The 55,983-nt window shown below is 73.2% G+C and carries 47 protein-coding genes, 1 tRNA gene, 1 other RNA gene and 20 pseudogenes (2 of these 69 cut by a window edge); 45 read left to right on the top strand and 24 right to left on the bottom strand.

Annotated features, from left to right (window positions below; all coding sequences use genetic code 11):
• From MF408_RS26390 to MF408_RS24550, 7 genes and pseudogenes are all read left to right on the top strand, one after another.
• Nucleotides 1-104: pseudogene (locus MF408_RS26390) on the top strand (AMP-binding protein) (its annotated part extends 745 nt beyond the left edge of the window); the annotation flags it as partial.
• A gap of 115 nt (nucleotides 105-219) precedes the next feature.
• Nucleotides 220-405: pseudogene (locus tag MF408_RS27570) on the top strand (acyl-CoA synthetase); the annotation flags it as partial.
• A gap of 96 nt (nucleotides 406-501) precedes the next feature.
• A complete protein-coding gene (locus tag MF408_RS27565; protein WP_345893815.1) occupies nucleotides 502-876 on the top strand; it encodes a hypothetical protein in 375 nt (124 codons plus the stop codon).
• Entirely contained in the window at nucleotides 873-1,373 is a 501-nt protein-coding gene (locus tag MF408_RS24565) for a peroxiredoxin (protein ID WP_240249749.1), read from the top strand. Before MF408_RS27565 ends, MF408_RS24565 begins: the two co-directional genes overlap by 4 nt.
• 556 nt (nucleotides 1,374-1,929) lie before the next feature.
• Nucleotides 1,930-2,001 (top strand) — tRNA-Val (locus MF408_RS24560).
• 102 nt (nucleotides 2,002-2,103) lie between these two features.
• Nucleotides 2,104-2,502, top strand: a complete 399-nt coding sequence (locus MF408_RS24555; RefSeq protein ID WP_240249748.1) for a hypothetical protein — start codon at nucleotides 2,104-2,106, stop codon at nucleotides 2,500-2,502.
• 363 nt (nucleotides 2,503-2,865) lie between these two features.
• Nucleotides 2,866-3,420, top strand: a complete 555-nt coding sequence (locus tag MF408_RS24550; protein WP_240249747.1) for a protein kinase — start codon at nucleotides 2,866-2,868, stop codon at nucleotides 3,418-3,420.
• A gap of 8 nt (nucleotides 3,421-3,428) precedes the next feature.
• Here MF408_RS24550 and MF408_RS24545 read toward each other — a convergent pair whose 3' ends face one another.
• From MF408_RS24545 to MF408_RS24530, 4 genes and pseudogenes are all read right to left on the bottom strand, one after another.
• Nucleotides 3,429-3,692, bottom strand: coding sequence for a winged helix-turn-helix domain-containing protein (locus tag MF408_RS24545; RefSeq protein WP_240249746.1), 264 nt, complete (start codon nucleotides 3,690-3,692; stop codon nucleotides 3,429-3,431).
• A gap of 124 nt (nucleotides 3,693-3,816) precedes the next feature.
• Nucleotides 3,817-4,098: pseudogene (locus tag MF408_RS24540) on the bottom strand (response regulator); the annotation flags it as partial.
• Nucleotides 4,083-5,621: an ATP-binding protein gene (locus MF408_RS24535; protein ID WP_240249745.1), complete on the bottom strand. Its 1,539-nt coding sequence runs from the start codon at nucleotides 5,619-5,621 to the stop codon at nucleotides 4,083-4,085. The gene MF408_RS24535 and the pseudogene MF408_RS24540, both read right to left, overlap by 16 nt.
• Entirely contained in the window at nucleotides 5,536-5,925 is a 390-nt protein-coding gene (locus MF408_RS24530; RefSeq protein ID WP_240249744.1) for a hypothetical protein, read from the bottom strand. Before MF408_RS24530 ends, MF408_RS24535 begins: the two co-directional genes overlap by 86 nt.
• A 141-nt stretch (nucleotides 5,926-6,066) precedes the next feature.
• Here MF408_RS24530 and MF408_RS24525 point away from each other — a divergent pair, with 141 nt between their 5' ends.
• Nucleotides 6,067-7,620, top strand: a complete 1,554-nt coding sequence (locus tag MF408_RS24525; protein WP_240249743.1) for an AMP-binding protein — start codon at nucleotides 6,067-6,069, stop codon at nucleotides 7,618-7,620.
• Nucleotides 7,621-7,724: 104 nt separating this feature from the next.
• Nucleotides 7,725-8,342, top strand: a complete 618-nt coding sequence (locus MF408_RS24520; RefSeq protein WP_240249742.1) for a hypothetical protein — start codon at nucleotides 7,725-7,727, stop codon at nucleotides 8,340-8,342.
• A 72-nt stretch (nucleotides 8,343-8,414) separates the two neighbouring features.
• Here MF408_RS24520 and MF408_RS24515 read toward each other — a convergent pair.
• Nucleotides 8,415-9,545, bottom strand: a pseudogene (locus MF408_RS24515) (APC family permease); the annotation flags it as partial.
• 417 nt (nucleotides 9,546-9,962) lie between these two features.
• On the opposite strand from MF408_RS24515, the pseudogene MF408_RS24510 reads away from it, so the two are divergent.
• The 3 genes and pseudogenes from MF408_RS24510 to MF408_RS24505 all read left to right on the top strand — a co-directional run.
• Nucleotides 9,963-10,892: pseudogene (locus MF408_RS24510) on the top strand (Nif3-like dinuclear metal center hexameric protein); the annotation flags it as partial.
• Between the two features lie 755 nt (nucleotides 10,893-11,647).
• Nucleotides 11,648-11,740: a hypothetical protein gene (locus MF408_RS27560; protein WP_345893984.1), complete on the top strand. Its 93-nt coding sequence runs from the start codon at nucleotides 11,648-11,650 to the stop codon at nucleotides 11,738-11,740.
• A gap of 3 nt (nucleotides 11,741-11,743) precedes the next feature.
• Nucleotides 11,744-12,931 carry a bifunctional RNase H/acid phosphatase gene (locus tag MF408_RS24505; protein WP_240249741.1) on the top strand — a complete coding sequence of 396 codons (1,188 nt, stop codon included), beginning with the start codon at nucleotides 11,744-11,746 and terminating at the stop codon, nucleotides 12,929-12,931.
• A 26-nt stretch (nucleotides 12,932-12,957) separates the two neighbouring features.
• On the opposite strand, the pseudogene MF408_RS24500 reads toward MF408_RS24505, so the two are convergent.
• Nucleotides 12,958-13,209, bottom strand: a pseudogene (locus MF408_RS24500) (Txe/YoeB family addiction module toxin); the annotation flags it as partial.
• 2 nt (nucleotides 13,210-13,211) lie between these two features.
• A complete protein-coding gene (yaaA, locus tag MF408_RS24495) occupies nucleotides 13,212-14,681 on the bottom strand; it encodes a peroxide stress protein YaaA (RefSeq protein ID WP_240252171.1) in 1,470 nt (489 codons plus the stop codon).
• Between yaaA and MF408_RS24490 the strand changes: the two are divergent.
• The 7 genes and pseudogenes from MF408_RS24490 to MF408_RS27550 all read left to right on the top strand — a co-directional run.
• Nucleotides 14,625-15,026: pseudogene (locus tag MF408_RS24490) on the top strand (RNB domain-containing ribonuclease); the annotation flags it as partial. The gene yaaA and the pseudogene MF408_RS24490 sit on opposite strands and share 57 nt — an antisense overlap.
• Before the next feature lie 515 nt (nucleotides 15,027-15,541).
• On the top strand, nucleotides 15,542-15,862 hold the full coding sequence (locus MF408_RS24485; RefSeq protein ID WP_240249740.1) for a hypothetical protein: 321 nt from the start codon (nucleotides 15,542-15,544) through the stop codon (nucleotides 15,860-15,862).
• 19 nt (nucleotides 15,863-15,881) lie between these two features.
• Nucleotides 15,882-16,442, top strand: a complete 561-nt coding sequence (cobU, locus tag MF408_RS24480) for a bifunctional adenosylcobinamide kinase/adenosylcobinamide-phosphate guanylyltransferase (RefSeq protein ID WP_240249739.1) — start codon at nucleotides 15,882-15,884, stop codon at nucleotides 16,440-16,442.
• Between the two features lie 36 nt (nucleotides 16,443-16,478).
• A complete protein-coding gene (locus tag MF408_RS24475; RefSeq protein WP_275693297.1) occupies nucleotides 16,479-17,450 on the top strand; it encodes an alpha/beta hydrolase in 972 nt (323 codons plus the stop codon).
• 55 nt (nucleotides 17,451-17,505) lie between these two features.
• Nucleotides 17,506-19,353 carry an AMP-binding protein gene (locus MF408_RS26380; RefSeq protein WP_345893814.1) on the top strand — a complete coding sequence of 616 codons (1,848 nt, stop codon included), beginning with the start codon at nucleotides 17,506-17,508 and terminating at the stop codon, nucleotides 19,351-19,353.
• A pseudogene (locus tag MF408_RS27555) lies at nucleotides 19,301-19,867 on the top strand (AMP-binding protein); the annotation flags it as partial. The gene MF408_RS26380 and the pseudogene MF408_RS27555, both read left to right, overlap by 53 nt.
• On the top strand, nucleotides 19,847-20,509 hold the full coding sequence (locus tag MF408_RS27550) for a hypothetical protein (RefSeq protein ID WP_345893983.1): 663 nt from the start codon (nucleotides 19,847-19,849) through the stop codon (nucleotides 20,507-20,509). The pseudogene MF408_RS27555 and the gene MF408_RS27550, both read left to right, overlap by 21 nt.
• Here the strand turns inward: MF408_RS27550 and MF408_RS24460 are convergent.
• From MF408_RS24460 to MF408_RS26360, 4 genes and pseudogenes are all read right to left on the bottom strand, one after another.
• Nucleotides 20,506-21,063: an adenosylcobinamide-GDP ribazoletransferase gene (locus MF408_RS24460; RefSeq protein WP_240249737.1), complete on the bottom strand. Its 558-nt coding sequence runs from the start codon at nucleotides 21,061-21,063 to the stop codon at nucleotides 20,506-20,508. The genes MF408_RS27550 and MF408_RS24460 overlap by 4 nt on opposite strands.
• A 349-nt stretch (nucleotides 21,064-21,412) precedes the next feature.
• Nucleotides 21,413-21,517, bottom strand: a pseudogene (locus MF408_RS26370) (nicotinate-nucleotide--dimethylbenzimidazole phosphoribosyltransferase); the annotation flags it as partial.
• Nucleotides 21,518-21,608: 91 nt separating this feature from the next.
• Nucleotides 21,609-22,061: pseudogene (locus tag MF408_RS26365) on the bottom strand (nicotinate-nucleotide--dimethylbenzimidazole phosphoribosyltransferase); the annotation flags it as partial.
• Nucleotides 22,062-22,149: 88 nt separating this feature from the next.
• Nucleotides 22,150-22,302: pseudogene (locus MF408_RS26360) on the bottom strand (nicotinate-nucleotide--dimethylbenzimidazole phosphoribosyltransferase); the annotation flags it as partial.
• A 164-nt stretch (nucleotides 22,303-22,466) separates the two neighbouring features.
• Here MF408_RS26360 and MF408_RS24450 point away from each other — a divergent pair.
• A pseudogene (locus MF408_RS24450) lies at nucleotides 22,467-22,898 on the top strand (2'-5' RNA ligase family protein); the annotation flags it as partial.
• Nucleotides 22,899-23,113: 215 nt separating this feature from the next.
• Here the strand turns inward: MF408_RS24450 and rnpB are convergent.
• Nucleotides 23,114-23,476, bottom strand: an RNA gene (gene rnpB / locus MF408_RS24445) — RNase P RNA component class A.
• A 143-nt stretch (nucleotides 23,477-23,619) separates the two neighbouring features.
• Here rnpB and MF408_RS24440 point away from each other — a divergent pair.
• The 7 genes from MF408_RS24440 (at nucleotide 23,620) to MF408_RS24410 (ending at nucleotide 28,236) form a co-directional block, all read left to right on the top strand.
• The gene (locus tag MF408_RS24440; protein WP_345893982.1) at nucleotides 23,620-23,982 is read left to right on the top strand and encodes a tetratricopeptide repeat protein; all 363 of its coding nucleotides are present in this window, start codon (nucleotides 23,620-23,622) and stop codon (nucleotides 23,980-23,982) included.
• A 20-nt stretch (nucleotides 23,983-24,002) separates the two neighbouring features.
• A complete protein-coding gene (locus MF408_RS24435) occupies nucleotides 24,003-24,182 on the top strand; it encodes a hypothetical protein (protein ID WP_240249736.1) in 180 nt (59 codons plus the stop codon).
• Between the two features lie 2 nt (nucleotides 24,183-24,184).
• On the top strand, nucleotides 24,185-24,607 hold the full coding sequence (locus tag MF408_RS24430) for a hypothetical protein (RefSeq protein ID WP_240249735.1): 423 nt from the start codon (nucleotides 24,185-24,187) through the stop codon (nucleotides 24,605-24,607).
• A gap of 160 nt (nucleotides 24,608-24,767) precedes the next feature.
• Nucleotides 24,768-25,388 (top strand): TetR/AcrR family transcriptional regulator, encoded by a 621-nt coding sequence (locus tag MF408_RS24425; RefSeq protein ID WP_240249734.1) that lies wholly within the window; start codon nucleotides 24,768-24,770, stop codon nucleotides 25,386-25,388.
• 23 nt (nucleotides 25,389-25,411) lie between these two features.
• Nucleotides 25,412-25,975: an HhH-GPD-type base excision DNA repair protein gene (locus MF408_RS24420; protein ID WP_240249733.1), complete on the top strand. Its 564-nt coding sequence runs from the start codon at nucleotides 25,412-25,414 to the stop codon at nucleotides 25,973-25,975.
• A 120-nt stretch (nucleotides 25,976-26,095) separates the two neighbouring features.
• On the top strand, nucleotides 26,096-27,586 hold the full coding sequence (locus MF408_RS24415; RefSeq protein ID WP_240249732.1) for an RNA polymerase sigma factor: 1,491 nt from the start codon (nucleotides 26,096-26,098) through the stop codon (nucleotides 27,584-27,586).
• Between the two features lie 101 nt (nucleotides 27,587-27,687).
• Nucleotides 27,688-28,236, top strand: a complete 549-nt coding sequence (locus MF408_RS24410; RefSeq protein WP_240249731.1) for a hypothetical protein — start codon at nucleotides 27,688-27,690, stop codon at nucleotides 28,234-28,236.
• Here the strand turns inward: MF408_RS24410 and MF408_RS24405 are convergent.
• Entirely contained in the window at nucleotides 28,233-29,066 is an 834-nt protein-coding gene (locus MF408_RS24405) for an EamA family transporter (RefSeq protein WP_240249730.1), read from the bottom strand. The genes MF408_RS24410 and MF408_RS24405 overlap by 4 nt on opposite strands.
• A gap of 79 nt (nucleotides 29,067-29,145) precedes the next feature.
• Nucleotides 29,146-29,346: a hypothetical protein gene (locus MF408_RS24400; RefSeq protein ID WP_345893813.1), complete on the bottom strand. Its 201-nt coding sequence runs from the start codon at nucleotides 29,344-29,346 to the stop codon at nucleotides 29,146-29,148.
• A gap of 453 nt (nucleotides 29,347-29,799) precedes the next feature.
• On the opposite strand from MF408_RS24400, the pseudogene MF408_RS24395 reads away from it, so the two are divergent.
• Nucleotides 29,800-31,789, top strand: a pseudogene (locus tag MF408_RS24395) (DNA topoisomerase IV subunit B).
• A 66-nt stretch (nucleotides 31,790-31,855) separates the two neighbouring features.
• Here the strand turns inward: MF408_RS24395 and MF408_RS24390 are convergent.
• Nucleotides 31,856-32,170, bottom strand: a complete 315-nt coding sequence (locus tag MF408_RS24390; RefSeq protein ID WP_240249729.1) for a hypothetical protein — start codon at nucleotides 32,168-32,170, stop codon at nucleotides 31,856-31,858.
• 385 nt (nucleotides 32,171-32,555) lie between these two features.
• Here MF408_RS24390 and MF408_RS24385 point away from each other — a divergent pair, with 385 nt between their 5' ends.
• Together MF408_RS24385 and fdhD are read left to right on the top strand one after the other, a co-directional pair.
• Complete coding sequence (locus tag MF408_RS24385) at nucleotides 32,556-32,957, top strand: hypothetical protein (protein WP_240249728.1); 402 nt, start codon at nucleotides 32,556-32,558, stop codon at nucleotides 32,955-32,957.
• 9 nt (nucleotides 32,958-32,966) lie between these two features.
• On the top strand, nucleotides 32,967-33,746 hold the full coding sequence (fdhD, locus tag MF408_RS24380) for a formate dehydrogenase accessory sulfurtransferase FdhD (RefSeq protein ID WP_240249727.1): 780 nt from the start codon (nucleotides 32,967-32,969) through the stop codon (nucleotides 33,744-33,746).
• On the opposite strand, the gene MF408_RS24375 is transcribed toward fdhD, so the two are convergent.
• The 6 genes and pseudogenes from MF408_RS24375 to MF408_RS24350 form a co-directional block, all read right to left on the bottom strand.
• A complete protein-coding gene (locus tag MF408_RS24375) occupies nucleotides 33,719-34,615 on the bottom strand; it encodes a hypothetical protein (protein ID WP_240249726.1) in 897 nt (298 codons plus the stop codon). The genes fdhD and MF408_RS24375 overlap by 28 nt on opposite strands.
• Before the next feature lie 229 nt (nucleotides 34,616-34,844).
• A complete protein-coding gene (locus MF408_RS24370; RefSeq protein WP_240252168.1) occupies nucleotides 34,845-35,339 on the bottom strand; it encodes a carbonic anhydrase in 495 nt (164 codons plus the stop codon).
• A gap of 11 nt (nucleotides 35,340-35,350) precedes the next feature.
• Complete coding sequence (locus MF408_RS24365; RefSeq protein ID WP_240252167.1) at nucleotides 35,351-35,974, bottom strand: hypothetical protein; 624 nt, start codon at nucleotides 35,972-35,974, stop codon at nucleotides 35,351-35,353.
• A gap of 478 nt (nucleotides 35,975-36,452) precedes the next feature.
• Nucleotides 36,453-36,980, bottom strand: a pseudogene (locus tag MF408_RS24360) (MFS transporter); the annotation flags it as partial.
• A gap of 142 nt (nucleotides 36,981-37,122) precedes the next feature.
• Complete coding sequence (locus MF408_RS24355) at nucleotides 37,123-37,884, bottom strand: LppX_LprAFG lipoprotein (protein ID WP_240249725.1); 762 nt, start codon at nucleotides 37,882-37,884, stop codon at nucleotides 37,123-37,125.
• Nucleotides 37,881-40,359 (bottom strand): annotated as a pseudogene (locus MF408_RS24350) (DNA topoisomerase IV subunit A). Before MF408_RS24350 ends, MF408_RS24355 begins: the two are co-directional and overlap by 4 nt.
• Before the next feature lie 77 nt (nucleotides 40,360-40,436).
• Here MF408_RS24350 and MF408_RS24345 point away from each other — a divergent pair.
• From MF408_RS24345 to MF408_RS24295, 12 genes and pseudogenes are all read left to right on the top strand, one after another.
• Nucleotides 40,437-41,273, top strand: coding sequence for a GNAT family N-acetyltransferase (locus MF408_RS24345; protein ID WP_240249724.1), 837 nt, complete (start codon nucleotides 40,437-40,439; stop codon nucleotides 41,271-41,273).
• Entirely contained in the window at nucleotides 41,195-41,668 is a 474-nt protein-coding gene (locus tag MF408_RS24340; RefSeq protein ID WP_240249723.1) for a CoA-binding protein, read from the top strand. The genes MF408_RS24345 and MF408_RS24340 overlap by 79 nt, the downstream gene beginning before the upstream one ends.
• Nucleotides 41,569-41,844 (top strand): annotated as a pseudogene (locus MF408_RS24335) (GNAT family N-acetyltransferase); the annotation flags it as partial. The gene MF408_RS24340 and the pseudogene MF408_RS24335, both read left to right, overlap by 100 nt.
• Nucleotides 41,845-42,277: 433 nt before the next feature.
• The gene (locus MF408_RS26355; protein ID WP_345893812.1) at nucleotides 42,278-42,856 is read left to right on the top strand and encodes an acetate--CoA ligase family protein; all 579 of its coding nucleotides are present in this window, start codon (nucleotides 42,278-42,280) and stop codon (nucleotides 42,854-42,856) included.
• Nucleotides 42,739-43,149, top strand: coding sequence for an acetate--CoA ligase family protein (locus MF408_RS26350; RefSeq protein ID WP_275693295.1), 411 nt, complete (start codon nucleotides 42,739-42,741; stop codon nucleotides 43,147-43,149). The genes MF408_RS26355 and MF408_RS26350 overlap by 118 nt, the downstream gene beginning before the upstream one ends.
• A gap of 12 nt (nucleotides 43,150-43,161) precedes the next feature.
• Nucleotides 43,162-43,740, top strand: a complete 579-nt coding sequence (locus tag MF408_RS24325; protein WP_240249722.1) for a DUF5998 family protein — start codon at nucleotides 43,162-43,164, stop codon at nucleotides 43,738-43,740.
• A 2-nt stretch (nucleotides 43,741-43,742) separates the two neighbouring features.
• A complete protein-coding gene (locus MF408_RS24320; RefSeq protein ID WP_240249721.1) occupies nucleotides 43,743-44,462 on the top strand; it encodes an alkaline phosphatase family protein in 720 nt (239 codons plus the stop codon).
• Between the two features lie 155 nt (nucleotides 44,463-44,617).
• Nucleotides 44,618-44,875, top strand: coding sequence for a hypothetical protein (locus MF408_RS24315; protein ID WP_240249720.1), 258 nt, complete (start codon nucleotides 44,618-44,620; stop codon nucleotides 44,873-44,875).
• Between the two features lie 273 nt (nucleotides 44,876-45,148).
• On the top strand, nucleotides 45,149-45,688 hold the full coding sequence (locus tag MF408_RS24310) for a SigE family RNA polymerase sigma factor (RefSeq protein WP_240249719.1): 540 nt from the start codon (nucleotides 45,149-45,151) through the stop codon (nucleotides 45,686-45,688).
• Nucleotides 45,685-46,815 (top strand): hypothetical protein, encoded by a 1,131-nt coding sequence (locus MF408_RS24305; protein WP_240249718.1) that lies wholly within the window; start codon nucleotides 45,685-45,687, stop codon nucleotides 46,813-46,815. Before MF408_RS24310 ends, MF408_RS24305 begins: the two co-directional genes overlap by 4 nt.
• Nucleotides 46,794-47,467: pseudogene (locus tag MF408_RS24300) on the top strand (thymidine kinase). The gene MF408_RS24305 and the pseudogene MF408_RS24300 overlap by 22 nt, the downstream one beginning before the upstream one ends.
• Nucleotides 47,468-47,598: 131 nt before the next feature.
• A pseudogene (locus MF408_RS24295) lies at nucleotides 47,599-49,458 on the top strand (M3 family metallopeptidase); the annotation flags it as partial.
• On the opposite strand, the gene MF408_RS26345 reads toward MF408_RS24295, so the two are convergent.
• The 3 genes and pseudogenes from MF408_RS26345 to MF408_RS24285 all read right to left on the bottom strand — a co-directional run bounded on the left by MF408_RS26345 (nucleotide 49,388) and on the right by MF408_RS24285 (nucleotide 52,225).
• Nucleotides 49,388-50,728 (bottom strand): PQQ-dependent sugar dehydrogenase, encoded by a 1,341-nt coding sequence (locus tag MF408_RS26345; protein WP_275693294.1) that lies wholly within the window; start codon nucleotides 50,726-50,728, stop codon nucleotides 49,388-49,390. The pseudogene MF408_RS24295 and the gene MF408_RS26345 sit on opposite strands and share 71 nt — an antisense overlap.
• A 17-nt stretch (nucleotides 50,729-50,745) precedes the next feature.
• Nucleotides 50,746-51,598 (bottom strand): annotated as a pseudogene (gene panB / locus MF408_RS24290) (3-methyl-2-oxobutanoate hydroxymethyltransferase).
• 120 nt (nucleotides 51,599-51,718) lie between these two features.
• A complete protein-coding gene (locus tag MF408_RS24285) occupies nucleotides 51,719-52,225 on the bottom strand; it encodes a VOC family protein (RefSeq protein WP_240249717.1) in 507 nt (168 codons plus the stop codon).
• Between the two features lie 118 nt (nucleotides 52,226-52,343).
• Between MF408_RS24285 and MF408_RS24280 the strand changes: the two genes are divergently transcribed.
• The 3 genes and pseudogenes from MF408_RS24280 to MF408_RS24270 form a co-directional block, all read left to right on the top strand.
• Nucleotides 52,344-52,832, top strand: coding sequence for a SigE family RNA polymerase sigma factor (locus MF408_RS24280; RefSeq protein ID WP_240249716.1), 489 nt, complete (start codon nucleotides 52,344-52,346; stop codon nucleotides 52,830-52,832).
• The gene (locus MF408_RS24275; RefSeq protein ID WP_240249715.1) at nucleotides 52,829-54,040 is read left to right on the top strand and encodes a hypothetical protein; all 1,212 of its coding nucleotides are present in this window, start codon (nucleotides 52,829-52,831) and stop codon (nucleotides 54,038-54,040) included. The genes MF408_RS24280 and MF408_RS24275 overlap by 4 nt, the downstream gene beginning before the upstream one ends.
• A gap of 58 nt (nucleotides 54,041-54,098) precedes the next feature.
• Nucleotides 54,099-55,983 (top strand): annotated as a pseudogene (locus tag MF408_RS24270) (NAD(+) synthase) (it continues 174 nt past the right edge of the window).

Here is a 55,983-nt window from a genome sequence, read left to right as displayed (position 1 = left end):
GCTTCGCCCACTACCAGCTCTCGATGCTGCTCGGCACCACGATGGTGCTCCACCGCCGGTTCGACCCCGAGACGGCGCTGCGGCTGCTCGAGGAGCACGACTACGACTCGTTCGTCGTCATCCCCGTGATGCTGCAGCGGATCCTCGAGCTGCCCGAGGAGACGCTCGACCGCCACCCGTTGCGCTCCCCTCAAGGCGGTCGCCTCGTCCGGCTCCGCCCTGCCCGGCGACCTGCCGACGAGGTGGATGGACCGCTACGGCGACCACCTCTACTCCGTCTACGGCTCCACCGAGGTGGCGTGGGCCAGCATCGCCGGCCCCGCCGACCTCCGGGAGGCGCCCGGCACCGCCGGCCACGTGCCCCACGCGACCGTCGTGCGCATCTACGACGCCGACGGCCGCGAGCTGCCCACGGGGGAGACCGGCCGGATCTTCGTCGGCAACCACCTGCAGATCGAGGGTTACACCGGTGGCGGTGGCAAGGAGGTCGTCGACGGGCTGATGGCCACCGGCGACGTCGGCCGGTTCAAGGACGACGGCCGGCTCTACGTCGAGGGACGTGACGACGAGATGATCGTCTCCGGCGGCGAGAACGTCTTCCCCAAGGAGGTGGAGGACTGCATCGCCCGGCTCGACGGAGTCGCCGAGGTCGCCGCCGTCGGCGTCCCCGACGACCAGTTCGGGCAGCGGCTCCGCGCCTTCGTGGCCCGCGCCGACGGCTCCGACATCACCGAGGAGGACGTCAAGGCGCACGTGAAGGCCAACCTCGCCCGCTACAAGGTGCCGCGCGAGGTCGACTTCCTCGACGAGCTGCCCCGCAACGCCACCGGCAAGGTGCTCAAGCGCGACCTGGCCTCCCGGACGGACGACGCATGACGCCCGCCGGCACCTCGACCGGCGCCGCGACCGGAGGCGGCCTCGCCCTCGGCGGCCCGGCGCCCGACTTCACGCTGCGCGACCAGTTCGGGCAGCACACGACGCTGTCGTCGTACCGCGGCAGCAAGGCGGTGCTGCTCCTCTTCTACCCCTTCGCCTTCAGCGGCGTCTGCACCGGGGAGATGAGCCAGGTCCGGGCGCGGCTCGACGAGTTCCTCACCTTCGACACCGAGGTGCTCGCCATCTCCTGCGACCCCATGTTCGCGCTCCGCGCGTTCGCCGACACCGACGGCCTCAACTTCCCGCTCCTCAGCGACTTCTGGCCGCACGGCGAGGTGGCCTCGGCCTACGGCGTGTTCGACCCCGTCCGCGGAGCCGCCCGGCGCTCGTCGTACGTCGTCGACAAGGCCGGCAACCTGACCTGGGCCGTCCACAACCCCGAACCCGTCGGGCGCGACCTCGACGAGCACCTCACCCGGCTCCTCGCCGCAGCCTGACCCGCTCCAACCGCCCGGTCTAGACGGGTCATGCGGAAATCCGGCCGATTTCCCGCAAATCTCTTTTGCGCCGCCCGCCCCGAGCGCTAGAGTTCTACTCGTCGAACCGCTGGTGACCCGAGACGCCAGCGGTTCGGCCTCGACCTCGGGCCGAGCGTGTCTCCGGCGCTGCCGCCCGGTCTTGGCCGACCGCCGTCGGCCGGCGGGCCCGCAACGGGCGGCACCGCCTCCCGCCACGCTGCCGGCCGGGTTTCTGGCCGAGCGTGTCTCCGGCGCTGCCGCCCGGTCTTGGCCAGCCGCCGTCGGCCGGCGGGCCGCAACGGGCGGCACCGCCTCCCGCCACGCTGCCGGCCGGGAGCGCGAGCGGTCACGACGTGAGGTTTCCCCGGCCGACCGGGGAAACCTCAACATGTCGGGCAAAGCAATGCCGGACAAGTGGAGGTTTTGCCCGTCATGTCGGCCCCGGCGCCACCCGGCGACCGGCCCCCGGCGCCGCCGGGGTTCGGTCGCGCACGTCCGTCCGGGCGGGCGCAGGGTAGGCTCGCCGCCGCACATCGGGCGTATAGCTCAGCGGTAGAGCCCTGGTCTTACAAACCAGTGGTCGCAGGTTCGATCCCTGCTGCGCCCACCGCCAGGTCCGTGAGAGTCCTCTCATCCGCGCCTCACCGGTCCCTCACCGCCGCTCGGTCTACTTCTCGTGTCCGTGAGACAGACACGAGGAAGGACCGAGATGAAGAAGATCAACCCGCTCCGGGTGCTGACGCTGACGATGGCGGGCCTGGTGGCCGCCGGCCTGCTGGCGCTCCAGCAGGGCGCTACCGCCAGCGACGAGCGTGCGGCCCTCAAGCGCGACGAGGACACCCCCGACATCGTGCTCGTCGACGACGACGATGACGACGACGACAGCGCCCGCAAGATGGTGCGCGACAACACCAACACCCGGTCGAAGAACACCCGCAGCCGCAGCCGCAACACCCGGGGCGACAACTCCCGCTCCGGCAACAAGAGCGGCCGCGACGACAGCCGCAGCGGACGCAAGGTCAAGGACTGGACGCGGGACGGCGGCGACCGCACCCGCGACTGGTCGCGCAACAAGACCAACGACCGCAGCCGCAACAACACCCGCTGAGCCCGATGACAGCGATCCCCACCCCGGTGACCGACGAGAGCTGGCACCTGCAGGAGGGCGACGCGATCACCCCCGAGCTGACCGCGATGCGGCTGCTCGGGGGCGGGTCGGCCTACGAGGCGTTCCTCGCCTTCGACGAGATCACCTTCGGTCCCGTCGTCGTCAAGGTCGTGCGGCCCACCGAGGTCGACGACCCCGAGACCCTGCACGGCCTGGAGCGCGAGGCGACCGCCCTCGACGTGGCCACCCACCCGGTCGTCGTACGCCGGCTCCGGCACGACGTCGACGGCCCGCGGCCACACCTGGTGATGGAGCACATCGAGGGGCCCGCGGCTCTCGACGCTGATCCGGCGTCACGGCCGGTTGTCGGAGCAGCAGTACCTGCCGCTCGCCGTCGACCTCGCCTCGGCGCTCCACTTCTTCCGGCACGCCGACGTCTGCCACCTCGACATCAAGCCGAGCAACGTCATCATGGGTTCCCCGGCCCGGTTGATCGACTTCTCCGTGGCCCGGTCGTCGGCGAGCGCGGCGGAGATCACCAGCCTCATCGGCACCGATGCCTACATGGCGCCCGAGCAGGCGGTGCCCGGCATCGCCGGTGACGTGCCTGGCTATGCCAGCGACGTCTGGGGCCTCGGCGCGACGCTGTTCCACGCGATCGCGGGGGGAGCGGCCGTTCCGCGACGGCGACCGGCACGCGACGGAGCCGGCCGAGCGCCACCCGCAGCTGCTCGACCCGCCGCGGGCGCTGCCGGGACGGGTCCCCCGCGCCCGTCGCCGAGGTCGTGCACGCCGCTCTCGAGCCGCGTCCCGAGGACCGTCCGCTCCCGCGGGAGGGTCGTGCACGCGCTCGAGCCGGTGCTCGCGGCCCTCCCCGCCCCCAAGCTGACGTTCAAGGTCAACGCGCGTGCCGTCTGACGGCCGGTTCAGCCGTTGAAGCGGTAGCCCATGCCACGCACCGTGCTGATGGTGGCGGCGCCGAACTTGCGGCGCAGGTAGCCGACGTAGACGTCGACGACGTTGGAGCCGGGGTCGAAGTCGAAGCCCCAGACGTGGTCGAGGAGCTGCTCGCGGGAGAGCACCTGGCCGGGGTTGGTGAGGAACACCTCGGCCAGGGCGTACTCCCGCGCGGACAGGTCGACCTCGCGGCCGTCGACCCGCGCCCGGCGGGTCCGGACGTCCAGCACCACGCCCCCGGCGGTCAGGGTGTCGGCCCGGTCGCCGTCGGCGGTGCCTCCCCTGCCGCAGCCGGAGCTTGACCCGCGCGAGCAGCTCGGCGAACCGGAACGGTTTGGCCATGTAGTCGTCGGCACCGCCCTCCAGCGCCGAGACCGTGTCGGTGACCGAGTCCCGGGCGGTCAGGACGATGACCGGCACCCGTGAGCCCTGCGCGCGCAGCTGCTCGAGCAGCTCGAAGCCGTCCATCCCCGGGAGGCCGATGTCGAGGACGACGAGGTCGAAGTCGCCGCCGAGGGCGTGGTCGAGCCCGGTCGGGCCGTCGGCGGCGACCACCGCTGTGTGGCCCTCCGCCCGCAGGCCCTTGGCGACGAACGACGCGATCCGGTCCTCGTCCTCGATGATCAGGATGCGGGCCACGTGACCTCCTGGATGGGTGCGTCGCCGGGGGCGTGGTCGCGCCGGACGGCGGGGACGGCGACCACGAACCGGGCCCCGCGGCCGGTGGATGGGTCCTCCACGTGGGCCGTGCCGCCGTGGGCGCGGGCGATGGCGGCCACGATGGACAGGCCGAGGCCGAACCCCTCGTCGCCGGGACGTACGTCGGCGCGACCGAACCGCTCGAAGATCCGGTCCCGGTCGGCCGGGCGCACGCCGGGTCCGGTGTCGCGGACCCAGCAGCGCAGCTCCCCGCGCTCCTCGCTCGCCCCGAGTCCGATCTCGTCGCCGGGATCGGTGTGCTTGACGGCGTTGTGGGCCAGCTGCAGCAGGGCCTGGGTCAGCCGTTGCTCGTCGAGGAGCAGGACCGCGTCGTCGGGCGCCTCGTCGAGCACCCACCGCCGGTCGCCGAGCGCCCGCGCCTTGGCGAGCACCGTCCTGACCAGCTCGCCGGCGTCGACGTCGTCGAGCGTCAGGAAGTCGGGCCGGTTGCTCTTGGCCAGCAGGATCAGGTCCTCGACCAGCCGCGACATCCGGTCCACCTCGTCGAGCAGCAGCTCACGGGTCTCCGCGACCTCGTCGGGATCGGTGAGGTCCACCAGCTCCAGGTGCCCGCGCAGGATGGTGAGCGGCGTCTTCAGCTCGTGCCCGGCATCGTCGAGGAACTGCCGCTGCCCGACGAACGCGGCCTCCAGCCGGTCGAGCATGCCGTTGACCGTGCGGGTCAGTGCCGTGATGTCGTCGTTGCCGGTCTCGGGCACCCGGCGGGAGAGGTCGGTGCCGCCGATCTCCTCCGCGGTACGCCGCAACGCGCGCAGCGGCGACAGCAGCCGGCCGGCCTGCCACCACGCCGCGCCCGTGATCACCAGGAGGGACAGCACGGCCACGATCGCGTAGGTCTGCATGGTCGCGTTGAGCTCGTCGCGGTCCTCGTCGAGGTAGGCGACGACCAGCAACGCCCCTCGCGTGCTTCCCTGCGACACCGGTTGGCCGGTGATCCGCACCTCGCCCTTGGCGGTCTCGAGGCGGGTGGTGCCGCCGTCGCGGGCCACCCGCTGGGCGGCGCTGCGGAACTCCGGGTCGTTGACGAGCGGGTCCCTGGGGAACTCGAAGCGGGGGCGGTCGTCCACCCAGCCGACCAGCAGCTCGTCGTCGTCGGGGACGTTGCGCTGGAGGAACGTGTACAGCAGCGACTCCACGCCGAACGGGCGTCCCGTCAGGGGGTCGACGCCCTCGTTGCGCAACCGGGCGAACTCGTCGAGCTCCTGCTCGACCTCCCGCTGGACGGAGTCCTCCACCCGCTGCAGCTCGAGGACGTAGGCGATCAGGCCGGTCGCGACGAGCCCGAGCGTCACGAGCGCGGCGACCGCGGCGGTGATCCGGACACGGACGGACAGGCCGGGCCGGCGCTCCGCCGGCTCAGTCATCGCCTCCGTCGTCACCGTCGTCATCGTCCCCATCGTCGCCGTCATCGTCGTCGCCGTCATCCCCGTCATCCCCGTCATCCCCGTCATCGTCGTCGTCGGGGTCGATGTGGGGGCGGGGGGTGACGACCACGACGTCATCGTCGTCGCGGTCGTCGCGGTCGTCGCGGTCGTCGGGGTCGTCGGGGCGGCCGTCCGGCGCCCGCGGCGGAGGAGTGCGGTCCTGCGTGGGCCGGGTCGTGGGGGTGGTCGGGTCCTCCTCCAGCACGATCGGCTCCCGAGCCGGTGGCTCGTCGTCGGCGCTGGAGGCCAGCGAGCCGAGGACGAAGGCGGCCAACGGCAGCACCACCGCCAACGGCAGCAGGATCTTCAGCAGCGGGCTCATGGCACCACGATCCTGCCCCCACCGTGGCGGGGCGGTGAGACGGCCATGAGAGGACTCTCATCCGGGCGGCGGCGCGGTCGCGATCGACGACCGGCCTAGAGTGGCCCACGTCACGACGGCGACAGCCCCGGGAGGCCCTCGATGTTCGTTCCGTTCAGTGTCCGCGACTTCCTCGACCGTGCGGTGAGGGTCTACGGCGACCGGGTCGGTGTGGTCGACGAGCCGGACCAGCCGGCGCCGGGCCAGGGCGAGCTGACCTACCGGCAGATGGGTGACCTGGCGCGGCGGCAGGCGGCGAAGCTGGACGAGCTCGGCATCGGCGTGGGGGAGCGGGTGGCGGTGGTGAGCCACAACAGCAGCCGGCTGTTGACGTCGTTCTTCGGCGTGTGCGGCTGGGGACGGGTGCTGGTGCCGGTGAACTTCCGGCTGCGGCCCGACGAGGTGCGCTACATCGTCGAGCACTCCGGCGCGCGGGTGCTCTACGTCGACCCGGAGCTGGAGGAGTCGTTGAAGGAGGTCGACTGCGAGCACAAGTTCGTGCTCGGTCACGACGACGACCTCTACGCGCCTGTGGGCGCGGAGCCGGCGGAGTGGCAGCCCGACGAGGCGGCCACGGTGACGATCAACTACACCTCGGGCACGACCGCGCGGCCCAAGGGCGTGCAGATCACCCACCGCAACTCCTGGGTCAACGCGGTCACGTTCGGGCTGCACACGACGATCAGCGACCGCGACGTCTACCTGCACACGCTGCCGCAGTTCCACGCGAACGGGTGGGGGATGCCGTTCGCGATGACCGGGGTCGGCGCGCGGCACGTGATCCTGCGCAAGGTCGACGGTGCGGAGATCCTGCGCCGGGTCCGTGACCAGGGGGTGACCGTGATGTGTGCCGCGCCGGCCGTGGCCGCGGCGGTGCTGGAGGCGGCACAGACGTGGGAGGGGGAGATCCCCGGCCGGGACAGGGTGCGGATCATCATGGCCGGGGCACCGCCGCCGACGCGGACCATCGTCCGGGTGCAGGAGGAGCTGGGTTGGGAGTTCATCCAGATCTACGGGCTCACCGAGACCTCGCCGCTGCTGACGATCAATCGGAGCCGGGCGGAGTGGGACGACCTGCCGGCCGAGGAGCGGGCGCAGAGGCTGACCCGCGCGGGTGCGCCCGCGCTCGGCGTCCGGCTGGAGATCGACCAGTCCGAGGAGGGTGCCGGTGAGGTGCTGGCCCGGTCCAACGTCGTGCTCGAGGGCTACTGGGACCAGCCGGAGGAGTCCGAGCGTGCGCTGGCCGGCGGCTGGTTCCACACCGGTGACGGCGGCTACATCGGCGAGGACGGCTACCTGACGATCGCGGACCGGAAGAAGGACGTGATCATCACCGGCGGGGAGAACGTCTCCTCGATCGAGGTCGAGGACTGCCTGTTCTCCCACCCGGCGGTCGCGGAGGTGGCCGTCATCGGCGTGCCGAGCGCGAAGTGGGGCGAGACGATCAAGGCGCTCGTCGTGCTCGGCGAGGGCCACGAGCCCTCGGCCGAGACCGAAGCCGAGCTGATCGCGTGGTGCAAGCAGCGGCTGGCCGGCTACAAGGCCCCCACGTCGGTGGAGTTCCCCGACACCCTGGCCCGCACCGCCACCGGGAAGCTGCAGAAGTTCAAGCTCCGGGCGCCGTACTGGGAGGGCTACGACCGCAAGGTCAACTGACCGGCCGGGGGACAGCCGTCTGTGGCGTCCGTCTCGTCCCTGGAATTCGCGTCGCACCGCGTGTCCCCTACAGTCGGTGGCTGCCAATTCCAGGAGGTACGAAAGTGCGCGCCACCATCTCGGGCGTCGTGGCCCTGCTCATGTCCGCTCTCCTCGCCGCCGGTCCGGTCGGCGTCGCCCCGGCCCACGCCGGCGACAAGCTGCCGCCGCTGATGCTCGGCCCCGGCGATGCCAAGGTCAACGGCATCGGCAAGCAGGCCGTGATGAGGATGTCGAAGCACGGCATCGTCTACATCGCCGGCAAGCACAACACCCGGCTGACCATCACCCTCGACGAGCAGCGGAACCGCATCCGCTACCGCGACACCAAGACGCTCCGCGTCAACTCCATGCCGAAGATCTGCAAGCGCCAGAAGGTCCGGAAGGGCATCTCCGTGGTGTGCGCGCTCCCGAAGCGGTTCCACGACCGGATGTTCGTCCAGGTGTGGCCGCGCCTCGGCAACGACTACGTCGACGGGCGTGACCTGCCCCGCGGCTTCCGCCTGTGGGTCCTCGCGGACGCCGGCCGCGACGTGATGTACGGCGGCGCCGGCGACGACTTCTTCAACGGCGCCAAGGGCAACGACCGCGCCTACGGCGGCGGTGGGCGTGACTGGCTGCGCGGCGGACTGGGCTCCGACACGTTGGTCGGTGGCCCCGGCAACAACCGCATCTCCCACTGACCTGCCGCCGGCCCCTGCAGGCCTCTGTATGACCCTGCATGCCCCTGCAGGCCCCTTCAGACGTGGTCGCGCTCAGGCCTCGACTGCGTCCTCGTCGACCGGCTCCGGGTCGCCCTTCGTGACCATCGTGTTCACGAAGTAGAGGACGCCGCCGACCGCGAGGATCCCGGCGCACCACACGAGTGCGCCGGGGTCCTCGATCGCCGTGTGCACCAGGATGCCGGCGTTGGCGAGGACGCCCAGCCACAGCAGGGCGGTCGGCGCGCGGTAGTGGCGGTGACCGACGTCGGTGCCGCGCAGCTTGAGGGCGGACACGCAGACCATGCCGTAGACGACGATGAGGAACAGCACCGTCACGGTGGCCAGCCGGTCGACGTCCGCCGTCGCCAGCAGGCCGCAGACCAGGGCGGTGGTGAAGACGATCGCCACCCACGGCGTGTTCCGGGTGCGGTGGGTGCGGGCGAACACGCGGGGTACGACGCCCTGCCGCGCCATGCCGTACATGATCCGCGACTGCGCGACCAGGGAGACCAGCGTGGTGTTGGTGACCGCGACCAGCGCGATCGCGGAGAAGACCGTCTCCGGCACGCCCAGCGGGCCGGCCTCGACGACGGTGAGCAGGCTGCCGCCCTCACCGCCGTCCGCGGAGAGTCGTGACATCGGGGCGACCATCGAGGCGATGAACGCGATCACCATGTAGAGCACCCCGGCGAGGAACATGCCGCCTAGGAGTGCCTTCGGGTAGACCCGCACCGGGTCCTTCGTCTCCTCGGCGAGGTTGGCGGCGTTCTCGAAGCCGGTCATCGCGAAGAACGCGAGGGCGACGCCGCCGAGCACGACGAGGGCGGGATTGCCGTCGTTGAGCTGGAACGGCTGGGAGAGGTCGGCGTCGCCGCTGCCGAGGACGGTCGCGCCGATGACGAGGATCAGCAGCAGGCCGGCGGTCTCGACCAGGGTCATCACGAAGTTGGTCCACACCGACTCCGAGATGCCGCGGATGTTGAGCAGCGAGAGCACCACGATGAACGCGATCGCCACCAGCGTCACCGGCAGGCCCTCGACGAAGGACTGGAAGTAGGTGCCGCCGAAGACCCGTGCGAGCGTCCCGGCGGCGGCGACGGTGGCCGCGAGCAGGCAGAACGTGACGAGGAACGTGACCGGGCGGCTGCGGAACGCCTTGTGCGCGTAGAGCGCGGCGCCCGCCGCTTGGGGGGTACTTCGTGATCATCTCGGCGTAGGCGAAGCCGGTGAGCAGCGCGATGGAGACGCCCACCAGGAACGACAGCCAGAAGGCGCCGCCGACGGTGAACGCCATCACGCCGATCAGTGCGTAGATGCCGGAGCCGAGGACGTCCCCGAGCACGTAGAAGAACAGGAGGCGGCCGGTCACCGCCCGGCGCAGCTTCTCCTCCTGAGGAGGTCGGCGGGTCGCGGTGTCGCTCACGGTCGTCCTTCTTCCCTTGTGGTGGTGCACCCCCTTCGCTACCCGCAACCGCGGCTCGGCAACCCCTCCGCGGTGACCGCTAGCCTGACGGCCATGCCGGCACTCAGGGACGTCCTCGACCTCATCCACGACTGGTACCCCCGGCCACCGCCGAGAGCTGGGACGCCGTCGGGCTGGTGCTCGGCGACCCCGACCGGCCGGTGAAGAAGGTGCTGCTCGCCGTCGACCCGGCCCCCGCCGTCGCCGCAGAGGCAGCGGAGTGGAAGGCCGACCTGCTCCTGGTGCACCACCCGCTGTTCCTCAAGCCCGTGCACGGCTTCCCGGCGACCACGCCGAAGGGCCGGACGCTCGCGACGCTGGCCGGTGCCGGCTGCGCGCTGCTGACCGCGCACACGAACGCCGACCAGGCAGCAGGCGGGGTGTCGGAGTCCCTGGCCCGGGCGCTCGGGCTCACCGACCTCGAGCCGCTCGTGCCGGCCGCGGGGGAGCCGATCGACAAGCTGACGGTGTACGTGCCGTCCGACGCGGCTGCTCCGGTCCGCGCCGCCATGGCCGAGGCGGGCGCAGGCCGGATCGGTGACTACGACTTCGCCTCCTACACCAGCGAGGGCGAGGGCCGGTTCCGGCCGCTGGACGGTGCCAACCCGATGATCGGCGCCGTCGGCGAGATCGCGACCGTCCCCGAGGCGCGGATCGAGGTGGTGCTCGCCCGGCACCTGCGTCGGGCGGTGGTGGAGGCGATGCTCGCCGCACACCCCTACGAGGAGCCGGCGTACGACGTCGTCGAGCTCGCCGACCCCGGCAACCTGCCGACCGGCACCGGCCGGGTCGGTGCCGTGCCGGCGACCACCCTCGGCAAGTTCGCCCGGCACGTCGCCGCGGTGCTGCCGCCCACGCAGCACGGTGTCCGGGTCGCCGGCGACCCCGAGCGGACGGTGCGCAAGGTGGCGGTCTGCGGCGGAGCCGGGGACTTCCTGCTCGACCGGGTCGCCGGCACCGACGTCGACGCCTACCTCACCAGCGACCTGCGCCACCACCCCGCCTCGGAGTTCGTCGAGAAGGGCGGTCCCGCCCTCCTCGACGTGGCGCACTGGGCAGCGGAGTGGACCTGGCTCCCGGTGGTCGAGGAGCGGTTGCGGTCCGCCCTCGGCGGGGACGTCGAGACCCGGGTGAGCACCACGTGCACCGATCCCCTGGACAATGCGGCTATGAAGGCCGACCCGTTCGCACAGCGCAAGCTGCTGGACCTGCAGGCGCTCGACGCCGAGGCCGACCAGCTCCGGCACCAGCGGGCGCACCTGCCCGAGGACGCGGAGATCACCGACCTCACGTCGCGGCGCGACCAGCTCGTCGGCAGGAGCCGCGACCAGCAGATCGTCGTCGACGACCTCACCGCCGCCCAGGCGAAGGCCGACGCCGACGTCGAGCAGGTCAAGGCGCGCCGCCAGCGCGACCGCGACCGGATGGACCAGGGGCTGATCACCAACCCCAAGGACCTGGAGCGGATGCAGCACGAGCTCCAGACCCTCGAGCGCCGGATCGCGACCCTCGAGGACGAGGAGCTCGAGGTGATGCAGCAGCTGGAGGACGCCCAGGAGGAGCTCACCACCCTCCAGGGAGGAGCTCGCCGCGATCGAGGAGAAGCTCGCCGGCCTCCAGGAGTCCCGCAGCATGCGGCGCACCGAGATCGACGCCGAGCTCTCGCGGGTCTCGGGCGCCCGGCTGCCGGTCGTCGCCGACGTCCCCGAGGACCTCCTCGCGCTCTACGAGCGGCTCCGCGCCAACAAGGGCGGCGTCGGGGCGGCCGAGCTGCGGGCCCGGCAGTGCGGCGGCTGCATGCTGACCCCTCGACAACGCCGAGATCGCGCAGATCCGCACCCGGCCGAGCGACGACGTGGTCCGCTGCGAGGAGTGCCAGCGGATCCTCGTCCGCACCGACGAGAGCGGGCTCTGAGCGGTGGCAGGTGAGGGACCCCGTTCGGTCCTCATCGAGGCCGACGGCGGGTCGCGCGGCAACCCCGGCCCGGCGGCGTACGGCGCCGTGCTCAAGGACGCCGACACCGGCGAGGTCATCGCCGAGGACGCCCGCACCCTCGGGGTGGCGACCAACAACGTCGCGGAGTACTCCGGCCTGATCGCCGGCCTGCGGCTCGCGGAGCTCTATGCGCCGGGCGCCGACATCGAGGTGCGGATGGACTCCAAGCTGGTCGTCGAGCAGATGAGCGGCCGCTGGAAGATCAAGCACCCCGACATGCGCCCCCTGGCGATGGAGGCCAACCGGCTGGCGCCGTTCGGCACGACGTACACCTGGGTGCCCCGGGAGCGCAACAAGCACGCCGACCGGCTCGCCAACGAGGCGCTGGACGGCAAGCGCGACGGGGTCACCGTCCGCACCCAGCCGACGGCCGGCGACCAGGTCCCGGACGAGCCGGAGTCGCTGATCGAGGAGGTCTCGAGCCCGGAGGCCGAGGCGCCGACCGGCCCGACCACGCTCGTGCTGCTGCGGCACGGGGTCACCGAGCACACCTCGGCCAAGCGGTTCTCCGGGGGGCTCGGCGGCGACAACCCCGGGCTGAGCGAGCCCGGGAAGGCGCAGGTCCGCGAGGCGGCCCGCTGGCTGGCCGAGCTGGGCGACCGGATCGGCGCCGTCGTGTGCTCACCGGTCCGTCGCACCCGCGAGACCGCCGAGATCGTCGCCGCCGAGCTCGGCCTTCCGGTGGAGGAGGAGCCCGGTTTCGCCGAGATGGAGTTCGGCGCGTGGGACGGCCTCACGTTCGCGGAGGTCGCCGAGCGCGACCGGGGCGGCCTCGACGCCTGGCTGACCGACCTCGAGGCCGCGCCGCGGGGCGGGGAGTCGTTCCGCGCGGTCGAGGCGCGGGTCGTCGCCGGCCTCGAGCGGGTGCTCGCGAGGCACGCCGGCCGCACCGTGGTGGTCGCGAGCCACGTGACGCCCATCAAGACCCTCGTGGCGCGCGCCCTCGGCGCTCCGTTGGAGGCGGTGTTCCGGATGGAGCTCTCACCGGCCTCGGTCACGGTCGTGTCCTACTACCCCGAGCCCGACACCGACCGCGTGAGCGCCTCGCTGCGGCTCTACAACGCCCTGCCGCCCGGGGAGCGGGACCTGCTCGACACCGGCCGCTGGTAACGGGACCTCACCGGAATCCAGCGGCCGTAGTGGTAGCGGCAGGCCGCGATGCGGACCTCGGTGTCGGTGACCTTGTAGACGAGCCTGTGCTCGTCGGTGATCCGGCGGGACCAATAACCCGCGAAGTCGTGCTTGAGGGGCTCCGGCTTGCCGACCCCCTGATTGCCGTTGCGCTCGATGTCTCGGATCAGCAGGTTGATGCGCTTGAGGACACGACGGTCCTGGGCCTGCCACCACAGGTAGTCCTCCCAGGCGTTGGCGTCCCAGACCAGCAACATGCTCAGTCGGAGTCGACCAGGGTGTGCTGCTCGCCGTGGCCGGCCTCGAGCCGCTCCATCGCGTCGAGGAGACGGCGAGCGTTGGCCGGTGACCTCATGAGGTAGGCGGTCTCGCGCAGCGACTCGAAATCGGCGAGGGACATCAGCACGACTGGCTCGTGCCCGGCTCGGGTGATGACGACTTCCTCGCGGTCGTTGACCACGCTGTCGAGAACCTCGGCGTAGCGGGCGCGCGATTCGGTGTAGCTCATCGTCTTCATGACTTCCTCCTGTACAGGAAACCGTACAGTCTTGGCGGCACGCGCGCAAACGCGAGTGCACGCGCTGGCGTCCGTGTGGCTTCCAGCCGGCTGCGGTGAGCGGCGAACCGTCTGACCGCGGCGTCCGCTCCTCAGAGCTCGCTGACGACGACGTCGAGCTGGGTGCCCTTCCTCGTCTGCTCGCCCACCTCGACGGTCCAGCCGAGCGCCCGGAGCAGCTCGGCCAGCGCGGCCGGGGAGCGCGGGTCGCCGCCGTCCTCGAGCAGGGGCGCGCACCAGCCGGCCCTTCGTCGCCTTGTTGAAGTGGCTCACCACCTGGCGGCGGCCGCCGACCTCGTGCAGCACCCGCACCGTCGCCACCCGCGACGCCAGCTCGGCGGGCGGCCGCCAGAACGCGGCGTACGTGCTCGAGCGCAGGTCGACCAACAGGCCGCGGCCGAGCGCCTCCGTCACCGCCGGGCCCAGCGCCTCGCGCCACCACCCGGCCACCTGGCCGAGCCCGGGCACGGTCGCGTCGCCGGACAGCCGGTAGGCCGGGATCCGGTCGCCGAAGCGCACCAGGCCGAACAGGCTGGAGGTGACGGCGACCCGCGACGCGGCCCGCCGCTTCGCCGCCGCGGAGAGCGAGGACGCGTCGAGCGCGTCGTAGAGCACACCGGTGTAGATCCGGTCGGCCCGCGCGGTGGGCGCCTCGGCCAGGCCGGCGTTGCGGGCGACGAGGTCGAGCTGGGTGCGCGAGAGGCCCAGCACCGTGCCGGCGTGCTCGGGGTCGCTGCGGCACAGTGACACCAGTGCGTCGACCGCCTTGCGGCGCGCGGGCGTGAGCGACGGCATCGAGAGGGTGCCGAGGTCGAGCGGCCGCCCGCGCCCGGGCGCGGCCTTGCCCTCGCTGGGCGGCAGCAGGATCAACACGAGCGACCAGGCTAGTGGTGGGTCCCCTAAGGTCGGTGCGTGCCCCGCAACCTCCCCGTCCGCGTCCGGACGAGCTCGGCGGCGATGCGGGCGGCGCTGCGGGCGGTGGAGGAGGAGCTGGGCCTTCCTGGCGACTTCCCGGCCGAGGTGCAGCAGGCCGCCGCCGACGCCGCGGCCCGCCCGGCCCTGCCGGAGCTCGACCGCACCGACCTCCCGTTCCTCACCCTCGACCCCGAGGGCTCCATGGACCTCGACCAGGCGGTCCACGTCGAGCGGCGGGGGAGCGGGTACGCCGTCCATTACGCGATCGCCGACGTCGCGGCGTTCGTGCGGCCCGGCGGACCGGTCGACCTCGAGGCCCACCGACGCGGCGAGACGCTCTACGGCGCCGACCGCAGGATCCCGCTCCACCCACCCGCCCTCTCCGAGGCCGCCGCGTCGCTGCTGCCGGGGGAGACCCGTCCGGCCGTGCTGTGGTCGCTCGTGCTCGACGCCGCGGGCACCTGCACCGACGTCACCGTCGAGCGCGCCCTCGTCCGCTCCCGCGAGCGGTGGTCCTATGCCGACGCCCAGGAGGCGCTGGACGCCGACGCGGCGGCCGGCGACGTCCTGCCCCTCGTCCGCGAGGTCGGCCGGCTCCGGCTGGACCAGGAGACCGCGCGAGGCGGGGTCTCGCTGCCGCTGCCCGAGCAGGAGGTCGACGTCGCCCCCCGACGGAGGGTTCCGGCTCCAGCTGCGCAGCCAGCTGCCGGTCGAGCAGTGGAACGCGCAGGTGTCGCTGCTGACGGGCATCGCGGCCGCCCGGCTGATGGTCGACGGCGGCGTCGGGCTGCTGCGGACCCTGCCGCCCGCCGACCCGCGCGACGTCGCCCGGCTGCGCCGGGTCGCGCAGGCCCTGCACGTCCCGTGGCCGGAGGAGACGGCGTACGCCGACTTCGTCCGCTCGCTGGACCCCGACCGGCCGTCGCACCAGGCGATGGTCGTCGCCTGCACCCGGTTGCTGCGCGGCAGCGGCTATGCGGCGTTCGAGGGCGAGGTGCCGGCGGAGCACGGCCACGCGGCGATCGCGGCGGCCTACGCACACGTGACCGCGCCCCCTGCGCCGGCTGGGCGACCGCTACGCGCTGGAGACGTGCCTCGCGCTCGCGGCCGGCCGGCCGGTGCCCGCCTGGGCGCTCGAGGCGTTGCCCGGCCTGCCGGCGACGCTCGAGGCGTCCGCGCGACGCGCCGGCGCCTACGAGCGAGCGGTGCTCGACGTGGTCGAGGCGGGCCTGCTGTCCGGCAGGGTCGGCGAGGAGCTCGCCGCCGTCGTCACGAGCGTCCGCGACAACGACCCGACGAGGGGCGTGGTGCTGCTCGAGGACCTCGGCGTGGAGGCACCCGTGACCGCCGGTCGCGCGCTCCCGCTCGGCGCCGAGGTGCGGGTCCTGCTCGAGACCGCCGACCTCGCGGCGCGGAAGGTGGCGTTCCGCCTTGTCTGAGCCGACGACCGCAGGACAGGTGCGACCCGGCCGCGTGCTGGTGACCGGCGGCGTCCGGTCCGGGAAGTCGGTCCACGCCGAGCGGCTGCTGGCCGCCGAGCCGGCGGTCACCTACGTCGCGGCCGGTCCGACCTACGACGACGCCGACTGGCAGGCCCGGGTCGCGCGGCACCGTGCCCGCCGGCCGGACGGCTGGACCACCGTGGAGTCGACCGACCTCGCCGAGGCGCTCTCGCTCGCCGACGGACCGGTGCTCGTCGACTGCCTCGGCACCTGGCTCGACGCCGTCATCGCCGGCGCCGGGCTGTGGGAGGCGCCCGCCCCCGAGGTCGAGGAGCACGTCGACGGCCTGCTCACCGGCGTCGTCGCCGCGCTCCGCGGCGCCGCCGCACCGGTCGTCGTCGTGACCAACGAGGTCGGTCTCGGGGTCGTGCCCGAGCACCGCTCGGGCCGGCTCTTCCGCGACCTGCTCGGAACGGTCAACCAGCGCGTCGGTCGCGCCTGCGACGAAGTGCACCTGGTCGTCGCGGGCCGGGTGCTGCGACTGCCGGAGGCCGTCGGGAGCTCGCGCAGCCGGTGACCAGAACCCTGCAGGCAGCGACCTAGATCCGGTGGCTTGCGGCCCAGGATCCTGCTCGGGAGCCGTCCGGCGGTCGGAGGCTCGCGAGAGGAGACGCGATGCGCGAGGACGTGGAGCTCTGCACCGAGGACGGCACCGTGCTGCGGGGGGTGGCACTACCGGGCGACGACGAGCGAGCCCCGGCCGGGGATCGTGATGGCGCACGGCTTCTCCGCCACCAAGGAGATGTTCCTCGACGACTTCGCGGAGCTCTTCTGCGCGGAGGGCTTCGACGTCCTGGCCTACGACAACCGCAACCTGGGCGCGTCGGACAGCCCGGTGCCGGGCGAGGTGGACCCGTGGCAGCAGGTGCGTGACTACCGCGACGCGATCACCTGGTTCGGCCAGCAACCAGGCGTCGACGCAGCGAGGATCGGCGTCTGGGGCTCCAGCTACTCCGGCGCCCACGTGCTGATCGTCGCCGCGATCGATCGGAGGGTGCGGTGCGTCGTCGCGCAGGTCCCGCTGATCACCGGGCTCGGGAACGGCCGGCGGCTGGTCCGCTCCGACCACTGGGCGGGGTTGCGCGCCGCCTTCGACGCCGACCGTCGGGCACGCCTCACCGGGGCGGCGCCGGCCACGATCCCGGTGGCGTACGCCGATTCGCCCGACGAGCCGTGTGCACTGCCGACGCAGGACACCCACGACTTCTTCTTCGGACCGATCCGGGAACGAGCGACGACCTGGCGCAACGAGGTGACGCTGCGGTCGGTGGAGATGTTCACCGAGTACGAGCCCGGTGCCTACGTGAGCCGGATCAGCCCGACGCCGCTGATGATGGTCGTCGCGGACGACGACGTGCTGACGCCCTGCGACCTCGCTCTCGAGGCCTACGAGCGCGCCCTCGAGCCGAAGGAGCTGCTGCTCCTGCCCGGCGGCCACTTCGACGCCTACGTCGGCGACGCCTTCGCCGTGTCGGGGCCGCGGCAGGCCGCCTGGTTCCGCCGGCACCTGTGTCCCGACGGCTGAGCACGTCCGGCGGAGACCCGTCAGCGCGGTGCCGACGGCACAACCGGCGGTTGCGATGCTGACGGTGAGGTGTCGTCGGAGAGGTGGCCGCGAAGCAGGCCTCGAGAAAGGGCCGGTGAGGTATACAGAGTCCGTCGACGAGGACGGAGTCGCGATGGCTCAGCGAACGGTGGAGCGACCGGGGGCGGGAGGCTCGCCCGCGGAGGAGTGGTCCGAGGCGATCAGCCGCTGGCACCGGGGGTGGCGGGTCGTCCAGCCGCCCTCCGTGCCCTCCGACGCGGGTCCGTTCGACGGCGTCCGGGGCTACCGGCTGGGCGACATCACGGTGGTGGGCTGCCGGGTCGCCACCTGCTCGGGGGGACGCACGGCTGACCGCCACAGCGACCTCCACGACGGCTCCGAGATCGGCATCCTGGTGCTCCACGGAGGGCGGGAGCGGGTGACGTGGGGGAGACGCACGCTCGCGGTCGGACCGGGCGAGGCACTGGTGTGGGACACCCGCGGCGACGGGCGCTTCCAGGTCGACCGGTTCGTCGACAAGACCACGATCTTCGTCCCCCGCGACGTCGTCGCCTCGTGGGGGACCCGGGCCGAGAGCCTGGTGGCCCGCGACCCGGTCGCGGCCGCGGCCACGCTCCCGCTCCGGTCGGTGCTGCGGGCGCTCGACCAGACGCCCGGCGCGGTCCTGGAGAGCCAGAGCGGCGCCGCACTCGCCTCGGCGCTGAAGGAGCTCACCTTCCTCGCCCTCGGTGCGGCCGCCCCGGCCGGCCGAAGCACCGCTGCGCGGCTGTGGCCGGAGATCACCCGGATCGTCGAGGACCGGTTGCCGGGGCCGGTCACCGCGGAGATCCTCGCGCGCGACCTCTCCGTGTCCGTGCGCACCGTCTACCAGGCGTTCGCCGACCACGGCACGACGGTCCGGGGGCCACGTGCGCGTGCGCCGGCTGGCACGTGCTCGGGAGGAGTTGACCGACCCGCGTCGCGACGAGGCCGTCGCGACGGTGGCCGCCCGGTGGAGGTTCCCCGACCAGTCGTCGTTCGGCAAGGCCTTCCGGCGGCAGTACGGCGAGACGCCGGGCGCGGCCCGCCGGCGGGCCCGTTCGACGTGAGTCACCTGACCGCTGAGGGAGAGAGCATGGGAGCGAGCATGGAGACCTACCGCGAGACCTACCAGGAGAGCATGACCGACCCCGAGCGGTTCTGGCTGGCTGCTGCCCGGCTGCTCGACTGGGAGCAGACACCGACCCGAGCGCTCGACGACACGGCCGCCCCGTTCTACCGGTGGTTCCCCGACGGCCGTCTCAACGTCTGCCACAACGCGCTCGACCGCCACGTCGAGGCCGGTCACGGCGACCGGGTCGCCCTCGTGCACGACTCACCGGTCACAGGGAGCACCCGGACGCTGACCTACGCCGAGCTCCGCGACCGGGTGGCCCGGTTCGCCGGGGTGCTGCGCGACCTCGGCGTCGGACCGGGCGACCGGGTGGTCGTCTACCTGCCGATGATCCCCGAGGCCGCGGTCGCCATGCTGGCGTGCGCCCGGCTCGGTGCCGTGCACTCGGTCGTCTTCGGCGGGTTCGCGCCGCCGGAGCTGGCGGCCCGAATCGACGACGCCGAGCCCACCGTCGTCGTATCCGCGTCCTGCGGGATCGAGGGCTCGCGGGTGATCGAGTACAAGCCGCTGCTCGACCAGGCGCTGGCGCTCGCCGAGCACCGACCGGAGCGCTGCGTCGTGCTCCAGCGCCCGGAGGCGCCCGCGGCGATGGGCCCCCCGCGACGTCGACTGGGCCGACGCCGAGGCCGCTGCGCAGCCGGCGCCGTGCCGGCCGGTTGCGAGCACCGACCCGCTCTACATCCTCTACACCTCCGGGACCACCGGGAAGCCCAAGGGTGTGGTGCGTGACGGCGGGTACGCCGTCGCTCTCGCGTGGTCGATGCGCCACATCTTCGACGTAGGCCCGGGCGAGACGATGTTCACCGCCTCCGACGTCGGCTGGGTCGTCGGCCACTCCTACATCGTCTACGGGCCTCTGCTCGCCGGTGCTACGACGGTCGTCTACGAGGGGAAGCCGGTCGGGACCCCGGACGCGGGGCAGTTCTGGCGGGTCGTCCAGGACCACCGAGCGGTCACGATGTTCACCGCGCCGACCGCCCTCCGTGCGATCCGACGCGACGACCCCCAGGCCTCGCTCGCCGCCGGCCACGACCTGGGCTCCCTGCGCCACCTGTTCCTCGCCGGGGAGCGGCTCGACCCCGAGACCCTCCACTGGGCCGAGCAGCACCTCGGTGTCCCGGTCCTGGACAACTGGTGGCAGACGGAGACCGGCTGGCCGATCGTCGCGAACCCCGCCGGGCTCGAGCTGCTCCCGGTCAAGCCCGGCTCGTCGTCGGTGCCGATGCCCGGCTGGGACGTGCGGGTCCTCGACCCCCACGGCCAGGAGGTGCCGCCCGGCGAGGACGGCGCCATCGCGCTGCGGCTCCCGCTCCCGCCCGGGGCGCTCCCGACGCTGTGGCGTGACGACGAGCGCTACCGGACCGGCTACCTGGACGCGTACGACGGCTTCTACCTCACCGGCGACGGCGGTCGGATCGACGAGGACGGCTACGTGTTCGTGATGGGCCGCACCGACGACGTCATCAACGTCGCCGGCCACCGGCTGTCGACGGGCCGGATGGAGGAGGTGCTCGCCAGCCACCCCGACGTCGCCGAGTGCGCCGTGATCGGGGTGAACGACCCGCTCAAGGGCCAGCTGCCACGCGGGTTCGTGGTGCTCAAGGCAGGCGTGCAGCGGGACCACGACGAGCTCACGGGCGAGCTGGTGGCGCTGGTGCGCGAGGAGGTCGGCGCGGTGGCCAGCCTCCGCGAGGTCACGGTGGTCCCGGCACTGCCCAAGACGCGCTCCGGCAAGATCCTGCGGCGGTCGATGCGCGACATGGCGGACGGGGCGGAGGTGGTCGTCCCGCCCACCATCGACGACCCCGAGGTGCTGGAGTCGCTCCGGCCCCTGATCGCCCCGCCGTCCGACTCCGACTCCGACTCCGACTCCGGCGGTGCTTAAGCGCCGGCGAGGCCCAGGAGCAGCGAAGCCAGCGCCAGCTCGACCCCCGCACCGAACACGTCACCGGTGACGCCCCCGAACCGGCGCACCGCCCGCCAGGTCAGGCCGACCACCACCGCGGCCGCGACGGCGACGGCGAGCGGCCCGCGCCACGGGTCGGCGGCGACCGCGACCGTGGCGAGCAGCGTCCACCCCGCGGCCGCCCACCACGTCGGCACTCGCCGGGTGAAGGTCGCGCCGAGCCCGTCGGGACGCGCGGGCGGCACCACCCCCGCGCACACGATCCACAGCGCCGCCCGGGAGGCGCACACCGCGCCCCCGGCGACCGCCGCGGACCGGGCGTCACCCACGAACGCCGTGAGCGCGGCGGCCTGCGCCCCGAGCACCAGCACCACCGCGGCCACGCCCGCCGGACCCGCCGTACCGCCTTTCATCACCTCCAGCGACCGGGCGCGGTCGTAGGAGGCGGTCAGTCCGTCGGCGACGTCGGAGAGCCCGTCGAGGTGCAGGGCGCGGCTCCCGAGCGCGAGCGCCGCGACGGCGAGGACGGCCACCGCCAGCGGGGGGCACCGAGGTCCGGCCGCCTGCCCACAGGACGAGGGCGACCGCCGCACCCAGGGGCACGACGGCCAGCGGCGCGAGCAGCATCGCGCCGGTGGCGACGCGCGGCGTCACCTGCAGCACCGGGGGCACCGGGATCGCGGTGAGGGTGCCGACCGCGAGCCGCAGGCTCCTCATCGAGCGCTCATCGGTGCTCGTCAGGACGGGAGCAGGTCGGAGAGCAGCGCGACGTCGCGCAGCACCGCTACCGCCGACCGGAGCACGGGAACCGCGGCCACCGCGCCCGACCCCCTCGCCGAGGCGCAGCCCGAGGTCGAGCACCGGCTCGAGCCCGAGCTTGGACAGCGCCAACGCCTGGGCCGGCTCGGTGGAGCGGTGGCCGGCCGCGAACCACGCTGCTGCGCCGGGAGCCATCCGCTCCGCGGTCAACGCGCAGGCGACCGACATCAGGCCGTCGAGAAGCACCGGGACCCCTGCGCTCGGCCGCCCGGACGAGGTAGCCCGTCGTGGCGGCGAGGTCGGCGCTGCCGAGGGCGGTCAGCGCGTCGAGCGGGTCCCGCACCCGGGCACCGGCGCGGTCGAGCGCCCGCTGCACCACCCGCTGCTTGTGCTGGAGCGCGGCGTCGTCGACACCGGTCCCGCGGCCGGTGACCTCCGTGGCGGGGAGCCCGAGGGCCGCAGCGATGAGGGCGGCTGCCGGGGTGGTGTTGCCGATGCCCATGTCGCCGCTCAGGAGCAGGCCGCCACCGGCATCGATCTCCTCGTCCGCGACCGCACGGCCCGCGGCGACGGCACGGGCGGTCTCGTCGGCGGTCAACGCGTCCTCGAGGTGGATCGCGCCCGAGCCGCGGCGCACCTTGTGCGCCACGACGTCGGCCGGAACCCCGTCGAGGTCGTCGTCGACGCCGAGGTCGAGCACCCGCACCCGTACGTCGTGGGCGGCGGCCAGCGCAGAGACGCCCGCCCGGCCGGCGAGGAAGGTGCGCACCATGGCGGCCGTGATCGCCGGCGGGTAGGCGGGAGACACCGTGCCGGGCGACACCGTGGTCGCCGGCGAAGATCACCAGCCGCACGTCGCCGAGCGGCGCAGGCGGCACCCGGCCCTGGGCCGCGGCCAGCCAGACCCCGAGGCCACCGAGCCGGCCGAGGGCGCCCGCGGGCGTCGCGAGCGCGGCCAGGCGCTCCGCGGCGGCGGCCGCGACGTCGGGGGAGGGAGGGGCGACGGCGGTCATGGTGGGGAACCTACCGCCACGCCGCCGGGGTCAGGTGACCAGCAGGACCAGCGCGCTCAGCAAGGCGAGGATACCGACGACCATCAGGATCCCGGAGAGCTCCGGCACCTCCGTCGTCTCGTCGATCTCCGGCACATTGGCTGTCATCGCGAACAACCCCAGTCATGTTCTCGAGGAGCGAGCCACCGCGTGGCTCCCGGACGTCACCGGCGGTACCCGGGCCGGTGCGGGCTACCCGGGAAGCGTCCCGATCGCCGTGGGACCCTTGCCACATGCCGCACGGGGACGGGAGCGCCGGCCACACCGTGCTCGTCGTCCCGGTCCCCGAGCTCGAGCCGTTCGTCCGCAGCCGCTGGGAGCACTACGAGCCCGGCTGGGTCTCCACCGACCCCGCCTTCACCCACGCGCACGTCACCGCGCTCGCGCCGTACCTCCCGGACCCGACGGAGCACGACCTCGACCTGGTGGCCGAGGTCGCCACCGCGACACGCCCGTTCGACTTCGAGCTCGCCGAGGTCGACGCCTTCCCCGACGGCACGATCTACCTGCGTCCCGAGCCGGCCGCCCCGTTCGCTGCCCTCACCGACCTGCTGTGCGCGGCGTTCCCCCCAGTGCCCGCCGTACGACGGCCGGTACGGCGTCGCGCCGCACCTCACGCTCGACCGCCTCGCGGACGGCATCACCCTCGCCTCGACCCGCGAGCAGCTCGGCGCGGCCGTGCCCGCGCGCTGCCGCGCCGACCGGCTGGAGCTGCACTGGTACGAGCCTGGCCGCTGCCGGGTGCTCGCGTCCTGGCTGCTGGGGGAGTGAGGGGACGGGCTGGCCTGTAGGCCGGATTCTGTGATCGGCGACCATCCATCTAGGACTGCCGTTGCCGACAGCCTCCAGCGGCCTACCCGCGTGCTCGGGCGAGCAGCCCTCCGACGCACGCTGTTCGGCCTTGCTCCGGGTGGGGTTTGCCGAGCTGCGACGGTCACCCGCCGCACTGGTGGGCTCTTACTCCACCGTTTCACCCTTGCCCCGTCCCTCGAGAGGGGCGGGGCGGTCTGCTTTCTGTGGCACTTTCCCGCGGATCGCTCCGGGTGGGTGTTACCCACCACCCTGCTCTGTGGAGTCCGGACCTTCCTCGGGACGCCGGTTCGCACCGACGTCACGCGGTCGCCCGGCCAGCCCGTCCGTGGGCGAGCCTACTCTTGGGCACTGTGCCATGGTGGGAGGTGACCATGAACGACCAGGACGTCCCCCTCCCGGCTCCGGCGATCGTCTTCCCCGACGCCGGGTCGCGCCCCCGAGTCGGCCTACCGCACCGCCCACGACCTGCTCGAGCGGCGCGCGCCGGCGGAGGCGCTGGAGGTCCTCGAGCCGGCGCTGGCCGAGGAGCCCGGCAACCGCGGCCTGCGGCTGCTGCGGGCCTGGGCGTTCCTCATGCGGGCCCAGCTCCAACGGGCGACCGACGAGCTCACCGAGCTGGTGGAGGACGACCCGTCGGACGTGTGGGCACGGCACGCCCTGGGCCGCTCGCTCGAGCGGCAGTCCCGGCTCCGGGAGGCGTTGCCGCACCTGCGCCTCGCCGCGGCGATGAGCGGCGACCCCGAGCACGAGCTGGCGGTGCTGCGGGTCGAGCGGATGTCGGGCGTCCTCGACGACAAGCCCGCTCGCGGGGACGACACCGCGGGCTGACCGCGGTGTACCTTCGCCGCATGGCGTACTGGTTCTGCCTCGAGCACAACGCGGTGGAGGGCACTCACGGCTGCCCGAACAAGGACCGGCTCGGACCCTACGAGACCGAGGCCGAGGCGTCCCGCGCCCTCGAGACGGCGCGCGAGCGCACCGAGAAGTGGGACGAGGACCCGGCCTGGAACGACGACGTCGAGGACTGACGGTGCCGGTTCTCCGGCGCCGCCGCCGGGTCCGGCCGGTCGCCGACACCGACGGACGCGCGGCCTCGCCGGTGCCGTGGATCGGCATGGTGCTGGTGGTGTCGGCGTTCTTCCTCTACGCCGCCAGCGGCGTCGTCGCACCGTGGTGGGGGACCGTCCTGATGGTCCTGGTGTGGCTGGCGCTCTTCGCGCTCGGCTGCTCGTGGTGGAGCAGGCACCCCCCGCCGTCTCCTCGTCGCGGGTGTCGCGGCGTACCCGCTTTGGTTCGTCCTGCTGCTCGGCGGCGCGCTGCTGCTCGGCTGGGAGACGTGAGGAACCGGGGGTCTGCGAGGGCGGGCGTTCCGCGAGGTGCGCTCTCGTCACCTCGCGTCGCCCGGCCCTCGCAGACCGGGCAGGGGCGTCCGGCTCCAACGGACGCCCCCTGAGGGCGACGAGCCGGGGGAGGCGCGCCGTCCATCGGGGTTGACGCACAGACAACCCCTGGCCTTGACGACTGTCAAGCGTTTCCGACCGATTCCTGACAGTCGTCCAGAAAATGCGGCGACCGGTGCCGGACGGGCGCCGCCGGGTTAGGCTCGGCCGGTCATGACCACCGCCACCGGGAGCCGGACCTCACCCGACAAGCACGACGCGCGCCGCCGGGCGCTCGCCGAGTCGGCGCTGCGGACGCTCGGTGAGCTCGGCTACACGCGGACCAGCCTTCGCGAGATCGCGCAGAACTCCGAGTTCAGCCACGGGGTCGTGCACTACTACTTCCGCGACAAGCACGAGCTGATCGTCTACTGCGTGCGCTACTACAAGGAGACCTGCGTACGACGCTACGACGGCGTCGTCACCACGGCGACCACGCCGCTGGAGCTGCTCGACGGGTTCGCCGACAAGCTGGTCGAGACGCTCGTCGAGGAGGCGCCCATGCACCGCCTCTGGTACGACCTGCGCTCGCAGAGCATGTTCGAGGAGAGCCTCCGCGAGGCCGTGCTGCACATCGACGGCACGCTCGAGGACATGGTGTGGCGGGTGGTGTCGCGGTACGCCGAGCTGTGCGGCACCGTGCCCGCCCTGACCCCGCGGGTGACCTACGGCCTCGTGGACGGGCTGTTCCAGCAGGCGCTCCTGGGCTTCCTCTCCGGCCGCGGCGGGGTCCTCGACGAGCTGCGCGCGACGGTGCGTGGACTGATGCCGACGCTGGTGCGGGCCGAGGCCTGAGCCGGTCGGGCATGATGGGAGGCATGCCCATCCAGATCGCCCAGGACCCGGCAGCCGACGAGGTCCTCTCCGACGACCCGTTCGCGCTGCTGACCGGGATGCTCCTGGACCAGCAGTTCCCGATGGAGCGGGCGTTCGCCGGTCCGGCGAAGATCCTGGACCGGTTCGGGACGCTGGACCCCGCAGCGATCGCGGACGCCGACCCGGAGTCGTTCGCCGACCTCTGCGCGACGCCGCCGGCCATCCACCGCTACGGCCGTTCGATGGCCGGGCGGGTGCAGGCGCTCGCGGCGCAGGTCGTCGAGCACTACGACGGCGACGCCAGCCGGATCTGGACCGGGGCGGCGAGCGGGGCCGACCTGCTCGCACGGCTGCAGGCGCTGCCCGGCTTCGGCAAGCAGAAGGCCCAGATCTTCACCGCCCTGGTCGCGAAGCAGCTCGGCGTCCGCCCCGAGGGCTGGGAGGCCGCTGCCGGCGACTACGCGCTCGACGGCTACCGGTCGGTCGCCGACGTGGTCGACCCGGCGTCGCTGCAGAAGGTCCGGGAGTTCAAGCAGGCCAAGAAGGCAGCCGCCAAGGCCGGGTGAGGTCCGGGGTGATGCCGGACGGCGACCGCTCCCGTGGCAGAATGGAGCAGCGGTCTTGACGCCTCCGGGCTTCGCCGCGCCCACCACAGGTTTCCACGGTTCTGACGCCAGTATCGAGAGGTGTTCGTGTCCTCGAACGCACGCAAGGTCCCCGCTGCGGTGCTCGCCCACCCTTCCATCGTCGCCCTCATCGAGCGGGCCGCCCCAGCGGGCAGCGTGACTCCTGAGGACGTCCGGCAGGCATGTGCCGACGCCGACGTCGCCGCCCCTCACCTGAAGGCGTTCCTCGCCCACCTGGCGGGGCTCGGGATCTCCGTCGCGGTGCCGGCCCACGGGCGCGCGGTGGCCGCCGCGGGCACGCGGAAGACGACGGCGACGAGCACCGCCAAGAAGACCGCCCCCGCCAAGAAGGCGGCGGCGAAGGGCGACAAGCCGGTCAAGGCGGCCGCGGCCAAGAAGGCCGAGCCGGCAGCGGCCGGTGAGGGCGAGGTCGTCGAGGTCGTCGACGTCGCCGCCGACCTCGCCGAGGGCACGGTGGTCGGTCCCGACGGCAAGAAGGTGCTGCCCGACATCTCCGACGAGCAGTTCGAGAAGGACGTCAAGTCCGACCCGACGATCGAGGAGGACGAGAAGGAGGCCTCCTTCGTCGTCTCCGCCGCCGACGACACCGACGAGCCCGAGCAGCAGGTCATGGTCGCGGGTGCGACCGCCGACCCGGTCAAGGACTACTTGAAGCAGATCGGCAAGGTGCCGCTGCTCAACGCGGAGATGGAGGTCGAGCTCGCCAAGCGGATCGAGGCCGGCCTCTTCGCCGAGGAGAAGCTCGGCAAGGGCACCAAGATCTCCGCGAAGCTCCTGGAGGAGCTGGAGTGGATCGCCGAGGACGGCCGCCGCGCCAAGAACCACCTGCTCGAGGCCAACCTGCGCCTGGTGGTCTCCCTGGCCAAGCGCTACACCGGCCGCGGCATGCTCTTCCTCGACCTGATCCAGGAGGGCAACCTCGGCCTGATCCGCGCGGTCGAGAAGTTCGACTACACCAAGGGCTACAAGTTCTCGACCTACGCGACCTGGTGGATCCGGCAGGCGATCACCCGAGCGATGGCCGACCAGGCGCGGACCATCCGGATCCCGGTCCACATGGTCGAGGTCATCAACAAGCTCGCGCGGGTCCAGCGGCAGATGCTGCAGGACCTCGGTCGCGAGCCCACGCCCGAGGAGCTCGCCAAGGAGCTCGACATGACCCCCGAGAAGGTCGTCGAGGTCCAGAAGTACGGCCGGGAGCCGATCTCACTGCACACGCCGCTGGGCGAGGACGGCGACTCCGAGTTCGGTGACCTGATCGAGGACTCCGAGGCGATCGTCCCCGCCGACGCCGTGAGCTTCACGCTGCTCCAGGAGCAGCTCCACGCGGTGCTCGACACCCTGTCGGAGCGCGAGGCCGGTGTGGTCAGCATGCGGTTCGGCCTCACCGACGGGCAGCCCAAGACGCTCGACGAGATCGGCAAGGTCTACGGCGTCACCCGCGAGCGGATCCGCCAGATCGAGTCCAAGACCATGTCGAAGCTGCGGCACCCGAGCCGCTCCCAGGTCCTGAGGGACTACCTGGACTGATCATCGACCTCCTTCCCGACAGCCCCCGCGGCCGGTTGACTGCAACCGACGCGGGGGCTTTCGCGTCCTCGGGGGAGGAACCCGAACCAGAGGAGAGAACGATGACCCGTCTGATCCGGGCAGCCGCCGTCCTCGCGGCCGCTGCCCTCCTCCCGCTGACCGCCGGCGCCGCCCCGGCGAACGCCGGTGCCGTGGTGGTCGGCGACCCCGCCGACGCCAGCGCGTCGCCGGCCGACATCCGGAAGGTCCGCGTCAACCACGCGGCGCGCACGGTCTACGTCCGTGTGCGGGTCGCCGACCTGTCCACCGCGTTGCAGCACGGACCGGGGATCACGGTCTACCTCGACGTCGAGCGCGACCGGCCCGGGCCGGAGTACCAGGTCGGGCTGCCGGTCTCCGAGGGCGGCGACTGGCAGGTCACCCGCAGCCGGGGATGGAAGTCCGTCGGTGAGCCGATCGCCTGCCGCTCCGAGCTGCGGTTCCTCCCCGCGCAGGACGCGCTCCGCGCCGAGATCGACCGGCGCTGCCTCCAGCGCCCGCGCGCGCTGCGGGTCAGCCTGAAGATGGCCGACTGGACCGACTCCTCGCACGTCGTGCGTGACTGGGCGCCCGCGCGACGCGCGTTCTCGCCCTGGGTCCTCCACGACTAGCCGGCGGCGATCAGAGCGACCGCGGCGCCGCTCAGCAGCAGGCCTGCCGTCTGGGCGCCGAAGACCCGCTCCCGGAGCGCCAGCGCCGCGAGCAGGACGGTGACCGCCGGGTAGAGGGACGTGAGCACGGCGGCGACGGTCAGGGTGCCGACCTGGGTGGCCAGCTGGAACGCCAGCACCGCAGCGGCCGCCAGGAGGCCGGAGACGAAGCCCCACCACTCGGTGCGGGCGGTGACCCGCACCGACCCGCCGAGCAGGACGGCCAGGACCGCGATCGTCACCGCGCCCGCGCCCTGGCACGCGACGAGCGGCCACGAGCCCGCGTCCTCGCGCACCTGGCCCATGGCGGCGAAGAGCAGGCCGAACCCGGCGCCGGCCAGCACGCCGTCGGCCAGGCCGGACCGCCGCGACCCGGCGCCGGGCGCCTCCGGTATCCGCGCCACCAACCAGATCCCGGGGAGCGCCAGTGCGATGCCGAGCCAGGCGAGCGCACCGGGACGGTCGCCCAGCCCGACCCCCACCACCAGCGGCAGCAGGGCCGCGCCGACCGCGGAGACCGGTGCGACGACGCCGATCCGGCCCACCGAGAACCCGCGGTAGAGGAACGCCGAGCCGGCGCCCGTCCCGAGGCCCGCGAGCCCGCCCCACGCGAGGTCGACGGCCGAGGGGCTGCCGGACGCGGCGACCGCCAGCGCCACGGCGCCGACGGTGCCGCCGACGCCGGCGAGGAAGGCGACCGGCCAGGGCGTCGTACGACGTGAGGCGACGCCGCCGATGAAATCGCACACGCCGTAGGCGAGCGCGGCGAGCAGCGCGAGGACGACCCCCATCAGGCGGTCTCCTCGTGACCGGGGGATATGCGAGAGCCCCGGGCGGTGCCCGGGGCTCTCGGTGTGTCGCGTCAGTGGCTCAGCGCTCGTCGTCCGGCGCGTTCGCCGGGGTGGTGCCGAGCTTGTGGGTCTCGTCGTGGACGGCCACGGCGACCTGCTTGAGCTTCTCGCCGTGCTCGCGAGCGTGGTGGGCGCAGAACAGCAGCTCACCACCGGAGGCCAGCTCGACACGGAGGTAGGCCTGAGCACCGCAACGGTCGCAACGGTCCTCTGCGGTCAACGGGGCGCTGGGGGGCAACAGCAGTTGTCATGTGTGCCTCTTTCCTCGGTCGGTGCCTGGATAACGTACCGAGCGGGCGCAAGATTCCCGCGGCCGTGTGGTCGTCAGCACGTTCATCCAATCACGGTGGTGGTGGCCTCCGAGCCGGTTTCCCGTACGTCGAAACGTGGTCGTTACCGAACCGTGGCCACCGCGCTGTGCTGTTGTCTGGACTGGTCTCTGGGCTGATCTCTGGGCTGGGTCGTGCCGGGTCGTGCTCTGCGCCACATCGTGGTCCTCCACCGAGCCGTGTGCCTGCATCGAACCCCGGCGTGTCGCCGGTAGATTGATACCCCTCCGCCCGCACTCGATAACCGGTCCACCCCGCAGGAGCCGACCATCACCGACAACACCTACAACGCCGCCCACCTCCTGGTGCTCGAGGGCCTCGAGGCCGTGCGCAAGCGGCCCGGCATGTACATCGGGTCGACCGACACCCGCGGCCTCATGCACTGCCTCTGGGAGATCATCGACAACGGCGTCGACGAGGCGCTGGGCGGCTTCGCCCGGCGGGTGGAGGTCACCCTGCACCCCGACGACTCGGTCGAGGTCCACGACGACGGCCGCGGCATCCCGACCGACAAGGAGCCCAAGACCGGGCTCCCCGGCGTCGAGGTGGTCGCGACCAAGCTGCACGCGGGCGGCAAGTTCGGCGGCGGGTCCTACAACGCCTCCGGCGGCCTCCACGGCGTCGGCCTGTCGGTGGTCAACGCGCTGTCCTCGCGGATGGACATCGACGTCGACCGCTCGCCGTCCCAGCAGGGCATCTCGTTCCAGCGCGGCGTCCCGGGCGTGTTCGAGGGCGACGGGCCGCAGGCCTCGTTCGCCCCCCGATCCGGGCTGTCCCGCAAGGGCAAGCGGGTCGCGAAGGGCCGCACCGGCACCCGGATCCGGTTCTGGCCGGACCGGCAGATCTTCACCAAGGACGCCCGGTTCGAGCTCGAAGGCCTGCTCGGCCGCGCCCGGCAGACGGCGTACATCGTGCCGGGCCTCGAGCTGGTGGTGCGCGACCTGCGCGGGCCGGAGCTCTTCGAGGAGAAGATCCGCCACGACGGCGGGATCTCGGAGTTCGCCGAGGCGCTGAGCCACGGCGAGCCGGTCACCGACGTGCTGCGGATCACCGGCACCGACACGTTCACCGAGACCGTGCCGATGCTCGACGAGCAGGGCCACATGACCCCGCAGGAGGTGGAGCGCGAGCTCGCGGTCGACATCGCCGTGCGCTGGGACACCGGCTACGACACCGAGCTGCGGTCGTTCGTCAACGTGATCGCCACCCCCAAGGGCGGCACCCACGTCGCCGGGTTCGAGGCCGCCCTCACGAAGACGTTCAACGACGCGATGCGGGCGGCCAAGGCGCTCAAGGTCAACGACGACGACGTGATCAAGGACGACATCCTCGAGGGCCTGACCGCCGTGGTCACCGTGCGGCTCGCCGAGCCGCAGTTCGAGGGCCAGACCAAGGAGATCCTCGGTACGCCGGCCGTGCGGTCGTCGGTCCGCAAGGTGGTGGCGGCGCAGCTCAAGGCGTTCCTGACCTCGACCAAGCGCGCCGAGAAGGCGCAGGCCAAGCTGCTGATGGAGAAGGTGGTCGGCGCGTCGAAGACGCGGATCGCCGCCCGGCAGCACCGCGAGACCCAGCGCCGCAAGAACGCCCTGGAGTCCTCGACGCTGCCGGCCAAGCTCAACGACTGCCGCAGCAACGACGTCGACCGCACCGAGCTGTTCATCGTCGAGGGCGACTCGGCGATGGGCACGGCGAAGGCCGCCCGCAACTCCGAGTACCAGGCGCTGCTGCCGATCCGCGGCAAGATCCTCAACGTCCAGAAGGCGTCGGTCGGCGACATGCTCAAGAACGCCGAGTGCGCCTCGATCATCCAGGTCGTCGGCGCCGGGTCCGGCCGCACCTTCGACATCGAGGCGGCCCGCTACGGGCGGATCATCTTCATGGCCGACGCCGACTCCGACGGCGCCCACATCCGGTGCCTGCTGGCGACGCTGTTCTTCAAGTACATGCCCGACCTGGTCCGGGCGGGCCGGGTGTTCACCGCCGTCCCGCCGCTGCACCGGATCGAGATCTCCAACCCCCGCAAGGGGCAGGACAAGTACATCTACACCTACTCCGACGACGAGCTGCAGCGGAAGCTCGCCGAGCTCAAGCGCAGGAACGTGCGCTGGAAGGACCCCCGTCCAGCGCTACAAGGGCCTCGGCGAGATGGACGCCGACCAGCTGGCCGAGACCACGATGGACCCCCGCCACCGGACCCTCCGCCGGCTCACCGTCGACGACGCCGAGGTCGCTGCCGGCGTCTTCGAGCTGCTCATGGGCTCCGAGGTCGCCCCGCGCAAGGAGTTCATCGTGCAGGGCGCCTACGAGGTCGACGTCGAGGCGCTCGACGCCTGAGGGCGGTAGTCGTCCCCGGCGGGCGGAGCGTCGACGCCTGGGCCGCGTGGGCCCCGTCAGCCCACCTCACCCCGCGAGCCGCGCGAGGACCGCGGCCTGGTCGTCGCGCTCGCCCTCGCGCGGCCGGCGCACGGTGCGGGCGAGCTCGTGCAGGCCGGCGTCAGCCAGCCAGCCGGTCACCTCGTCGGGGGCGAACAGGTGGCGCTCGAGCTCGACGTCGTGGCCGAGCCGGCGGTAGATCTCCGAGACGTCCCGGGTCCCGGCGCCGGCCTGGAAGCCGATCAGCAGGTGGCCGCCCGGGCGCAGCACCCGGACCGCCTCGGCGACGAGCAGCGGCACGGTGGCGGGCGGGGTGTGGATGGTGGAGTACCACAGGAGCACCCCGGCGAACCGGGCGTCCGGGTAGGGGGAGCGCGGCGAGCGAGGCGACGGTGAACCGGAGGTCGGGGTGCGCCCTCCGTGCCGCCGCCACCATGCCGGAGGAGAGGTCGATCCCCTCGGCCGCGCAGCCGAGGTCGGCGAGGTGGCGGGTCATCCGGCCGGGGCCGCAACCGGCGTCGAGCACGGGACCACCGCTGGCGGCGACGACGGCAGCCGCGAAGGAGTCGACCATCGCGAGGTCGAGCGGGGTCTCGGCGCGAGTGTCGGGGAAGTGCGCGGCGTAGTCCTCGGCCACCGTGTCGTAGGCGTGTCGCACGGACCCGGAGGCGGGCAGGGGGGCTCGGCACCGGGTCATGGTCGCACGACTGCGACCTACCCTGGAGGGATGAGGGCGGTGGTGGTTTTCGTCCTGGGCGGCGCGGTGGTGATCGCGCTGGTCGGTGGTGGCGCCTACCTGCTCACCTTGGAGCCCGAGGAGGACGAGCCGCGGGTGGCGACGACCGGTTGGGACCGCTACGACGCCCGTGGGCGGGTCCTGCGGGTCCACTACCTCGGGTCGTCGTGCCAGGAGAAGGCCGTCGCGGAGGTCGAGGAGCGGCCGCGGCGGGTCGTCGTGACCGTCCGGGCCACGGTCGCGCCCGGCCGCTGCGCGCGGGCGGCGGTCCCTCGGACGGTCAGCGTCCGGCTGGAGGCGCCGCTGGGCGACCGGTCGGTCCACGACGGCGCCTGCCTGCAGGACGGGTCGGCGCGGGGCTGCGAGCGGCCCCGGCGCCGGACCGCGGCATAGGCTCGGGTCATGGGCGTCACCACCACCCGCCGGTCGATCGTCCGCCGCGGCGAGCGGCGCGGCGACGACCTGGCCGTCGAGGCGCCGCTGGTGCTCGCGCTCGACGGCGAGGTGCTCGCGACGCTGATGCGGACGCCGGGCCACGACCTCGAGCTGGCGGCGGGCTGGCTGGTCGTCGAGTCGGGGGTCGAGCGGGCCGACGACGTGGTGCAGCTGCGCGGCTGCCGGGAGGAGGAGACCGACCGGGTGCACGCGACCCTGCGCGACGGCGTACGGCGGCCGCGTCCGCGGGCGTTCGTGACCAGCGCCGCCTGTGGGGTCTGCTCGGCCGACGTCCTCGACCTGGCACCGCTGCGCCGGGCGGAGCCGTCGCGGCCCGGGTTCACGGTCGCGGCGGAGGTCCTGGCCTCGCTGCCCGACGCGATGCGGGCACACCAGCGCGCGTTCGCCCGCACCGGCGGGGTGCACGCCGCGGCCCTGGCCACCGCCGACGGCGCGCTGCTGGTCACCCGCGAGGACGTGGGACGGCACAACGCCGTCGACAAGGTCGTGGGCTGGGCGCTGCTGGACGGGCGCCTCCCGCTGACCGACCACGTGCTGGTCGTGAGCGGCCGGGTGTCGTTCGAGATCGTGCAGAAGGCGGTCGCCTGCGGCGTCGCCGGCATCGTGGCGGTTTCGGCGCCGTCCAGCCTGGCGGTCGACCTCGCGCGGGAGCACGGGCTGCTGCTCGCCGGCATGGTGCGCGACGGGCAGCTGAACCTCTACGCGGGCCTGGAGCTGGTGGCCTGACCCCCGTCGACGACCTGCAGCTGCGGCGGGTGGGCGCGCTCGTAGAGGCCGCGGGCGGCGCGCTGGATCCGCAGGAGCATCGCCGCCGAGGGCGTGACCTTGCCGGTGGCGTAGGTGGACAGGCGCGAGGGCGAGGTGCCGACGTAGCCGGCGAGGTGCGCTGGCTGCAGCCGCTGATCGCGATCAGCCGCCGGATCTCCCGGGCGATCGTCATCCGCTCCTGCTGCTCCTGCCGCACCCGGTAGATGCGGCGGCACTCGACGAGCGCGTGCCCGACGAGCGGCAGGTGGGCGTCGAGGGCCAGCCGGGCGAGCCGCTCCCCGTAGGGGCTCCACGGGTTGGCGGCGACCGGGGAGAGCGCCGCGCGCCACAGCCGCACGTTGCCCTTGCCGACGATCCGGACCATGTCGGCCGCCGACTGGAGCACGAGGGGGCGGGCCGGCCTCCTCGATCCCGCTCAGCAGGATCCAGAAGACGTGCTGGTAGCAGGCGACGGCGACCAGCTCGGCGTCGTCGGTGCCGCGGCCGGCCTGGAGCAGCAGCCGCCGGTTGTCGGCCTCGTCCCCGATCCGCCGGATGGCGGCGGTCAGGGTGGGCTGGTCGGGGCCGAGGCCCAGCAGCGCGTCGAGCATGTTCTGCGCCGCGGCGACCTCCTCGTGCCCGTGGGTGCGGATCAGGCACCCGAGGTTGACCAGGTCCTCGGCGTCGCCGAGGGTGACCAGGTCGGTCAGGTTGGTGACGACCGCCTGCTGCATCCGGGTCAGCGTCCGCCACCGCTCGCTGAGCGTGAAGGCCGTGAAGCGACGCCACAGGTCGCCGTGCAGTCCGGAGGCGGCGCGGTCGGCCCGGGAGAGGGTCGACGGCCGCACGCGGTCGAGGTCGGGCTGATGGGTGTGAGCGACCATGGGGGCCTCGCAGTGCCGCGGCGGGGCTGGAGCGAACCGGCACGGCCCCCACCGCGCCGCCGGCCCGGTCACCGCGGCGAACACCGGGCCGATGTTCCTGGAGCACAGCCATTGCAGAACGTCGGGCCGTCCCCGCGTGCCGGATTGGAGAACCCGAGTCTCAGATCCGGCAACCTCGCCGGTTTCTTTACTTTCAGACCTTCTGGGTGAGGAGCCCGGTGTCCACGTCGTAGAGGAAGCCGCCGACGGCGACCGTGTCCGGGACGAGCGGGTGGGACCGCACCTTCTGCACGTCCTCGGCCAGCGCCCGCGCCTGGTCGTCGACGACGTGGAAGGCCTGCCACGAGGCGTCCTGCCCGGCCGACTCGGCGACCCGGCGACGGAGCTCGGCCTCGGTGCTGGAGGCGACGGCGCACCGGGTGTGCGGCACGATCATGACCCGGTCGACCTTCAGCAGGTGCACGCCCAGGACGAGCGCCTCGAGCGCCTGGGGGGTGACCCGGCCGCCGGGGTTGCGGAAGATCTTCGCGTCGCCCGGCGCCAGGCCGACCATCCCCAGCGGGTCGATGCGCGAGTCCATGCAGGTGACGATCGCCACCCCGGCGTGGGCGACGCCGTCGAAGCCGCCGAGGCTGAAGTCGGCGGCGAACCGCTGGTTGGCGTCGATGAGGTCGTCGAACTGGCCCATGGCTGCAGAGCCTAGGGCACCGAGCGGAGCGCCTCCGCGGTGTCCACCTCCCGGGTCGGCGCCCGGTGGAACAGCACCAGCGCGAGCACCGCGGCGAGCAGTGCCGCCGCTGCCGCGCCGGTGAAGACCGACTGCTCCTGCAGGATCGCCAGCTCGGTGAGTCCCAGCTCCGGGTCGGCGGCCCGCTCCTGGTGCAGCCGGTGGAGCCCCCAGGTGGTGAGCACCGAGATGCCGACCAGCATGCCGACCATCCGGGCGACGACGACGAGGGCGCTGGCGAGGCCGTGCGTGTCCTGCGTGGTCACTGCCAGCATCGCGGCGTTCACCGGCGCCAGCGCCAGGCCGAAGCCGAGACCGGCTGCGGCGAGCGGCACGTTCGAGGTGAACGCGTCGAGGCTGTCGGCGTCCCACTGCGCCATCCACAAGAACCCGGCCGCCGCGAGCACCATGCCGACGGCCGTGATGACGCCGGCGGGGACCCGCCGCAGCAGCCAGCCGCCGACGACGGCGCCGACCGGGACGGCGACGAGGAACCGGAGCAGCACGAGCGCGGCACCGAGCTGGGAGTCGCGGTGGGTGGTGGTGCGGGCGAAGAGCGGGATGTCGACCAGGGCGGCGATCAGGGCCCACCCCACCAGGAAGCTGACCACGAGCGCGCCCCCATGCCGGCCTGGCGGCGAGCGCCCGGCGGGGGACGATCGGTGCCTCGGCCCGGGCGACGTGGACGACGAACGCCGCAGCGGCCAGCGCGGCGCCGAGCAGGAACCAGCCGCCCCGGGGGTTGAAGACCGCGACCTCGGGGTCGGCGCTCGCGAACGCGAGCACGACACCGCCGAGGGCGGCGGCGAGCAGCAGCGCGCCGACCAGGTCGGCGTCGACCGCGCTGCGGAGCCAGCCGCGGAGGTCGACGAGCGGCCGGCGGGCGAATGCGCAGCGGAGCACCAGGACGACGAACGCCCCGACGGTGATCGCGCCGAGCGGCGTCAGCCAGCGGCCGCCGTCGTCGACGTAGGGGACGTAGAGCTGCCCCCAGGTGAGGTCGCGCCGCAGCTCGACCGGCTCGACGAACAGCAGCCCCCCGGCCACCAGGCAGACCACGAGGGCGAGCGCTCCGAGCAGGTCGGGCCACCCCTCCCGGCCGCCCTCCGGGCGCGCCTCCGGCCGCGCCTCGCCGGCCGGCCGGGCGCGGAGCGCCCGCACGGCTGCCGCCAGCAGCAGCCCCACGGCCAGGTTGATCAGGAAGATGCCCCGCCAGGTGGTGAAGGAGAGCACCAGGGCGCCGAAGAGCGGGCCCAGCACGCTGCCGATCTCCTGCACGCCGGACACCAGTCCGAGCGGCAGACCACGGCGCTCGACCGGGTAGATCGCCGCCACCAGCGCCATCGTCGCCGGCACCAGGCCGCCGCCGCCGACCCCCTGGAGGAACCGGCCGGCCACCATGGTGACCAGGTCGTAGGAGATGGCGGTCAGCAGCGAGCCGGCGGCGAACACGACCAGCGACATCACCAGCACCGGCACCTGGCCGCGGAGGTCGGCGATCCGCCCGATCAGCGGCAGCATGGCGACGTAGCCGAGCAGGAAGCCGGAGACGATCGGCGCGGCCCGCTGCAGCTCGTCGACCGGGACGTCGGCGGACGCCATCATGTCGGGCAGCGCCAGCACCACGACGTAGGTGTCGACGGCGGCGAACGCGACGGCGGCCGCGCACAGCCCGAGCAGCAGCCGGGTGCGTGCGTCGGGCCCGGCGGGCACGGTCTCGGTCATGCGGCAGGCATCCGGGTGGTCACTCCGGTGCGGAGATGTCCTTCTCGACGTCGTAGGCCAGCACGTCGATGGTGTAGGTGATCGCGTCGGTGTCGGGGAAGAACGCCCCGGTGATCTCCGCCTGGACCAACCGGCCGTCGGCGTCGATGCGGTACGTCGCGTCGAACGCGTCGCCCTCGGCGCACGGGAGGATGTTGCGCACGGTGTCGCCGGGCACGGTGCCGGAGTAGGGGGTGAGCACGTCCTCGTTGTCCGCGCCGCCGCGCTCGGCCTCGCCGGCCTCGACGTCCCCGGTGGCGGTCAGCACGGGGGAGACGCCGGACTCGGGGTCGAGGAGGCCCGCAGGGTCCGGTGCGCAGAACCGCTCGGGGTCGTAGGTGTCCCAGCCGAGGATCGGTACGTCGACGTGGAGGTCGCCGTCGACGGCGACGACCGGCACCTCGCTGGCGGGGACGCCCATCACGCTGCCGGTCACGGTGCCCTCGAACGCCGGCGGGTCGGCCACCAGCGTGCCGGTGGCCTCGGCGAGGTAGTCGCCGCCACCGGCCGGCTCGTCGGCGGTGGCCAGCTCGATCTCGACGCCGCTGGTGGCGTCGAGCTGCTCCTTCGCGGCCGCCAGCACCTCCTCCGGGCTGACCTCGCCGTCGCCGTCGTCGTCGAGCTCGGAGTTCTCCGACACCGGGTCGTCACCGCCGCTGCACGCCGCGACGGAGGTGACCGAGAGCCCGCCCACGAGGGCAGCGGCGGCGAGCCGGCGGACCGGCAGGCGGAGGAGCATCATGCGCTCACCCTGACATACGACGCCAGCGGTCCCGCGCACGCGGCGAGCGGCTGGGTGCCGGGCACCCCGGAGCCGTCGCGGCGGCCGGTCGCGGCGGGGAGGTCGACCGGTGCCCCGCTGGCGGCCGCGCCCCGCGCCGGGGCCGGACCCGCCCAGGCGAAGACGAGGGCGTCCTCGCCCTTGAGGAAGCGGTGGCAGCGGACGCCGCCCGTGGCGCGGCCCTTCGCGGGGTACTCGGTGAGGTCGGTGACCTTGACCGCTCCCGGCTCGGTGCCCGGGAGGGCGGTCGAGGAGCCGGACGCGGTCACGACGACGGCCTCGGGCGCCGCCTCGAGGTCGAGCGCGCCGAACCACACCACCCGTTGCCCGGCGGCCAGGCGGACACCGGCCATGCCGCCGCCGGAGCGGCCCTGCGGGCGGACGTTGGTCGCGGAGAAGTGCAGCAGCTGCGCGTCGGAGGTGATGAAGCACAGCTCCTCGGCCCCGGTGCGCAGCTCGACGGCGCCGACGACCTCGTCGCCGTCGTTGAGCCGGACCACCTCCCACTCGTCGCGGCCGAGCACCTCGGGGTTGACCCGCTTGACGACGCCCGCTCGGGTGCCCAGCGCCAGGCCCGGGCCGTCGGTGGTCAGCGTGCACAGTGCCAGCGCCCGCTCCCCGGCGCCGAGCTGGAGCACCTCGGTGAGCGGCAGGCCGCCCTGGAGGTTCGGCTCGTTGGCCGACGGCGGGATCGCGGGCAGGTCGAGCACCCCGAGGCGGAGCACGCGCCCGGCCGAGGTGAGCACGCCGATCTCGCCGCGTGCGGTCGTGCGCACCGCGGAGACGATCACGTCGTGGTTGGCCCGGCCGCCGCCGGTGCCGACCTCCTCGGCGTTGCTGGTGCGCGCGAGCAGCCCGGTGGAGGACATCAGGGCGAAGCACGGGTCGTCGGGCACCTCGAGTGGCGCGGAGGCGGCGGTGACCGTGGTGCCGGCCGACTCCAGCAGCACCGTGCGCCGCGGGGTGCCGTAGGTCTTGGCGACGTCGGCGAGCTCGTCGCCGACCACCTTCTTCAGCAGGTCGTCGTCGGCGAGGATCGCCTCCAGCTCCTCGATCTCTCGGCGCAGCGTCTCCTGCTCCTTCTCGAGCTCGATCCGGGAGAACCGGGTGAGCCGACGCAGCTGCATCTCGAGGATGTACTCCGCCTGCAGCTGGGACAGGTCGAAGACCGACATCAGCCGCTCCTTCGCCGTGGCGGCGTCGTCGCTGGTGCGGATCACCTGGATCACCTCGTCGATGTCGAGCAGGGCGACCAGCAGCCCCTCGACGAGGTGGAGCCGGTCCTGCTTCTTGCCGAGCCGGAACCGGGACCGGCGCCGGACGACGTCGTAGCGGTGGTCGAGGAAGACCTCGAGCATCTCCTTGAGCCCGAGCGTCCGGGGCTGCCCCCTCGACCAGCGCGACGTTGTTGATGCCGAAGGTGTCCTCCATCGGCGTCAGCTTGTAGAGCTGCTCCAGCAGCGCCTCGGGCACGAAGCCGTTCTTCACCTCGATCACGAGGCGGAGCCCGTGCTCGCGGTCGGTGAGGTCCTTGATGTCGGCGATGCCCTGCAGCTTCTTGCCCTGCACCAGGGTCTTGATCCGCTCGACGACCTTCTCGGTGCCGATGCCGTAGGGGAGCTCGGTGACGACGATGCCCTTGCGACGCCCGAACGTCTCGATCCGGGTGGTCGCCCGCATCCGGAAGGTGCCCTTGCCGGTCTCGTAGGCCTCGCGGACGCCATCGAGGCCCACGATCTTGCCGCCGGTCGGCAGGTCGGGGCCGGGGATGAACCGCATCAGGCCCTCGACGTCGGTGCGGGGGTGCTTGATGAGGTGGCGCAGCGCCTGGACCACCTCGACCAGGTTGTGCGGCGCGCAGTTGGTGGCCATCCCGACCGCGATGCCGGTGGTGCCGTTGACCACCAGGTTGGGGATCGCCGCGGGCAGCACCGACGGCTCGAGCTCGCGGCTGTCGTAGTTGGGCCGGAAGTCGACGGTGTCCTCGTCGATCGACTCGGTCATGACGACGGCGGGGGGCGCCATCCGCGCCTCGGTGTAGCGCATCGCCGCCGGCGGGTCGTCGCCGCCGAGCGAGCCGAAGTTGCCGTGGCCGTCGGCCATGGGGAGCCGCATCACCCACGGCTGCGCCATCCGCACGAGGGCGTCGTAGATCGCACCGTCGCCGTGCGGGTGCAGGCGGCCCATCACCTCACCGACGATGCGGGCGCATTTCACGTGGCCGCGGTCGGGCCGCAGGCCCATGTCGTTCATCGTGTAGAGGATCCGCCGCTGCACCGGCTTCAGGCCGTCGCGGGCGTCGGGCAGCGCCCGCGAGTAGATGACGGAGTAGGCGTACTCGAGGAACGACGTCTGCATCTCGTCGCGGATGTCGGTGTCGAGGATGTGCTCCTCGAAGTCCTCGGGGGGCTCCTGCTTCGTCGATCGGCGTGCCATGCGGTCATTGTCCCCGCCGGTCCGCCGGGGCCGACGCAGGGCACGCGGTGATCCGGGTCTCGACTAGATTTCGGCCTGTGACCCCGCCGGACCAGCCGACGCCCACGAGCGAGATCGAGGCGCCCCCGCCCCACTGGGAGGGCGACGTGCTGCTCCGCGACGGCCGGACGGCGCACATCCGGCCGATCCGGCCCGAGGACGACCAGCTCCTCGTCGAGTTCTACAGCCGGGTCTCGGACGAGTCGAAGTACTACCGGTTCTTCTCGCCGATGCCCACGCTGTCGGAGCGCGACGTGCGCCGGTTCACCCGGGTCGACCACCGCGACCGGGTGGCGCTGGTGCTGATCCTGCAGGGGCGGATGATCGCCGTCGGCCGCTACGACGTGGTGGAGCCGAAGGAGGCCGAGGTCGCGTTCCTCGTCGAGGACCAGCACCAGGGCCGCGGCATCGCCCAGCTCCTGCTCGAGCACCTGGCCCAGGCGGGCCGCGAGCGCGGGGTCGAGCGGTTCACCGCGGAGGTGCTGCCCGACAACCACCGGATGATCCAGACCTTCCGCGACGCCGGCTACCGGGTGGCGAGCGGGTACGCCGACGGCGTGATCACCCTCGAGTTCCCCATCGATCCCACCGACACCGCGATCGGCGTGATGCGCGACCGCGAGCACGTGGCCGAGGCGGCGTCGATCCACCGCTTCTTCCACCCGCGGTCGGTCGCGATCATCGGCGCCAGCCGCCGGCAGGATACGATCGGTCGCCTCCTCGTGCACAACCTGGTCACCGGCGACCCAGCGGGCGGGTCTACGTCGTCAACCCGTCGGCGAGCGCGGTCAGCGGCATGCCGGCGTACAAGACCGTCAACGAGATCCCCGACGACGTCGACGTGGCGATCGTGGCCGTGCCTGCCGAGGCCGTGACCGACGTCGTGCTCGACTGCGCCGCGAAGGGCGTGCACGGCCTGATCGTCATCTCCTCCGGGTTCGCCGAGACCGGCGAGGACGGCCGCAAGCGCCAGCGGCACCTGGTGGGGCTCTCGCGCTCCTACGGGCTGCGCCTGATCGGCCCCAACTGCCTCGGCGTGATCAACACCGACCCCCGGGTGCGCATCAACGCGTCCCTGTCGTCGGTGATGCCGGCCCGCGGCCGGGCCGGGTTCTTCTGCCAGTCGGGCGCCCTCGGCTCGGCGATCCTCGAGAAGGTCAAAACCGGGGCCTGGGCATCTCGACCTTCGTCAGCGCCGGCAACCGCGCCGACGTCTCGGGCAACGACCTGCTCCAGTACTGGGAGGAGGACGACTCCACCGAGGTCGTGATGATGTACCTCGAGTCGATCGGCAACCCGCGCAAGTTCTCCCGGATCGCCCGCCGGGTCTCCAAGCGCAAGCCGATCGTCGCCGTGCGCTCCGGCCGCACCACGCAGGGCGTGCCGATGGGCCACACCGTCCGGCGGATCGACGCCCCGCAGGCGGCGGTCGACGCGATGTTCCGCCAGGCCGGGGTGATCCAGGTCGACACCCTCGAGGACATGTTCGACGTCGCCCAGCTGCTCGCGCACCAGCCCCTGCCCCGCGGGCGCCGGGTCGCGATCGTCGGCAACTCCGACGCGCTCGGGCTGCTCGCGGCCGACGCCGCCTCCGCGGTCGGTCTCGTCGTCAACCGCTCGGTCGCGCTCGGCGCCGAGGCGACCGCCGACGACTTCGAGGACGCGCTCGACGAGGCCATCGACGACCCCGAGGTCGACTCGGTGATCGCCGTCTACATCCCGCCGCTCAACGTCTCCGGCGACGAGGTCGCCAACGTGCTCGCGGCGGTGGGGGAGCAGTCCGACAAGCCGCTGGTCTCCTCCTTCCTCGGCGCCGAGGGCATCCCCGAGCTGCTGCGCGTCCCCCGACGTCGCCGGCTCCACCGCGGGGCGCGGCTCCGTGCCGTCGTACCCGGCGGTCGAGGCGGCGATCCGGGCGCTCGCTCGGGTCGTGGAGTACGCCGTGTGGTTGCGGACCCCCGACGGCGAGCCGACCGAGCCCGGCGACGTCGACCTCCGCCGGGCGCGGCAGCTGGTCACCCGCGTGCTCGCCGACCGGCGCGACGAGGTGGAGCTCGACGACCAGCAGCTGACCCAGCTGCTCGGGGCGTACGGGATCGACCTGTGGCCGCGGGTCCCCGTCGCGACCGTGGAGGAGGCCCAGGCGGCGGCCGCCGAGCTGGGCTGGGACGTCGTCCTGAAGTCGACCCGGCCCGCCGTGCGCGAGCGCCCCGACCGCCAGCACGTGTGGCGCAACATCGAGAGCCCGACCGAGATGAAGGAGGCGTGGGCGACCCTCGCCCACTACGTCCCCCGACCGGCGGTGGCGCGTTCGTGGTGCAGAAGAACGCGCCACCCGGCGTGCCCGTCGCGATCCGGTCGGTCGAGGACCCGCTGTTCGGGCCCGTGGTGTCGTTCGGCATCTCCGGCCCGGTCATCGAGCTGCTGGGCGACTGGTCGTTCCGGATCCCGCCGTTGAGCGACCACGACGTCGCCGCGATGGTGCGGGAGGTGAAGAGCTCGCCGCTGCTGTTCGGCTACCGCGGCGCCGAGCCGGTCGACGTCGGGGCGGTGGAGCAGCTGATCACGAAGGTGGCCCAGCTGCAGAACGACCTGCCACAGGTCAGCGCCCTCGAGCTGTCCCTGGTGCTCGCCGGCACCGAGGGCGCGGCCGTGCTCGCGGCCGAGGCCCGGCTGGCCCGGGTGCGGGACCCGCGTCCCGACTCGTTCCTGCGCCGGCTGCCCGACGTCACCGCCACGCTGCCCGAATGACAGGATGCCGCCATGGCAGATGTGCGTGACCGCGACCGGGCGCCCGACCTCAGGGCGGCGCTCGACCGCACCGGCTACTACCCCGAGGTCGTCGCGCAGGCGGTGGCCGACGCGGTGGGCGGGGAGCAGGTGGTGTCGTTCTACGTGCACCACGAGCCCACGTTCGAGCGCGACGAGGTGCGACGCCACCAGAGCGTCATCGTGCTCACCCCGACCCGGCTGATCCTCGCCCACACCGACGAGCACGCCGGCGACGACCTGCTGCCGGAGCCCTACACGTCGACCTCGACCGAGGCGGTCAGCCTCAGCGCGGTGTCGTCGGTGGTGGTGACCCGGATGACCACCAACCCGACGGCCGGTCCCCAGCCGCCGGTCGAGGCCGTGCTGACGATCGGCTGGGGAGCGGTCAGCAGGGTCGACCTCGAACCCGCGGGCTGCAACGACCCGCAGTGCGAGGCCGACCACGGCTACACCGGGACGCTGTCCTCCGACGACTTCTCGCTGCGCGTCTCCGCCGCCGCCGACGGGTCCGACGCCGTCGGCGGCCTGCTGTCCTTCGCCGCCTCGCTCTCCGCGCGCACCCGGGGCTGAGCGTGGCCGACGGGTTCCGCGAGCCGGCGTACGGCGAGCGCTCGCTGGGCGACGTCGTGCCTGCCGCCGCCGCGGCGCTCGGTCACCCGCTGGGCGACCCCCCGACCGGCCTCGACCTGCCCGACGCGGCGTCGTACGTCGTCTTCCTCATCGACGGGCTCGGCGCCAACCTGCTCCAGCGGCACGCCGACGCCGCGCCGTACCTCTCCTCGCTGCTGGCGCGCTCGGCGCCGGGCACGGCGGGCGTGCCGTCGACGACGTCGACCAGCCTCACGTCGCTCGGCACCGGGATGACCCCGGGTGGGCATGGGCTGGTCGGCTTCACCACCCGGGTGCCGGGCACCGACCAGCTGCTCAACCACCTGCTGTGGGACGCCGAGGTCGACCCCAAGGAGTGGCAGCCGCACCCGACCGCGTTCGCCCGGCTGCAGGCCTCCGGCGTGCAGGTCAGCGTGGTCAACAAGCGCGAGTTCAACGGCACCGGCCTGACGACCGCCGCCCACCGGGGAGCCGACTACGTCGGCGTCGACCGGGTCGGCGAGCGGATCGCCGCCGTCGTCGGCGCCTCCGGCGGCCGGCCCGGCCAGACCTCCCTGACCTACGTCTACGACGGCGACCTGGACTGGACCGGCCACCGCTGGGGCGTGGCGTCGAGCCAGTGGCTCCAGCAGCTGTCGATGATCGACCACGAGGCCGAGCAGCTGCGCGGACGCCCTCCCTAGCGACCGCCGGCTGCTCGTCGTCGCCGACCACGGCATGGTCGACGTGCCGGTCGAGGACCGGATCGACGTCGCGGAGCGCACCGAGCTGAGGGACGGGGGTCGCCCTCATCGGCGGCGAGGCCCGGTTCCGCCACCTCTACTGCGTCGGCGGCGCCGTGCCCGACGTGCTCGACCGCTGGCGCGAGACGCTCGGGGAGCGCGCCGAGGTGCTCACCCGCGCGGAGGCCATCGGCCGCGGCTGGTTCGGCGCCGTCGACCCCGGCGTCCTCCCGCGCATCGGCGACGTCGTCGTCGCCTGCCGCGGACGCACCGCCGTCCTCTCCACCGAGGACTTCCCCTACGAGGGGATGCTGATCGGCATGCACGGCTCGCTCACGCCCGACGAGATGCTGATCCCGATGCTGCTCGACTGAGGGGCGGGTCGGGGAGTTTCGGGGGGCCGGACGGGTGAGGTTTCCCCGGTCGACCGGGGAAACCTCAACTTGTCGGGCGAAATGTTGCCCGACAAGTGGAGGTTTTGCCCGTCACGTCCGCCCCGACGTGACCGACCTGCCGCGGGATGGCCGGGCGACGCACCCGACCGGCCGGCCGCGGAGGGACGCACCGGCACCGAACCTTTTTCGCCGCTGAGGACGTCCGGGTCGTCGAACGGGCAGGATGACCCGTCCCGGAGACTCGGAGGCACCATGGCAGCTCGCGGCACCCGCGACCGCGCCGCGTTCGCGGAGCTGGTCGCGGCACGCTCGGCGTCGCTGCACCGCGCGGCGTACCTGATGGTCGGCGACGTCGGGCTCGCGCAGGACCTGGTGCAGGAGGCGCTGACCAAGACGTACGTCGCCTGGCCGCGGCTCCGCGACACCGCCGCGGCCGACGCCTACACCCGCAGGGTCATCACCACCACCGCGATCACCTGGTTCCGGCGCCGGAGCTGGTACGGCGAGCGGGCGACGGGTGACCTGCCCGAGCCGGCCCGGCCCGGTCACGACGAGCAGGTCGCCGACCGGACCGCGCTGATGGCGGCGCTGCGGCAGCTGCCGCCGCGTCAGCGCGCCGCCATCGTGCTCCGCTTCTACGAGGACCTGACCGAGGCGCAGACCGCGGCCGCCATGGACTGCGCGGTCGGGACCGTGAAGAGCCAGGTCGCCGCGGGCCTGGCAAAGCTGCGGACCCTGCTCGGCGACGCGGTGGACCTCGACGACCTGATGCCCACCGGAGGCGCCTCATGACCGAGCAGCTGAAGACCCTGATGGACCGTGCGGCAGATGTCGATTTCGCGGCCCTGGACATCGACGCCGTGACCGCCGCGGGCGACCGGGTCGTGCGGCGACGCCGGATCGCCCGCGGTCTGGCGGGTCTCACCGCCGCGGCGGCCACCGTCACGGGTGTGGTGCTGGTCGCCGGCGACCGCGGTGCGGACCGGTCGGACGTCGCGGACTCCCTGTTCCGGTCCGACGTCCCGACGTGGACCACCGGCAGCACGCTGCACACGCCGGACGCCACCTACGACCTGGGGGTCGGGGTGGTGAGCTACGTCCGCACCAGCGCGGGGATCGTCTTCGTCGGCCACGACGGGGGCGTCTACTCCTTCACCGGCGGCCGGCCGGAGCGGATCGGCGCCACCGAGGACCCTGCGCTGCGTGCTGACCCCGGCGCTCCCTACGCCGCCTGGGTCGACGGCACCGGTCGTGACCGGGCGACGGTCGTCTTCGACCAAGGCACGGGGCGCCGAGCCTGGGCCGAGCGCGCCGGATCGCACCAGGCCTCCCGGGTGGTCGCGATCGACGACGGCACGGCGTACCTCTCGCGGGAGCCGGGGGCGACCCGGACGGTGGACCTGGCCTCCGGCGCCGAGGGCACGTTGGCGGAGCCCGGGAGCTTCCGTCACCTGCGGGCCGTCGGGGGCGACTGGGCCGCCTGGGCGATCGAGAAGGACGGGGGGCGGACGCCGCGGTCGAGGTCACCGCGCTCGGCAGCGGCCGGGTCCGGTTCGCCCGCCCGGGCGGTGACGGCGCGGCGTTCTCGCCGGATGGCGAGTGGGTCAGCATCGCGGGAGAGCGGGTCGAGGTCGTCGACACCGGCACCGGCGAGCAGCTCGAGGTCGACCTGGGCGGCTACGACCAGGGCTACGGCTTCGACTGGCTCGACGGCGGCACGCTGCTGGTCGTCGCGGCCCCCGAGGACGTCGACGGGATCGCTCTTCTCTCCTGCGAGATCCCGGCCGGCACCTGCACCGAGCAGACGACGCTGCCCGCCACCACCGAGGAGGCGCTCTTCGCGATCGGCGTGGGGGAGGCCCTCCCGTAGCCGAGCGGGGCCGCCGACCGTGGCACGATGCTCCGCGTGGCGGAGCTGACCTTCTGGACGGGCACCATGGACGCGGGGGAAGTCGACGCTGGCGCTCCAGACCAACCACAACCACGCCGCGCGCGGGCGGGTGGGTCGGCTGTTCACCTCCCACGACCGGGCGGGGGGCGGCGCTCGTCTCGTCGAGGCTCGGACTGACCGCCGACGCCCAGGAGGTGACGCCCGGCTTCGACTTCTGGCGCTACACCGTGGACGCGCTCACCCAGGGGGCGCGGATCGACTACTTCGTGTGCGACGAGGCGCAGTTCTACACCAGCACCCAGATCGAGCAGCTGGCGAAGGTCGTCGACGAGCTGCAGATCGACGTCTTCTGCTTCGGGATCCTCACCGACTTCCGCACCCGGCTGTTCGAGGGGTCGGCGCGACTGGTCGAGCTGGCCGACCGCACCGAGGTGCTGCAGGTGGAGGCGCTGTGCTGGTGCGGCAAGCGCGCCACCCACAACGCCCGCACCGAGAACGGGGTGATGGTCACCGAGGGGGAGGTCATCGTCGTCGGCGACGTCGACGCACCCGCGGCGCCCACCGAGGCCGCGGCCGAGGCGTCGTACGAGGTGCTCTGCCGCCAGCACCACCGTCGCGGTCTCACCGCCGCCCGCGCGCGGGCGGTGTCGCTGGCGCCCGACCCGCTCCCGTTCGGCTGAGCCGGACCCGCCTCCGTAGGGTGGCCGGGTGAGCGTCGACGCCCTCCTCCAGCCCAGCGACCTTCCCCCACCAGCTGCCCCGGTTCGCCGACATCGGCGACGACGACTACGGGCCCGCGCTCGACGAGGCGATGGCCGCCCAGCGCGCGGCGGTCGCGGCGATCGTGGACAACCCCGAGCCGGCGACCTTCGACAACACGGTGGTGCCACTGGAGCTGAGCGGGGTCGCGCTCGCCCGGGTGCTGCGGGTCTTCTGGAACAAGGCGGGGGCCGACTCCAACGACCAGGTGGACGCCGTCCGGGCCGAGTACGCGCCCCGGCTGGCCGCGCACGAGGACGCGATCCGGCTCGACCCGGCGCTGTACGCGCGGCTCGAGGCGGTGCACGCCGGTCGGGAAGGCCTGGAGCCGGAGGCGCGCTACCTCGTCGAGCGGCACGTCACCGAGCTCCGGCTGGCCGGGGCCGCGCTCGAGGAGGCCGACAAGCAGCGGCTCCGCGAGCTCAACGAGCGGATCTCCGCGCAGGAGACGGCGTTCGAGCTGGCGCTGCAGGCCGACAGCAACGACCTGGCACTCGTCGTCGACGACGCCGCCGAGCTCGACGGCCTGACTCCTGGCGAGGTCTCCGCCGCGGCCGCTGCCGCGCAGGCGCGGGGGCTCGACGGCAAGTACCTGCTCACGCTGGTGCTGCCGACCGCCCACCCGCACCTGGCGTCGCTGACCGACCGGGACGTACGCCGCCGGCTGTCGGCCGCCCAGCGGGCGCGGGGCAGCCGCGGCAACGAGCACGACACCCGTGCGCTCGCGCTCGACGTCCTCCGGCTGCGGGCCGAGCGCGCGCGGCTCCTGGGCTTCGCCAACCACGCGGAGGTCGTCACCGCCGACAACACCGCCGGCACGCCCGCGGCCGTGCGAAGCATGCTGGAGCGGCTCGCGGCCCCGGCCGCCGCCAACGCGCGCCGCGAGCACTAGGCGCTGGCCGCGCAGGCCGGGTTCGAGGTCGAGGCCCACGACTGGGCGTTCCACGCCGAGCAGGTCCGCGCCGAGCAGTACGACGTCGACCTGGCGGCGTTGCGGCCGTGGTTCGAGGCCGAGCGGGTGCTGCGCGAAGGGGTCTTCCTCGCGGCCAACCGGCTCTACGGGCTCGTCTTCACCGAGCGCGACGACCTCGACGGCTACCACCCCGACGTGCGCGTGTTCGAGGTGCACGAGGAGGACGGCACCCCCGTCGGCCTCTACCTGCTCGACCTCTACACCCGCGACTCCAAGCGGGGCGGTGCGTGGATGAGCAGCTTCGTCACCCGGGCCACCCTCCTCGGCACCGACACCGCGGTCGTCGTCAACAACCTCAACGTCCCCAAACCGGCGGCGGGCGAGCCGACGCTGCTCACCTTCGACGAGACCCGGACCCTGTTCCACGAGTTCGGGCACGCGCTGCACGGCCTGCTCGCCCGGGCGACGTACCCGAGCCTGGCCGGCACCGCCGTGTTCCGCGACTTCGTCGAGTACCCCTCGCAGGTCAACGAGATGTGGATGCTCTGGCCGGAAGTCCTCGCCAGCTATGCCGTGCACCACGAGACCGGCGAGCCGATCCCGGCCGAGGTGGTCGAGCGGCTCGAGGCGTCCGCGACCTTCAACGAGGGGTTCGCGACGTCGGAGTACCTCGCCGCCGCGCTTCTCGACCTCGCCTGGCACGAGCTCGGGCCCGACGAGGTGCCGACCGACCCGGACGAGGTCGCGCGGTTCGAGCAGGCCGCGCTGGCGGCCGTGGGGCTCGACCTCGCTGCCGTGCCGCCGCGCTACTCGACGCCGTACTTCGCCCACAGCTTCAGCTCCGGCTACGCCTCGGCCTACTACTCCTACATCTGGAGCGAGGTGCTCGACGCCGACACGGTGGCGTGGTTCAAGGACAACGGCGGGCTCACCCGCGCCAACGGCGACCTCTACCGGCAGTACGTCGTCGGCATCGGCGGCACCCGCGACCCGCTCGGGTCGTACGCCGAGTGGCGCGGGCGGCCGGCACCGATCGAGCCGTTGCTCGAACGGCGCGGCCTGGCGTGAGCCGAGTGGGCTGAGCGGGCTGCGTGGGCCGAGGGTCTAGGAGCGGAGCCGCACCCGGAGGATCCGGTCGCCGCTGCCGTTGGACGTGGTCACCAGCAGCGACTTGCCGACCGTGGTCACGCCGCGGAGCCGGCCGAAGTCGCGCAGCCGCGCGGGTGCCTTGGTCCACCGGAGGCGGCCCTTGCCGTCGAACTTGACGAACATCAGCCGCTGGCCGGCGAGGCACGCCACCGCGAGGGTGCCGGAGAGGCGGCCCCAGCCGCGCGGCACGAAGGAGGCACCGGAGGTCGCGATCGTCGGGGTGCCGGAACGCCAGCGGGCGCTGACCTGCTTGCCGGGCAGCGAGTGGTCGGTCAGCGGCACGGACTCGTTGTAGCCGGGCACCGGGTTCCAGCCGTAGTTGCCGCCCCGACGGAGCAGGTTGACCTCGTCGTCGCGGTGGCTGCCGTGCTCGACCGACCACAGCGAGCCGTCGGCCCGCTGGGCGAGCCCCCTGCACGTTGCGGTGGCCGTAGGTGAAGATCAGCCGCCGGGGGCCGTCGGCCTTCGCCCACGGGTTGGTCGGCCAGGCCCGGCCGGTGAACCGGTTGACGCGCAGCGTCTTGCCGCCGAGCGAGCGCAGGCTCTGCGGGTTGCGGCCGACGGCGGCGTCGCCGGTGCCGACGAGCAGCGAGCCGTTGCGGGCGATGAGCAGCCGGCAGCCGCCGTGGCGGCCGGTGACCGTCGGCAGGCCCCGCACCAGCACGCGGACCTGCTTGGCGCGGGTGAGTCGCTTGTCGAGCTGCCACGAGATGACCCGGATGTCCTTGCGGCCGCCGCCGAGCCTCCAGCCCTGGCAGGTGTAGATCCGCCGGTTGTCGGCGAAGCCGGGGTCGACCGCGAGGCCCATCAGCCCGGTCTCGCCGCTGTTCCAGACCTTGCCGCTTGGGAACGCGAGGTTGCGCTTCCTGCCGTTGGGCCGGACGAGCGTCAGCTTGGCGGAGTCGCGCTGGGTGACCAGCAGCCGCCCGTTGCCGATCGGCCGGACGTCCCACGGGTTGGCGAGGCCGCGAGCCACCACCGTGACCTTGAGGTTCGTCGCGCGGCGCGGCGCGTCCTCGGCGGCGGCGGGCGCAGCCGGGGTCGCGTCCGCAGGGTGCGCAGCGGTGAGGGAGGACAGCAGGAGGGCGAGGGTGGCCACCGGGGCGGCGAGGATCCGCATGGCGACACGGTAACCCCTCAGAACGTGTGCTCAGACCCCGGGAACACGCCGTTCTTCACCTCGTCGTCGTAGGCGCGGGCTGCGTCGAGCAGCACCGACCTGAGGTCGGCGTACTGCTTGACGAACCGCGGCATCCTGCCGGTGCGCAGCCCGAAGGCGTCCTGCCACACCAGCACCTGGCCGTCGCACTGGTTGCCGGCGCCGATGCCGATGGTGGGGATCTCCAGCTTGGCGGTCACCTGGGCGGCGACCTCGCCGGGCACCATCTCCATCACCACCGAGAACGCGCCGGCCTCCTGGACGGCCTCCGCGTCGCGGAGCAGCCGCTCAGCGGCGTCGCCGCGGCCCTGCACGCGGTAGCCGCCGAGGGCGTGCTCGGACTGCGGGGTGAAGCCGATGTGGGCCATCACCGGGATGCCGCCCCCGGGTCATCCGCTCGATCTGCGGGGCCATCTCGACGCCGCCCTCGAGCTTGACGCAGTGGGCGCCGCCCTCCTTCATGAATCGGACGGCGGTGAGGTAGCCCTGCTCCGGCGACGCCTGGTAGGAGCCGAACGGCAGGTCGCCGACGACGAGCGCGCGGCTGACCGAGCGGCTGACGGCTCGGGTGAGCGGCAGCAGTTCGTCGACCGTCACCGGCAGCGAGGTGGTGTTGCCGAGCACGTTGTTGGACGCGCTGTCGCCGACGAGGAGCACCTCGATGCCCGCCTCGTCGAAGATCTGCGCGGTGAGCTGGTCGTAGGACGTCAGCATCGAGAAGCGCTCGCCGCGCTGTTTCATCTCGCGCAGGTGGTGGGTGCGGATCCGCTTGACCGGCTTGGGCGCCTCGGCTGCCCCGCCGTAGGGAGCGGTCTCCTCAGGGTTGCTCATCGTCGAGCTCCGATCTGTGACTCGCGGCCCGCCCAGCCTGACCTGGGAGCTGGGTCCACGTTCTCCTCCGGACACCGACGAGGCTATCCCCGCGGTCGCCGACGGGCGCTGTGTCGTCGCTCACCCCGCGGCGGCGCCACCCCTGGCAGCACGCGCCGCCGCCTCGAGGTCCGCGACGACGATCCGCCGCATCCGCAGCACCGCCTGGGAGACGGCCCGGCCCCGCACCGGGTCGGGGTCGGCCACCAGCTCGAACAGCCGGGTGGGGACCACCTGCCACGACAGGCCGTACCGGTCCTTCAACCAGCCGCACATCGACTCCTCGCCACCGTCGACGAGGGAGTCCCAGTAGTAGTCGACCTCCGACTGGTCGCCGCAGGTGATCTGGAACGACACCGCCTCGGAGAACACCGCATGGCCGGGCCCGCCGTCGACGGCGCGGAACGTCAGCCCGTCGAGCGTGAACTCGCCGACCATCGCCCGGTCGGGCTGACCGGGCCCGCCGGGCATCCGCGTCAGCCGGTCGATGGAGGAGTTCGGGAAGATCCCCGTGTAGAACCGGGCCGCCGCCTCGAGGTCCCCGTCGAACCAGAGGCACGGCTGGATGCGGGTGCTCGCGATGCTCATGCCGTCTCTGACCCTGCGCGGTCGGCGTACTCATCGGCTGCTGGTCCGCGCCCCCGGCCGAAGTGGCGCCAACCTTCCGACCCCCGGCGGCGTTGGATGGGTGGACGGAAGGGGCCGGATGGACGACGAGGGGTTCAGCGAGTGGGCAGGCGGCGTCGAACGACGCCTCCTGCGCTCGGCCTACCTCCTGACCGGTGACCTGCACCGCGCCGAGGACCTGGTGCAGGAGGCGCTGGTGAAGGTGGCGCTGCGGTGGCGCCGGCTGCGGCACGGCAACCCGACGGCGTACGCCCGCCGGATCCTGGTGCGCGACAACGTGTCGGCCTGGCGGCGGCAGCGCGAGACGCCGGTGGCGGACGTCGGCCCGGAGCGGCCGGTCTCGTCGGACCCCGACACCGAGATCGTCGTACGCCGTGCGCTCGCGCGGTTGACGCCGGCCCAGCGTGCCGTCCTCGTGCTGCGCCACTTCGACGACCTGTCGGAGCGCGAGACCGCCGACGTCCTCGGGGTCTCCGTCGGCACGGTCAAGAGCCAGAACGCCGCCGCGCTGGCGCGCCTCCGCACGGGTGCGCCGGAGCTGCTCGACCTGATCGGGAGGACGTCGTGAATCTGTCCGAGGTGCTGGACCGTGCGACGGACGCCATCGAGTCGCCACAGCTGGCTGGAGCAGCGCTCGGCGAGGCCCGTGCGCGGCAGGCCCGCCGGCGGTCGTTGGCGCTGGTGGCGGCCGTCGGGGTCGTCGCGACCGTCGGCGTCGGCACGCTGGCCGGAGGGCGTGGGGGTGATGACGGCCCCGGGCAGCCGGCGGCGCCCTCGTCGAGCAGCACGCCCGCCGGCGACGAGCGGGCGATCGGGCCGCGATGGGACCCGCGGTCGGTGCCCGAGGCGCCGCTGCGGCGGTCGGTGCTGCCGGAGTCCCTGGCCCCACCGGCGCTGCCGCCCGACGTCGCCGGTGCCCCGATGGAGGCCGCCGTCCTCGCCTGGCCCGCGGCCGGCCGGGACCTGCGACTGCTGGGCACCGACGGCGAGTGGCGGCGCGTGAAGGACACCGCCGACGCGGTCGCGAGCACCGGTGCGCCCTTCGCGCAGCCGGCGCTGTCGAGCGACGGCACCGAGGTGGCGATGGCGACCGACGACGGGTTGCTGGTGGTCGACGTGACGACGGGGGACCAGGAGGTGCTGCCGTGGCCGGCGCCCCTCGCGCCGCCGTCGGACACTCCGCCGGCGGTGGACTGGCTCCCCGGCGACGACGGGTTCTACGTCGCCACCTGGCCGCACGCCTGGTTCCTGGACCGGCAGGGCGCCGCCGAGCGGGCGCCGTTCGGCCACCGTTACGCCGGTGGCGTCGCGATCGACCCCGACGGCGGCTTCGTCGAGAAGCGGTACACCCACCACGACCTCCGGCTGTGGCGCGACGGCGAGGTCGTCGCGACCAGCACGGTGGGCCAGTGGGGGGAGCGGCTGGTCACCCGGTTCGGGCGGGTGGCGCTCACCGGCGGCGGCAACGGCCTGCCCGGCGACGGCGGGCCGCTCGTCCTCGACGCCGAGACCGGGGAGGTCGTCGGCTACCGCCCGATCCGCGACCGGGGCGCGATCTACACCGACAACGGGCACCTGACCGCGCTCGGGTTCCTCGACCCGGACACGGCGCTCTACGTGGTCGGCCCGGCCCGCCGGGAGGACCGCCGGCTCGTGGTGGACGCCTGGCACCTCGTCGCCTGGGACCTTCGCAGCGGCGACTTCGAGCGGCTGTCGTCGGGTGGCGAGGCGATGTGGGGGATCGACGTCGCCCCCGAGGTCCTGGCCGGTGGGTAGCCGCACGGTCGAGCTCGTTGACGGACTGCTTCGCTCGCCCGGTCCCTAGACTCGCGGCGTGGACTTCTACTCGGCCTACGCCCAGGGGTTCGCGCGCGTCGCGGCCTGCACGCTGCCGGTCGCCCTCGCGGACCCGGTGACCAACGCCAGGCGGACGATCGAGCAGGCGCGGGCCTGCCACGACGAGGGCGTGGCGGTCGCGGTGTTCCCGGAGCTGGGCCTGACCGGCTACTCCGTCGACGACCTGTTCCTGCAGGACACGCTGCTGTCCGCGGTGCACGACGCTGTCGCGCTGATCGTCGAGGCGTCGGCCGACCTGCTGCCGGTGATCGTCGTCGGAGCGCCGCTCCAGCACGGCACCCGGGTGCTCAACTGCGCCGTGGTGATCCACCGCGGCCAGGTCCTCGGGGTCGCCCCGAAGTCCCACCTGCCCAACTACCGCGAGTTCTACGAGCGCCGCTGGTTCGCCCCGGGCGACGACCTGCAGGGCGCCGAGGTCACCGTCGCCGGCGCCGAGGTGCCGCTGGGTCCCGACCTGATCTTCACCGCGACCGACGTACCCGGGCTGCACCTGCACGTCGAGGTCTGCGAGGACGCGTGGGTGCCGGTGCCGCCGAGCGCGACCGCCTCGCTCGCCGGCGCCACGGTGCTCGCCAACCTCTCCGGGAGCCCGATCACCATCGCCCGCGCCGAGGACCGGCACCTGCTGGCCCGCAGCGCCAGCGCGCGCTGCAGCGCGGCGTACCTCTACGCCGCCGCCGGGCAGGGCGAGTCGACGACCGACCTGTCCTGGGACGGGCAGACGATGGTCTACGAGTGCGGGGAGATGCTGGGGGAGAGCGAGCGGTTCCCCGACGGGCCGCGGCGGACGGTGGTCGACGTCGACCTCGACCGGGTCCGCCAGGAGCGGCTGCGCCAGGGCACCGTCGACGACAACCGCCGCGCCGTCGGGGTCGACGAGTCCGACTTCCGCTGGATCCCGTTCGAGCTGTCGCCACCCGCCGGCGACATCGGCCTGCGGCGGAAGGTCGACCGGTACCCGTTCGTGCCCGACGACCCGGCCCGGCTCGCCCTGGACTGCTACGAGGCCTACAACATCCAGGTCTCCGGCCTCGAGCGCCGGCTCGCCGCCATCGGGCAGCCCAAGATCGTGATCGGCGTCAGCGGCGGCCTCGACTCGACCCACGCGCTGATCGTCGCCGCCAAGGCCATGGACCGGCTCGGGCGCCCTCGCAGCGACATCCACGCGTTCACGATGCCGGGCTTCGCGACCGGTGACCGCACCAAGTCCTACGCCACCCGCCTCGCCACCGCCCTCGGCTGCACGTTCGCCGAGCTCGACATCAAGCCCGCGGCGACGCAGATGCTGAGCGACCTCGGCCACCCATTCGCCGAGGGCGAGCCGGTCTACGACATCACCTTCGAGAACGTGCAGGCCGGGCTGCGCACCGACTACCTCTTCCGCCTCGCCAACCACCGCGGCGGCATCGTGCTCGGCACCGGCGACCTCTCCGAGCTCGCCCTCGGGTGGTGCACCTACGGCGTCGGCGACCAGATGTCGCACTACAACGTCAACGCCGGGGTGCCGAAGACGCTCATCCAGCACCTGATCCGGTGGGTGATCGACAGCCACCAGCTCCACGACGGTCAGTACGACGACGAGGCCGACGAGGTGCTGCGGGAGATCCTCGAGCAGGAGATCACCCCCGAGCTGATCCCCCACCGAGGAGGGGAAGAAGCCGCAGGCGACCGAGGACTCCGTCGGCCCCTACGCGCTGCAGGACTTCACGCTCTACCACGTCGTCCGGCGCGGCTTCCGGCCGCGCAAGATCGCGTTCCTCGCGTGGCACGCGTGGCGCGACGTCGCCGAGGGCGAGTGGCCGCCGGGGTTCCCGGAGGAGGCGCGCACGTCGTACGAGCTGGACACGGTGCGGCAGTGGCTG

Source organism: Nocardioides sp. TF02-7, from assembly GCF_022437945.1.
GTDB lineage: Bacteria > Actinomycetota > Actinomycetes > Propionibacteriales > Nocardioidaceae > Nocardioides.
The sequence above is the reverse complement of the archived record's forward strand: the minus strand, read 5'-3'. Positions and strand labels throughout refer to the sequence as shown.

Excerpts from the sequence above, each read along its gene's own strand:
- MF408_RS24355 (WP_240249725.1), bottom strand. The coding sequence starts at position 37,884 with ATGATGCTCCTCCGCCTGCCGGTCCGCCGGCTCGCCGCCGCTGCCCTC.
- MF408_RS24370 (WP_240252168.1), bottom strand. The coding sequence starts at position 35,339 with ATGGGCCAGTTCGACGACCTCATCGACGCCAACCAGCGGTTCGCCGCC.
- MF408_RS24325 (WP_240249722.1), top strand. The coding sequence starts at position 43,162 with ATGGCAGATGTGCGTGACCGCGACCGGGCGCCCGACCTCAGGGCGGCG.
- MF408_RS24435 (WP_240249736.1), top strand. The coding sequence starts at position 24,003 with ATGGCGTACTGGTTCTGCCTCGAGCACAACGCGGTGGAGGGCACTCAC.
- MF408_RS24280 (WP_240249716.1), top strand. The coding sequence starts at position 52,344 with ATGGACGACGAGGGGTTCAGCGAGTGGGCAGGCGGCGTCGAACGACGC.
- MF408_RS24285 (WP_240249717.1), bottom strand. The coding sequence starts at position 52,225 with ATGAGCATCGCGAGCACCCGCATCCAGCCGTGCCTCTGGTTCGACGGG.
- MF408_RS27550 (WP_345893983.1), top strand. The coding sequence starts at position 19,847 with ATGCCCGGCTGGGACGTGCGGGTCCTCGACCCCCACGGCCAGGAGGTG.
- MF408_RS24565 (WP_240249749.1), top strand. The coding sequence starts at position 873 with ATGACGCCCGCCGGCACCTCGACCGGCGCCGCGACCGGAGGCGGCCTC.
- MF408_RS27565 (WP_345893815.1), top strand. The coding sequence starts at position 502 with ATGGCCACCGGCGACGTCGGCCGGTTCAAGGACGACGGCCGGCTCTAC.
- MF408_RS24555 (WP_240249748.1), top strand. The coding sequence starts at position 2,104 with ATGAAGAAGATCAACCCGCTCCGGGTGCTGACGCTGACGATGGCGGGC.
- MF408_RS24525 (WP_240249743.1), top strand. The coding sequence starts at position 6,067 with ATGTTCGTTCCGTTCAGTGTCCGCGACTTCCTCGACCGTGCGGTGAGG.
- MF408_RS24305 (WP_240249718.1), top strand. The coding sequence starts at position 45,685 with ATGACCGAGCAGCTGAAGACCCTGATGGACCGTGCGGCAGATGTCGAT.
- MF408_RS26380 (WP_345893814.1), top strand. The coding sequence starts at position 17,506 with ATGCTGACGGTGAGGTGTCGTCGGAGAGGTGGCCGCGAAGCAGGCCTC.
- MF408_RS24410 (WP_240249731.1), top strand. The coding sequence starts at position 27,688 with ATGACCCGTCTGATCCGGGCAGCCGCCGTCCTCGCGGCCGCTGCCCTC.
- MF408_RS24425 (WP_240249734.1), top strand. The coding sequence starts at position 24,768 with ATGACCACCGCCACCGGGAGCCGGACCTCACCCGACAAGCACGACGCG.
- yaaA (WP_240252171.1), bottom strand. The coding sequence starts at position 14,681 with ATGGACGGCGTACCCGCTCCCCCGCCGCTCGACGTGGACCGCCTGGTC.
- MF408_RS24385 (WP_240249728.1), top strand. The coding sequence starts at position 32,556 with ATGAGGGCGGTGGTGGTTTTCGTCCTGGGCGGCGCGGTGGTGATCGCG.
- fdhD (WP_240249727.1), top strand. The coding sequence starts at position 32,967 with ATGGGCGTCACCACCACCCGCCGGTCGATCGTCCGCCGCGGCGAGCGG.
- MF408_RS24530 (WP_240249744.1), bottom strand. The coding sequence starts at position 5,925 with ATGAGCCCGCTGCTGAAGATCCTGCTGCCGTTGGCGGTGGTGCTGCCG.
- MF408_RS26345 (WP_275693294.1), bottom strand. The coding sequence starts at position 50,728 with ATGCGGATCCTCGCCGCCCCGGTGGCCACCCTCGCCCTCCTGCTGTCC.
- MF408_RS24310 (WP_240249719.1), top strand. The coding sequence starts at position 45,149 with ATGGCAGCTCGCGGCACCCGCGACCGCGCCGCGTTCGCGGAGCTGGTC.
- MF408_RS24420 (WP_240249733.1), top strand. The coding sequence starts at position 25,412 with ATGCCCATCCAGATCGCCCAGGACCCGGCAGCCGACGAGGTCCTCTCC.
- MF408_RS24535 (WP_240249745.1), bottom strand. The coding sequence starts at position 5,621 with ATGACGGGGATGACGGGGATGACGGCGACGACGATGACGGCGACGATG.
- MF408_RS24405 (WP_240249730.1), bottom strand. The coding sequence starts at position 29,066 with ATGGGGGTCGTCCTCGCGCTGCTCGCCGCGCTCGCCTACGGCGTGTGC.
- MF408_RS24340 (WP_240249723.1), top strand. The coding sequence starts at position 41,195 with ATGCCGGCGTACAAGACCGTCAACGAGATCCCCGACGACGTCGACGTG.